This is a genomic window from Enterococcus sp. 9D6_DIV0238, assembly GCF_002174455.2.
GTDB classification, from domain to species: Bacteria; Bacillota; Bacilli; order Lactobacillales; family Enterococcaceae; genus Enterococcus_L; species Enterococcus_L dunnyi.
In genome coordinates this window covers 3,314,042-3,371,712 of record NZ_CP147246.1, presented here as the reverse complement: position 1 = coordinate 3,371,712, position 57,671 = coordinate 3,314,042, and the positions used below count along the sequence as shown (strand labels likewise).

Below are 57,671 nucleotides of genomic sequence, written 5' to 3'. Positions count from 1 at the left end.
AAGTTGTTGCTTCTTCCGGATCTAAATCTGAAATCGGCAGCATCTTTTCTACTCGAAATTGGCTTGTCAATGAATTGATGTGGTGATTATAACAAACATATAATTCATCAAAAACTTCGTTTTCATACATTGATGTTGCTGCTGAAACGATTTTTCTGACCTCATCAAACGTTGGTTGATCAGTCAGTCCGCGCAATTCATATGCAACATTGATGCCGCGAGCCTTGAAAAAATCAGCTCCAGTTCCGCCAATTGCGATCAAAACAAATTCTTCTTGTGAGTCGTGATCATCACTCATCATTTTCATCGTTTGTTTTAAGATCGAACTATTATAACCACCAACTAATCCTTTATCAGAGGTGATAACGATGTAGCCAGTCTTTTTCACTGGACGTGCTTTTAACATCGCATGATAGTTCAGATCTGAAGAATCTTCGGAATCAAAATTGTCTAGATCATCAAGGTCATTCAACTGTGATGCAACAAGATGAGTAACGATCGAACGGATTTTGGACGCATATTCTTGAAAGCTTCTAGAAGCCGCTTCTGATTTCGTCAGCTTTGCTCCTGAAACCATCTGCATCGCATTTGTGATTTGACTGGTTTTTTTAGTAGAAGCTATGCGTTGTTTGATTTCATTTAATGAAGCACCCATTTCCTGTCACCTCTCTTATGCATTTTGAATGGATTCAAGGGTATCTTTTGCTGTTGAACCCTCAGAATTGGCAGCGCTGAAGATTTCTTTGTATTCATTTATTGCAGCATCTAAATCTTTTGACTCTGGAAGGTCTTTGGTTGTTCGAATGGTTTCAAAAATTTCTGGATGTTTACCATCTAAATAATCAAATAGTTCTGATTCAAAATCTAAGATTTTTGCAACACTGATACTATCTAAAAATCCGCGAGTCAGCGCGTATAAAATCACGACTTGTTTTTCCACGGCTAATGGTGCATGTAATTTTTGCTTCAAGATTTCGACTGTTCGACGGCCACGGTTTAATTTTGCTTGTGTCGCCGCATCTAAATCGGAACCAAATTGAGTAAAGGCTTCTAATTCACGATAGCTGGCTAAATCTAAACGAAGTGTTCCGGCAACTTTTTTCATTGCTTTGATTTGTGCTGAACCACCAACACGTGAAACGGAAAGACCCGCATCTACGGCTGGACGAGTCCCAGCATAGAACAAATCGCTTTCTAAGAAGATTTGACCATCTGTGATCGAAATTACGTTTGTTGGAATATAAGCAGAGATATCTCCCGCTTGTGTTTCTACAAACGGTAAAGCGGTCATTGAACCGCCACCTAATTCATCACTTAATTTAGCTGCACGTTCTAATAAACGTGAATGTAGGTAGAAAACATCCCCAGGATAAGCTTCCCGACCTGGCGGACGGCGTAATAGTAAAGAAAGTTCACGGTAAGCAACAGCTTGTTTAGATAAATCATCAAAAGTGATCAACACATGCTTGCCGTTGTACATAAACTCTTCACCCATAGCAGCACCTGCATAAGGCGCAATATATAATAATGGTGCTGGTTGAGAAGCACCGGCAGTGACAACGATCGTATAATCAAGTGCACCAAATTTTCTCAAGGTTTCGACTTGGTTACGAACTGTGGATTCTTTTTGACCGATCGCAACATAGATACAGATAACATCTTGCCCTTTTTGGTTGATGATCGTATCGATCGCAATCGATGTTTTCCCAGTTTTACGGTCACCAATAACTAACTCACGCTGACCGCGACCGATCGGTACAAGCGCATCGATCGCTTTTAGTCCTGTCTGCATTGGTTCGTTAACAGATTTTCTTTGCATAACGCCTGGAGCTGCTGCTTCAACAGGACGTGTTTTATCCGTTTTGATTTCACCCAGCCCATCGATCGGCTGACCTAAAGGATTAACGACACGACCGATCATTGCTTCTCCAACAGGAACTTCCATGATTTTTCCAGTACGTGTTACTTTATCCCCTTCACGAATGGTTTCAAAATCACCTAGAATAATGATACCGACATCATTTGTTTCCAAGTTTTGCGCCATTCCATATGAGCCATTGGAAAATTCAACTAATTCTCCGCTCATCGCATTTTCTAAGCCGTGTGCACGGGCGATCCCGTCACCGACATATGTGACAGTCCCAACTTCTTCAACTGCTAATTCTTGTTGATAATTCTTGATTTGTTCCTTAATCAAGGCACTGATTTCTTCTGCTTTGATAGCCATTCAATTCACCTCTTTATTGTGCTGAACGTTATTTTACTAACAATTCTTGGATTCGTTCTAGTTGTTTTTGGATACTGCCGTCTATTACTTTATGATTCGCTTCGATCACGACACCGCCAATGATTGCCGGCTCGATCAGATTGATCAGATTTGCTTGTTCGTAGCCTAAAAGTGCTGCAGCTTTTTCTTCCATCCGTTGATGTTGCTCCTTTGATAAAGGAACAGCCGTTAATACGGTTCCAAGTAAAAGACTCTTATGCTCATCATATCTACGTTCATACTCATCGATCATCAATAACAGATCATTCATACGTGAGTAATTATAGACCACGTACAAAAAGTTTTTCATCGTCCCATCAAATCCGCGGATCAACTGATTCATGATCTCATCTTTTTCATAAGGTTCAAGACGAGCATCGCTCAAAATCTCACCTAAATCAGGAACTTCATGGAAAATTTCTCTTAACGTTAGTAAATCATGATAAACATCATCGGCTTCTTGCTTTTCAATTGCCAACTCGAACAAAGCTTTGCCGTAACGTTTACCTACTGTATATTTATCTAACTTCATCTGACTTACCTAAGCCTTCAATATAAGAATCGATCAATGCTTCATGAGCATCTGGCGTCAATTCTCTATTTAAAATTTTCTCTGCAATTTGTAAAGATAGGCTCGCTACTTCATCCTTTACAGAAGCTAACGCTTCATCATGTTCTTGAGAAATATCTTGACGTGCTTTTTCTCTTAAACGTGATACTTCATTATTGGTTTCTGTTAAGATTTTTTGGCGGTTCTGATCTCCACTCTCTTTCGCATCTTTGATGATTTCTGCTGCTTCGGATTTAGAAGAAAGTAATTTTGCATGACGTTCTTCTTCCATCTTAGCTGCTGCTAGTCGAGATTGTTCTGCAGAATCTAAATCGTTGGCAATTTTATCTTCACGTTTTTTCAACATTTCGGTGATTGCTTCCCAGGCAAACTTCTTGATCAGAAGCATCAAAATAAGGAAAGCACCACTTACGACGATCATGGTTCCAAGTGTTGTACTTGGGGTCGCTTCGCCGATAACTAAATGATTCAGCATGAAGTATCAACTTCCTTTCTCTGCAATTCTCGGTGGTGATTGTGTTTTACTTTAAACTGACTTGCACTTTACCTAAAACATATTTTATTAATAGCTCATTTGTACTTTTATTATTAATAAATAGTTATTATCGTTTTATTCATCAGCTGCTTAGTCCCATACTTTTTATTTGTTCGTAGTTCTAAGCTTTCTGATTCCTAATTGTGTCTTGGAAAACGGTAGGTGAATTCTAGTGAGGCTACTTTGCTTACCAAGGACAACTCAACAATAGTTTTGATTTAGCAATCGCTGTGAGTCCTAGTTTGGTCACTTCGCTCACCTTCGTTCGCCAAGTACTGCTCAACATCAGCTCTGCTTTTAGCAATCGCTGTGTTTCGCAGCAAAGAAAGCAGCACGCATTCTCTCAAACTTTGTGCGCCCTGCCTTCTAAGAAATTATTTGAACACTAATAACAATGCAATAACTACACCTAGAATTGGAACCGCCTCGATTAAAGCTACCCCGATAAACATTGTTGTTCTTAATTGGCCAGCCATTTCTGGTTGGCGTGTCATTGATTCAAGTGTTTTAGAGATAACCTTTCCGTTACCATATGCTGCCCCGATTGCTGCTCCGAAAACTGCGATTGCAGCTGCGATATAATTTAATCCATCCATGTTGTTTTCCTCCTAAAAATGATTGTTTTTATTATTTATTCTTCGACTTCAACTTTATGAGCCATGTAAACCATTGATAATGTAACAAAGATAAATGCTTGGATCGCTCCGATAAATATTGAAAATGCCAGCCAGATCATCTCTAGCGGTATCGCTAGGGGAATTGCCCACAGACCTGTACTTGAAACAATACTTGCGATCAATCCCAGTAAAACCTCTCCGGCAAAAATATTACCGTATAGACGTAATGCCAATGTTAATAAGTTCGTAAATTCTTCCATGATCTTGATCGGCATCAAAAATGCTACTGGACTCAAAAAGCTATTTTTAAAATAACCTTTCAATCCAAATCGACTCACACTAAAGAAATGAGTCAATACGATCATGATCAATGCTAAGGTCAAGGTAACTAATGGATCGGCCGTTGGGCTCTTCCAATACGTATAATCACCAATCACAACTTTTGTCACCAGGCCAATAATATTGGCAACCAAGACAAACATAAACATTGTAAATGAAAGTAGGTGAAAATTCGATACTTCTTTACTTGGCATATTGTCGGTAATGATCCCCCGAACAAAATCAATGAGATACTCAATCACATTTTGCTTGCCTTTTGGTTTCATTTGAAGATTTCTTGTGCAGAAATAAACGATCCCAAAGACAATAACACATGTCAACAGTACCATTAAACAAATGGTGCCATCAAACCAAATCGGCCCAATTTTGAAGAGTAGTGTCTTCTCTTCCAACTTATTTCACCTCTTTTCCAACAAACTTATAAGAAGCGTTTTTTGCTTCTCTTTTTTAATCACACGTATCATACCACCATCAATGAATAATATCAAAAAAAATCTATGAAAATAAGACACTTCTTTTGATCTGACAAAAGATTAAAAGAATAGGGTCCTAATGGTATCTGACGGCATGAAGACGAGTTACTGAAAAAACGATGAAAACTCATCAGTGCCCTTACACTCTATCAAATTTTCCGCATAAGATAAAGCAAAGAAATGAAATATGCGAAAAAGAATAAAATAACCACTTAAAAGCACTTTTTCTATCAAAAAACAACAAAAAATTTAATCATTTATCGCAAATTATTTTTTAATGTACGATCGATTTCCCGATTGATTTCTTTGCGTTTTAAGTCTTCTCGTTTGTCATATTGCTTTTTCCCTTTAGCAAGTCCGATCAGGACTTTCGCATAGCCGTTTCGAATGTAAACTTTCAATGGAATGATTGTGATTCCTGTGTTTTTCGTTTCCGTCGTCAATTTCGCGATTTGCTTTTTATGCAATAATAGTTTTCTTGTGCGCAAAGGATCGTGATTAAAGATATTTCCTTGCTCATAAGGACTAATATGCACATTGAGTAAATAAGCTTCGCCATTTCTGATACGTACGAAACCATCTTTCAAATTGATGCGGCTATTGCGGATCGACTTGATTTCGGTTCCTTGTAAAACCATTCCTGCTTCCATTGTATCAACAACAGTATAGTCATGCCTAGCTTTTCGATTTTGGGCAATCAATTTGCCTTCTCCTTTTGGCATAGCTGTACCTCCAATTTCTTATTTTTTCTTCGTTTTTTTGCCTTTACCTTTTTTCTTAGCAACTTCTTTATAAAAAGGTTTCTTACCTTTTTTCTTGTTTTTCTTTTGGGTAAATGGTTTCTTATCACGACCACGCTCCCGATCTTTACGATCATCACGTCGTTTACGACCATCTTGCCGTTTCTTTTGTTTAGGTGCTTCCAGTCTCTCAACTTCTTCTGCTTCTAAAAATTCAAAATCGATCTCACGTGTTTCCGGATCGGCCTTTTCTACTCTAACCTTAACTTTTTGACCGATCTTCAAGGTCATACCTGTACGTTCACCAACCAGCGCCATGTGGTTTTCGATATAATGGAAATAATCTTGTTTCAAATTGTTGACGTGAATCAAGCCTTCGATCGTATTTGGTAATTCCACAAAGAAACCAAAGCGAGCGACTGAACTGATGATCCCTTGATATTCTTCACCGATCTTATCTGCCATAAATTCAGCTTTCTTCATTGCATCGACTTCGCGTTCCGCTTCAACTGCGCGTCGCTCCATTTTTGAACTATGGTCTGCGATATCAGGTAAATGTTGTTCCCACTTTTCTTTCAGTTTTTCAGAAACATTTCCTTCATAGCTGCGGATCAAACGATGAACGATCAAATCTGGATATCGTCTGATCGGTGATGTAAAATGCGTATAGTATTCGGCTGCTAGACCATAGTGTCCATAATTATCCTCAGAGTAACGCGCTTGCTGCATACTGCGCAACAGCATTGTATTGATAACTGCTTCTTCGGGTTTATCAGCTACTTGCTCTAATACTCTCTGAAGATCCTTTGGTGTGATATCTGTTTTTGTTCCCTTGACTAAAATTCCTAAAACTGCTGCAAAATCGAAGAATCGCTGCATCTTTTCTTCTTTCGGCTGTTCATGGATCCGATAAATAAACGGTAATTTAAGATCATGGTAGTGCTTCGCGACTGTTTCATTAGCAGCCAGCATGAAGGACTCGATCAAACGCTCACCAACACCACGTGTTCGCAATAAGATATCTTGTGGATGCCCCTTGGCGTCAACCAATACCTTAGCTTCACGATCTTCAAATGAGATCGCTCCTCGTGTCTCCCGCATTTGTTCAAGTATTTGGTGAAGTTCACCCATTTCCTTAAACATAGGAACTAACTCTTTGTATCGCTCCATTGTTTCAGGATTTTGTTCCTCTAGAATCTCATTGACTGCCGTATAGGTCATTCGCTCGGCAGTTTGAATCACACTTCGGAAAATATCATGTTTGACTACATGACCTTCCGGCGTGATCTCCATTTCACAGCTCATCGTTAGACGAGGAACATGTGGATTCAATGAACAAATACCATTTGATAATCGTTGAGGAATCATCGGTACTACACGATCTGTCAAATAAACACTTGTTCCACGTTCATAGGCTTCAATATCAAGTTCGCTGCCTTCTGTTACATAGTAAGAGACATCAGCGATATGCACACCTAAGAAATAGTTCCCATTTTCTAATTTTTGAACAGTGACCGCATCATCTAAATCTTTTGCATCTTCTCCATCGATCGTTACGATCAATTGATCACGCAAATCTCTGCGTCCCTTTATATCATCCTCTGAAATAGCATCTGGTACTTTATCTGCTTCGTCAAGGACAGGATCTGGAAAGCTTGTTGGAATTCCATGGGCAACAACGATCGATAAAATATCCATGCCTGGATCATTTTTATGTCCAACGACTTTTTTGACCAATCCTTCCAAACTTCTTGGGTATTCTTTCTCAGGATAATGTGTCACTTCGACGATCACAATGCTGCCGTCGACTGGTTTGATTCCTTGGGCTGCAATATTGAAGGTTAGTCCTGCCATCTTTTTATCCTTTGGCACTGCATAACCATACAGATCGGTTTCACTGACTTCTTTGTCATCATAAGCGATAAATTCGCCTACGACTTGAGTAATCGCTCTTGTTTTGATCTCGACGATTTTGCCTTCTGCTCCGCGATCAGAAAAAGGATCAGCAGTTTGCACAATATCGATCGCTACAGTGTCCCCATCCATTGCAAAATTGACTGCTTCTTTTGGGATATATACATCCGCTTCTTCCGGATCGATCGTCACAAAACCAAAGCCGCGTTCATTCGCACGAAAAATGCCTTCGACTGTTACATCCTTTTGCCGCAACTTGATTTTGCCTTTTTTAGTAAATTCTACGGATTTTTCCCGTTCCATTGCTGCGACTGTTTGAACCAGCAGCTTAAAATCTGCACTTTTTTGCAGCTTAAGTCCCTCCGCAATTTCTTCCATAGAAAAGCTTTTCTTACTATGATTTTCCATGAAAAACAGGATATTCTCCTTGATTGTTTGTTTTGTCATTCGTTCTCCTCATTCCAAGACAGTGTGTTTAAAAATGCTGCCACGTCTTGTTCTAATTGTTTATGTTCTGGTCCAACTGTTACAGCATGTCCACCGTTTGGATACCAGTTTAATGTAAATCGTGTTTGTGTGAGTGCTTTAGCGCTTTGATAGACACCTGTCGCATCAATCATTTCATCATTACCAGCTTGAGCCATAAAAAATGGCACCTGTACTTGATTCAATTTTTCAGCTGTTTTAGTGGAAAACTGTTCAATATCTGCTAGCTGTTCGTGAGAGTCAGCCTTGATGTTGGTTAAGCGGTCGATGCGCTCATCTTCTGGAACACCAGCAATGCTCAATACTTGCTCCGCATACAAAGCAAAATTTTCAGGTACATTGTTTTTGACTGGAAAAATCGGTGAGCAGAAAAATCCTCCGCCGATCACACCTTCTAATTGATCTGCTAATGCTGCTGTTGCGAAAATCCCGCCCATTGAAAGACCAAAAACAGCGATTTGCGAATAGCCTTTTTCTTTTAAAAATTGAAGAGCATTTATTGTGTCCTGCTGCCAGTCTACTGTTGTTTTTTCCAAAATATTTTCCGGATCAAACGTTGCATGACCGGAAAAATTTGGTGAGTACACCGTGTAGTTTTCTTTTTCTAAATAGCGACTAAGCATACGCATGTCATTGCTGCTTCCTGAATATGCATGCAGTAAAAGAACTGCACGAGGACCATTTTCGGTAAATAATGGTTTAGGTAGATTTGTTATTTTCATTCTATGATTCACCTCATCCTCATTTTAGCACATTATCGGCTGAAAACCTTATGAAAAGAAAGGTTGCTGACTTTTTTCCGTTGCTTTTTGAGGAAATAAAAAAGTCCCTCAGTAAATGAGGGACTTCAAAGGTCTTACTTTGATGATAATAATACTAAGACAAATAATAGTAACATCCAAACAGCGCCAATCACTGCTGTTGCTCTTTGCATCACAGCTTCAAAACCACGAGCTTTTTGTTTGCCGAAAAGTTTATCTGCTCCACCTGTAAAGGCACTTGCTGCGCTATTTTGTTTGCTTGGTTGCATCATTACAGCAATGACCATCACTACTGACAAAATGACTACAAGTGTTAAAATAAAATTATACATAGTTTAATTCTCCCTTATTCACAAAATACATCTACTATACTTTAGCATAATTCTTTTTTAAATACTAGTTAAAATTGAAAAATGCTCTGTCTTTTTGTCGGAAAAAAGTCTAGGATGCCACTCAGTGAGTCGCATCCTAAACTTTTAATTGATGGATTCTAAACATCAGAAGAATCTCTATTTTTATTACGCTCTTAAGACATCTTTATATTCTGGCTTTGTATCAAATTCTTTTTTTGCGAACGGACATAACGGAATAATTTTTTTCCCTTCTCGACGGGCTTTTTCCACCCCTTGATAAACTAATTTTTCAGCTAGTTTTTGACCTCTGTACGCTGGATCAACAAATGTGTGGTCAATGATCATCATTTCAGTGCCTGCATCTGACCAAGTCATTTCACCAATTTCTTGGTTTTCGTCGTTATATAAAGCAAAACGCCCTGTTTCTTCTTTGATTTCCATTCTTATTTTCCATCCTTTCGAATATACTTTAATGCCCCGCTCGGACATGTATTGATTACCCGAATATCGTCTTCTACTCCGCCATTATCTGCGATGATCCAAGGACGACGTCCTACTTCAAATACATCAGGATTGCCCCGCACACAATTACCAATGTGAGCACAAATATCCTTGCTATAGTATATATCTAATTTTTCTCCCGAGTATTTACGATACCCTTGGTCTAAAAGCATCTCCTCTGTTACATTTTTTCCATCGATTTTACTGCCGTCCATCGTTTTTCCTCCTCATCTAACAAGCACTACTAAAATTTGATACATGTTTTTTAGCCTCTTGTTACTGAAATTAGATAACACGCTTTATCTATAGCTACATTTTAACAACTTAAAACCAGCAAGGCAACTAATCGTTCCTACATCAATCATTTCTAGCCCGTAGTGAAGAAAGGATCGACACAGTATCTACCACTTCCTGCAACACTGCCCCAAATAAAGCTGGAATCACTCCTGTACTAGCGATCAGCATCAAAATAGTACAAATAGCAATACCGATCAATACAGATTGCTTAGCAATTTTCATCGTATCTTTTGAGATTTTAACCGCTTTACTGACCTTTTCTAAGTCATCTTTTAAAATAACCGCATCTGCCGTCTCACTTGCAGCACTTGACCCATGAGCACCCATCGCGATTCCGATATCTGCAACAGCCAAAGAAGGTGCATCATTGACACCATCGCCTACCATGATCACTGGACGACTTGATTCTGGCAATTTTTTCAACACGTCGATTTTATCTTGAGGCAAACACTCTGAGTGAATTTCTGTAATGCCGACTTCTGACGCGATCTCTTCGGCAATTTTCTGATGATCTCCAGTCAACATCAATAAATGACTGATTTGAAGCTTTCGAAGTTGGCTCATCGTTTGCTTAGCTTCTGGTCTAACACTATCAGTGAAAGTAATATATCCTAAATAGTGGTCATTCATAGAAACATAGATAGCTGTTTGCTCTGGGATATCTTCTATTGTATCTTTTGAAACAAATGTTGGCTTACCGACAAGAATCGTGTTTCCTTCAATAATCGCTTTCACACCAGCACCAGTTGTTTCCTCAAGACTCGAAACCTTTTTCAAGCTATGACTTTTTGATGCATAATTGACAAGCGACCGTGCTAAAATATGACTTGATTCTTGTTCAGCACTCGCTGCTAAAACAAGTAACTCATCCTCAGCAATAGACCCTAAAGCAACAACTTGTGCGACAGAAAGTTCTCCTTTGGTGATCGTCCCAGTCTTATCAAAAGCGATTGTTCTTGCATCGGCTATTTTTTCTATAGAAGTTCCAGTTTTTATAACGATCCCATTCCTACTTGAACGGTTCATGCCGGCAACTAAAGCAATCGGAGCTGCTAAAATCAACGGACATGGTGAAGCAACAACTAACACTTCCGCAAATCTAGTTGGGTCCTTTGAAAAAAACCAGGCAGCTCCAGCAATCACATAAGCGGCAATCGTAAAAGGCACAGCATAGCGGTCAGCCATGCGAACAAAATGTGCAGGCTGCGTTTGGGACTCTTTAACCAGTTTCACAATCATTTGATATTGACTGTCTGCGGCTGTCTTTTCTGCTTGGATCGTCAAAGAACTTTCTCCATTGATAGAACCCGACATCACAGAATCTCCAAGATTTTTGTTTACTGGACGTGATTCACCGGTCAAAGATGCTTCGTCCACCGCTGACTTGCCTCTCAAAATTTTGCCATCGACTGGTATGATTTCTCCTGGTTTCACGACTAGCTCATCACCAATTTTGATTTGCTCGACACGAACATCAGATAAGGAATCACCTAACAGCCGATGAGCTATTTGAGGAGAATGATCCAAAAGCGACTTCAATTCTTTATTCGCACGCTTTGCTGCATAGTCTTCCAAAGAATCACCACCGGTCAACATGATCAGAATCATCAAGCTTGCCCAATACTCACCGACGGCCAATGTGGCAACAATTGCTGTGATCGCTAGTATATCCACGCCATAGCGCCCTGACTTTAGTGTGTGGATCATCTCTATCAGCATTGAAAATGCCATAATCGAACCCGTTATTAAAATAATACCAAATGCAAATGAAGGTTGATGAAGAATAAATTCAAATAATAAAGCTAGTATTCCTGTGCTGATCGTGATCAGTAATTTTGTCAAATGTTTCATCGTAGCCACGCCTTTCACAAAAGATCTCTTTTAGTCAAGAATACCCTCAAAGAACAATAGAACAAAACCAAAAGGCTTAAATGAAAATGATTGTCATTCTTTATTAAAAACAGCCAAAAAATAACCTGGACATTTTACTCGCCCAGGTCATTTTCAGCTTAAATCACACGTTTTTTCTTTTTGATCTTTCTATTTTCTTTTCTCTTTTCCACTTCGTAAACCACTCTAGTCATCACCAATGAAATGTAATTGAAGATGGAACGGCTACCTAAAACAAGTGGTAAGTAGAAGAACACGTTCCTTGTGAATAAGGAGGTCAGCATGAAAAATTCTCCAAAAATCAAGAAGCAGACTAAGAATGCTGCAATCAGCAATCCGATCATGATTTTCTTTTTCAAGTCTAAAGGTCTTGCTGCTCTAAAAAGCACTTGAAAGCCAACGCATCCAGTTAAAAGAACACACATCGTAGAAACTTCTTGATGCGGCAATCCAAACCAAATTCCAGCCAATTGTAAAATCAAAATATTAAAAACAACTGTCAAAGCACCCGGCACCGAAATTCTAAGGATATTGGTCAAAAAATGACCTTTGATCCGCTGATAATTTGGCTCCAGCGCTAAAATAAATGATGGAATACCAACTGTTAACGTATTGATCGGTGTTAACTGTAACGGAGCAAATGGATACGGCAATAATAAGAAAATGAACGTCACTGCAAGAATGGCAGAATAGATCGTTTTGACCATATACATCGATGCTACACGTTCAATATTATTGATAACACGACGGCCTTCATTCAATACTTGGATCATAGAACTAAAGTCTGAATTCAGTAACACGACATCTGACACAGCTCTAGCTGCATCGCTTCCGCTAGCCATTGCCACACTAACATCTGCTTCTCTTAAAGAAAGAATATCATTTACGCCATCACCTGTCATACACGTCGTATGACCATTTTCTTTTAAAGCCTGGATCAGTTCCCTTTTTTGATACGGTGTTACTCGACCAAAAACCGTTGTTTTTTCAACCAGCTCATTAAAATTTTCAGAATCAGATACTTTACTCATATCAACAAAGTGTTCAGCTCCTGCAATTCCAGCTTGTTTGGCAATCTGAGAAACTGTGATTGGATTGTCACCAGAAATAACTTTTAGAGTAACATCCTGTTTCGCAAAATAAGAGAATGTATCTGCAGCATTTTCTCGTAATGTATCTGCGATAATAAAGATAGCTACCGTTTCTTTTTCATTTGGCAGGATCGGACCCGTTAACTCTTCATCAGAATGAATCAAAATCAACACTCGATCGCCTTGCTCATTATAAGGCGCAAGTCTTTCACGAAGTTCATTCGGCAGCTCAGAATAAATAAATTCAGGAGCGCCCATTACAAAAGTTCCTTTTTCATTAAATGTAATACCACTCCACTTTCGATCAGAAGAAAACGGCATGACTTTTTTTACTGTCCATTCTGCTTGTTGCTGAGGAAATCTTTTTCTCAGTACTTTTGCAGTTGCATTTTGATCGGACAGACCCGCCATCATCTCGCTCATCGCGCGCTCGATCTCACTCGAAGGAAAACCCGCTAACGGAATCAGCTCCTTGAATGTTAATGTTCCATCGGTGATCGTCCCGGTTTTATCCAAACAAATCGTGTCCACACGTGCTAGTGTTTCGATACATGCTAAGCGCTGAATCAGCGTTTGCTTCCGCGCCAAATTTGCTGCACCTACGGCAAATGCCACACTAGTCAAAAGCATCAATCCTTCTGGTATCATGCTGATCAATGCACCGGATACGCCTAAGACTGTTTTAGGAAATGAGTGTGTTGATTGATATTGAGACCAAAATAGCAATACTCCAATAGGCACGATCGCAAAAGTCAGTCCTTTAATCAAAAGATTTAACGAATTCATAAGCTCTGATGTTGATTTTTTCTCTGTTTTTGCTTCTTTAGACAACTTGGAAACAAAATTATCTTCACCTACAGCTGTGATTTTGACAAAACCTAAACCAGAAGTGATAAAGCTCCCGCTCATGATTTTATCTCCATTAACTTTTAGGATCTTATCAGACTCTCCCGTTAACAGCGATTCATCAACCTCCATACCTTCTCCATGAAGAACGATGCCGTCAGATGGCACTTGATTCCCTAATGTCAAAACGAGCACATCACCTAAAACAATGTCATCTTGAAAAATCTTTTTCAATTGCCCTTGTCTTAGCGCTAAAACCTCTGTTTTATTGACGATCGATAGCTTGTCGATCGTTCGTTTCGCATGAATTTCTTGAAAAACACCAATTGCTGTATTGATGATGATGATCCAGAAAAAAAGCGCATTTTTAGGATATCCTACAGCAAAAACAGCGATTGCCAGAAATAAATTAATGAAATTAAATAATGTCAATGAATTATCCAAAATGATCTGTTTCGTTGTTCTGGATAGATCTTCTGTTTCCTTATTGTATTTTCCTTCAGCATAGAGTGCTTCGACTTCTTGGTCGGATAGCCCTTTGATCATCTCTGGAATCCTTATATCTTCAGTAGCTATTCCTTGTTGTTTTTCTTCTGATGAAAAAAACGTTTCATTATCGATATCTCTTTTTTTCTTAAACAATTTTTTCATAGTTCACCCAATTCACTTTCCTCTGATGTTTATACTTAATTAATTGTAGAATACTTTTGTCATAAATACTGATTATAGCTTTAAGTTTACACTTTTTTTAATCAATTGAACAAGAATGGCCCTTTCTTGCTCTATTCAAAGTGTATTTAACATCATTTTCTTGGATTGTCATTGCTAATTCCAGATAGAAAGAATTTTTCCAGCTCCCACTATTTATCTCGTTTCTTGTTATTAATAAATAGAAACTAAAAAAAGCCTCACTCTATTGGCAGTGAAACTTTTTACGGATTACTTAATTCGCATGGTTCTCTATCGTGATAAATATTCTGAACCTAAATACTTTCAGAAATCAAAAATACTAAAGATCATTTGTCTATTGCCATAACAAAATAGAAACTTCGATAAATCGAGCTTTCTATTTTTCTCGTTTCAGCGGGACACTTTTGTAGAAAGTGCCATAATACGTTATAGGATAGCTACTTTTTGGGATTTAGGGTTAATCTACTTCAGATACCTTGATTAAAATATCTGTAAATGTTTTTCTCTCTATAGTTTTTGATAAAAGTAAAATCAGATGTCCTTCAATGGAGAAAAACGTTGGAGTACTAAGATCTCATTTCCCGGAATCTTTAACATAAAAATAAGGAGAATGCATGAGAAGTTTCTACTTAAAAAATTGAGATAATATATAAACATAAAGGAGAAACGTCTAGCTCTAAACGGAGCCAGACTGTGAATAAAGCAGAAATACATTACATATCCGCTATTATTCACCTTAAATTCTTCTCTCATATTAAATTTCCACGAGAATAAGAACACTTACAATCCATTTATCTCGATTTTTTGGTGCGAATCTCTCAGTGATTTCATGTGCACTTATGATTCGCACCAAACACGAAACAAACTACAATGTACTATTATTTCCAAAAATCATCAAAAATCGTAATTGGCATATGGCGTTTGTGTTGCGTTTTTTTATACCAGTTCTCGATCGTCTCTTTTGCTTTTGCAGAAACCTCTTTTCCTTCCACATAATCATCAATGTCATCGTAAGTCACACCTAAAGCGACTTCATCCGCTACTAACGGCTTATCGTCTTCTAGATCTGCAGTTGGGATTTTTAAATAAAGTTCTGCTGGCGCACCTAATTCTTTCAATAGAGCTTTGCCTTGTCGCTTGTTCAAACGGAACAACGGTAAGATATCTGCTCCACCATCACCATATTTCGTGTAAAAACCAGTAATATTTTCTGCAGCATGATCTGTTCCTATTACAGCACCTGATTTTTCACCTGCAATAGCGTATTGTACGATCATCCGTTGACGAGCTTTCATATTACCTTTGTTGAAATCACTTATTGAAACACCCGTCTCACTCAGTGAAACCACGCTCGCATCAATCGCCGGTTTGATATCTACTCGCAAGGAAATATCTGGTTTGATAAAATCCAACGCCTTTTTGGCATCTGCTTCATCTGCCTGTTCGCCATATGGTAAGCGAACGGCAATAAATTGATAAGAATTATCTTTGGTTTCTATGCGCATTTCTTCCATTGTAAGCTGTGCCAATCTTCCGGCCAAGCTTGAGTCTTGACCACCGCTGATTCCTAACACCAACGTTTTTAAAAATGGGTACTTATATAAATAGCTTTTCATAAAATCGATACTCTTACGAATTTCCTCTTTAGGATCGATTTGAGATTTTGCACCTAATTCTTCGATGATCGCTTTTTGCAAAGAATCCATGAAACATTCCTCCAATTTATTTATTTTCTGTTAGTGCCTTTACATCAACACGGACTTTTTCAAGTAGACGCATTTTATGATTCCAGCATTCTGTCGATAGATCTACTGGATATTTTTGCGGATTAAGATCTCGTTTGTACTCTTCCCATAATGAATCGAGATTTTCTTTGGCATAATGCTTGATTTCTTCCAATGTCGGTAATTCATACACTCTTTTTCCTTCAACAAAAATATCCTGCAAGACTGCTCTTGCTTCAAAATTTCTAACTGTCTTGTTGATAAATGTATGCACTGGATGGAACATGTAAATTTCTTCCTGTTCGCGCGGATCTTCGTCCCATAAAGTGACATAGTCGCCTTCAGACTTTTTATCTGACTTACGTGTGATCCTCCACACTTGTTTTTTCCCTGGCGTAGTCACTTTTTCCGCATTGCTTGAAAGCTTGATCGTGTCTTTCATCTTGCCATCTTTATCTTCGATCGACACTAACTTGAACACCGCTCCTAATGCAGGCTGGTCGTACGCCGTGATCAGCTTGGTTCCAACACCCCAAACATCGATCTTAGCTTTTTGCATTTTTAAACTCAAAATCGTATTTTCATCCAGATCATTTGAAGCGTAAATTTTTGCCTCGTGGAAGCCAGCTTCATCCAACTGCTCACGCACACGTTTAGAGATATAGGCCATATCCCCGCTATCCAAACGAACACCAAGAAAATTGATTTTATCACCCATCTCACGTGCTACACGAATCGCACTTGGCACGCCTGACTTCAAGGTATCATACGTATCAACTAAAAAGACACAATCTTTGTGGGTTTGAGCATAAGCCATGAACGCATCGTAATCATTACCATAGGACTGAACAAGTGAATGGGCATGTGTTCCACTCACAGGGATACCGAAAATTTTGCCTGCGCGCACATTGCTCGTAGCATCTGCCCCGCCGATAAATGCCGCACGTGTTCCCCAAATAGCCGCATCCAACTCTTGTGCTCGACGTGTCCCAAATTCCATCAACGGATCATCACCAATCACTGACTTGATTCGAGCAGCTTTTGTTGCGATCAATGTTTGAAAATTGACCATATTTAATAAAGCTGTTTCGATCAACTGACACTGAGCTAATGGTCCTTCAACCTGGATCAAAGGTTCGTTATTGAACACTAGATCGCCTTCCAAAGCGGAACGGACCGTACATTTAAATTCAAATTCTTTTAAGTAGGTCAGAAAATCTTCTGGATAATCCTCTACTTCTCTAAGATACGCAATATCCGTGTCAGAAAATGTTAGATTCTCTAAATAATCGACTAGTCGCTCTAATCCGGCAAAAATTGCATAGCCATGATTAAACGGCATTTCTCGAAAATAACATTCAAAAACAGAATGGATATCTGCACGTCCTAACTTCCAATATGTTTGCATCATATTGATTTGATATAAATCAGTATGTAACGTTAAACTATCATCTTTATAAACTCGCTTCATCTCACCATGCCATCCTTTACTTTTTATAAAACATTATCCTTTATTATAACAAAACTTCATTATTTCAACCAAAAACTCGTTTTACTTCTTAAGAAGCCTTGTTCTTGAAAATCAAAAACTTGCTAAAGAAATAATTTAATACGATCACGACGACCTGTGTGACCATTTTAGCCCAAAAATCAGAAATATGCAGCCACTCGATCATCAATACCATCAGAGCCATATCAATGACAAACGATAAAATACGATACCAGTAAAATAGCAGCATTTCTTTAAAAAATGCTCTCAAATCAACATGCTGACTTGCAAAAACAAAATACTTATTTGTAAAAAATGCAAACAAGACAGATAAGAACCAGCCGATCGTATTACTGATTTTATAATCAATGCCAAAAAGATCTTTACAGATAAAAAACACAACAATGTTAACAACTGTTGTTGCCACACCAAAAACTAAATAAGAAATCACTTCTTTATATTTATGAAATAACTCTTTCAATTTTCACTCTTCCTTTCATTGTGCTTCTATTTTAACAAAAATGGAAACGAAAGCCTACTGATTTTCTACTTTTTAGTTATAAGCGAATCGTTCATTCGTTGATAAAGTAAAAGCACCAAAAAGGGCAATCGCTATTTTCCCTTTTTGGTGCTTTTACTTACTCAGCATAAACATTTTTTTGAATTACAATGATATCCTTTCTAGGTGCACTAAAAGAATAGCCTGCTTCAGTCATTTTATTTTTTATGCCGATATGTACATCGACATCTTCTCTTGTTGCATTCAAGAGTCTTTTGATCACAAAGTCAACTTCCGCTTTTGCAATTTTTTTCTTCGTATTGATCATGATGATGTCGATTTTATCATAGGCATCCGCATAAACGATCTGTGTTCGGTCTAGTGCATATAATTTAAAAAACTTGATTGCTTTAGAACCAAAAACAAATTTTGTGATATTTGGATAAAAATATTCTAAATTCAAATTTTTATTTATTGGTGTTTCGATCAATTTCATATATGTAGCTCCTTTTCAACTATCCCTGTCTGATTAACCTTACATAAATTTTACTCTTTCTTTGCCTATTTGTAAATCAGAGATTTTATATGTTATTGTAAATAAAAGACTTGACCTTCACGTTAGGTAAAGGTTTATGCTTAGTTACACAGGAGGGAAAAAGATGGAATATACAATCAAAAAAGTTGCTGAATTATCCGGAATCAGTACACGAACATTACGCTACTATGACGAAATCGGCTTATTGAACCCTGCGCGCATCAATTCTTCCGGTTATCGTATATATGGTACAAAAGAAATCGATCGTCTTCAGCAAATTCTTTTTTACCGCTCGCTAGAGATGAAGCTTGAGGATATCCAAAAGTTGTTAAATGATCCTCATTATGATCCTCAAAAAGCATTACAGGAACACTATGAGCAGCTTTTAGAAAAACGAACGATGATCGATCATCTGATCCTGACTGTAGAAAAAACGATCCACTATCAAAAAGGAGAGATAAATATGACTGATAAAGAAAAATTTATTGGCTTTAAACAACAAAAGCTACAAGAAAATGAAGAACGATATGGAAAAGAAATCCGTGAAAAATACGGAGAAGAAACTGTAGCCGCTTCAAATAAGCAGTGGCTAAATTTAAGTGAAGCAGAAGTTGAAAAAATGGAGCGCATTGAAAAAGAAATGTTTGATGCTTTGAAAATAGTCATACAAACAAACGAGTATCAATCGGATGAAGCAAAAACTGTATTTTCAAAACACAGAGAATGGCTGATGATCACTTCCCCTAACTATTCTGTTGAAATGCACAGAGGACTAGGTCAAATGTATGTTGGCGATGAACGTTTTGCTGCTTATTACAATGATCGTGTTGGTGACAGAGCTGCCGAAACATTGAATCAGATCATCCAAGAGTTTGCGAAATAGGAACAATATACAGATCAAATGCAAAACAGTACTTCTAAATCAAAAACGGCTAAGTCAAAAGTCGAATAATTAGAGTAAAAAACGAGCACTACGATTTGCGTAGTGCTCGTTTTTGAAAAAATGGTCAAAAGCTCTGACTTTTGACCACTTTTTTTATAGTATATTCTCTTTTCGCTCAAATTTAAGCTCTTTTAGTATGCTCAAGGCTGTATCAGCAGGTAAGTTCAGCTCATCAGCATCCTTGAAACTCAGGCTGATCGAACCATAATTCTCCTCTGATTCAAAATAATACACCATCATTTGACCTTGTTCAGCATCTTGTTTTGCTTCTTCACGATATTCAGTAATAAAAAAATCTTCATGAATTTTTTCCGTTTTTTTATCGACCGGAGATTCAGCTCTCGTTTGAGCTGCCTTTTTCAAATACTCGGAAAAACTACCGTATGTAGCTTTCTCTATCATGCTAACATCGATAAAATAGGTTTCGCTCATAAACGATTGATATGAATATCCATCTTCATCAGCAATATCCATAAAATAGCCAGATTGATCATGAAGTTCCTGAGGCAGCGTTAATGTGACAGTCTCATTTCCTCTTGATATGTCCATTGACTGAATCATCGTTTTTTGTTCATCGTTATCGAAATCAGCCTCATCTCGTAATCGATTTTCAAAAATTGAAGAACCATTATCGTTAAAATAAGTTTTTGCTCCAAAATAGACCACAGCACTCGCTAGAACAATACCGATCAACGTCAAGATAATTGTACGAATCCTTCTTTTTCGGCGTTTTGCCAAGAAATTAGTATTCTTCAACACTTCTTTTTTATAGCTGTCTGAGTGTGTGATCGCTGTAATATCATAGTAATAAAAATGCAGCGGCTGCTCAAATCTAACTTTATCTGTTTCATAGTTGAAACCTACTAGTAATGTATATTGTTTGATAGCCGAAGGAAAATTACGAATATTTTTCTTGTTTAATTTGATCAATTCGCCCTGGCTATCTAAAAAATAATAGGCTTGATTATCTTCTTGCGGCGCACTTTCCTGCATCACCGGAAACGCCTCGATCAATTTTTCTGGAATTTCCTTAAAATAGCTTTCAAAGGAAGCTTCTTTTAAAAAGCGAAGCAAATATAGCAAGCCGACAACTTCACTAATAAAAACAAGTACTAAAATCCCCCTCAAAATAGCAGTTGAAACACCTATCCCTGTGACAGTCAAAAGCATTACAGCAATCAGTCCAAATATATACAGCTGATAGCTCCTTTGATAAAGTTGTCGGATCCCTGATTTGTAATAGTCAAGATCGCGATGAATCTGTTCTTTTATATTTTCCATTCGTTCTCCTTTTACCAACATAACTATTTATTTTATTAATTCTTCAAAAATAAATTTTCCCACGCCTCCATCAGCGCAGTCGCCAATCACTCGATCACATTGTTCTTTGACGATATCCAACGCGTTACCCACCGCAAGCGAAACATCAACAGCTTCCAGCATCGCCAAATCATTTTCTCCGTCTCCAATGCCATAGCTGACCGCATCTGGATAAGCACTCATAAATTCATTGATCGCATAACCTTTGCTGCTTTTTGGATCGACAACTTCTAGACACTGCGTAAATGAAGAAAAGACATACGCGGTATCGCTTCCCAATAATCTACGTAAATTCTCATGTTCGGCATCACTTGCTTCCATCAATTCGATCTTCATTACTTTCACCTCAGGATGCTCTACTAAATAGGCCAATGGATCCTCTACATGATTGCATTCTGTTTTAAAGAAGTTTTCTTTAAAATCCATGATTTGCTTTCCAATGTCTCCCATTGGCGCAAGTTTTTCTCTCAAAGCTAAAATATTATCTTCATAATTCTCTACTGGTTTTAAAATGATTCCTTCGTTCGTATGAAGATGATAAAAAATGTTGCGATCCTCCAAAATCGTGATCGCTTTTTTGCATTCATCCAAAGGCAAACAATGGTTATACTCAACTGGCTGACCGACTAATTTGTGACCACCACCATTACTAAAAATCATATCACATTCACTATCAAGCTGATTCATCAATTCTTCTAATTGCGCAAAACCACGTCCACTGATAAACACAAAATGATCTCCTTGTTTTTGAAGCGCATAAATTGCGTCAAAATTAACTTGCGGAATTTCTTGACCCATCTCTTGAAAAGTACCATCTATATCACAAAAAACAACGTTCACTACTTATTCTCCCCTTACAATTCATTTTCCATTTTATTCGCTTGATTAAGTATAGCATAAAGAAGACGATTATATATTTTGATTTTTTATTTTGGTGAATTGTTTCCTGTAAAAAATAGAACATATCAAAAAAGCCATGTTGATTACCTGTGCGGTAGGCAACATAGCCCTTTCGATCATTCGTTTTTTTCATTTACTATTTTCTGTTTCTTGTTGTTCTGCTTCGATAGCCAGACGACTAGAAACAACAAAGTTCCTGTTGAAATAGCAGCTGACAGTAGTTGAAGCTTTGTCCAGTAATAGGCAAAGTGAACAGTTCCTTTTCCACTCAAACGTAGCTCACTAAGGCCTGGAAAAGTTGGACTATTGTATGCTTCCAGCATTTTTCCATTCACCTTAGCTTGATAGCCTTTGTAATAAATGAAAGGGAAAACGATCGCTTCTTTTGAATCTTTTTCATCTATCTGATAATCCAAGTCGACTGCGCCATAATCAAAGGTGACATTTTCTAGTTTGATCCCTTTACTATTGCGGATCGTTTTAGGTGCTTGAATCAATTCCTGAAGATCAGTATCAGAAGGGATATATTCATTGCCCCATCCTAAAAATGTTGAAGGCAACTGCTCAATCTGATCTTTGGTAACCAACCGCTCAACATCTGCCACAAAAAAACCATGCGTAAACACAAGTACCAGAGCTATCGCCATAACACCGTATGAAAGTAATTTTCTCCAGTACTCTTTTTTTATGATCAAAGAATAATTTTCTGCAAATAACCAGCAAATACAAAAAGTAACGATCGAAAATAAGCGCCAAGGAAATTGAATCGCGTTCATTAATGTATTATCCAATAATCTATGAGGAAAGAAACTCGTTGAGGCAAATAAAAATAAGCCTGCGATCATAAGTAATTGTTTCGCTCGTTTAGAAAAACTACTGTAATTTAATCCTAGGAAAAATAGTAACCCGATCATCAACAGCCCTATGTTATTAAACCCACTATTTCGAATAGCAATGTTCAAATAATCGACGATCGTTCCAACTTCCTGACTAAGCTGTGTTACTTGATTTGTTTGAAATGTGAATGATTGCTGTACGACTTGTTCAGCCAACGGCACGAGAAAACCTAGGCATAATAATATCGTTAGTCCAATTGCTTTAAAAAAGGCAACTAATCTTGTTTTTTCACTGATTATATGACGTATATTAAATAGTAAGTAAACTAAAACAAATAGACTAAAGATAAACGCACTTAATACATGGCTTAAAATCAAGGCTGACATTCCCAGAGATAACAAATAAAATTTATCCCTGTCTCCTTCAAAAATTGACCACATACCGACAAATGCTAGCGGAATAAACGTAAGGGCCAATACTTCTCCTAAAGCAGCTCTTTCCGTCAAGTCACTTAAGCGGTAAGAAGCTGTCCCATATAAAACAGCAAAAAGAAATGCTTGAAAAGGGACTTTTTTATAAAAAAGAAAACTATAATAAGCAATCAAATAAGTCATAAAATTTATCCCTATCAAGAAAATAATATAACTATTGCTTATTGACAGACCCAATATCCTCAGCAAACTAGCCGGATAAAGGAAAATATCTGAATAAAATATTGGTGAGCCATAACCCATCCCATAGAGAAAAAAATAGTTGATTTTAGGACTATAATCTCCATTTCTTATGCCCAAAGCTAAGCCTTCGATTCGATTGAGATGAAAATAAAGATCATCCCCTCGATACATGACTTCTTTTCCTATATGAGTAAATAGCAGCGGTATGATACTTAACAGCAAAAACACAATAAATAGGAGTATTCGCTGTCGATTCCGTTCCATCTTTATCCGAGCTCACCTCTTTTCTCTCAAATCACTTATATAACGAATCATTCTTTTACTCTGTATAGTCGATGATTGCCGCATGAATTTCTCTAAATTCTCGTTTATCATTGAATCCAACTCGCAAGGTTTGAGAAACTAGTTTCTTTTCTTCCGCTTCTTCATCATTTCCATAGACGACCACTGTTTTTGAAGCCGGTCGTTTATCGACTTCTTTGTAATCTTTCTCAAAATTTTGGATAGCTAAATCAGCTGTATCCTTTGAAATATCGATGTTTTGAGCCACTTCCAATAGCAGTTCATTGAAATTGTCCTTTGGATACGCCTCTTCTTTTCCATAATTTGACAGTGCCAAGCTTTGCGAAGCTAAACGAACTTCTTTTTGCTCTTTATCAAACGAATATTTCAGATCGATTAATGCAAAAACAATTAATTCTTCTCCTTTGTAGACAGGGTAATACCCTCGAACTAAAAGGTCATTTCCAGAAGCATAGAGGGAGTACTCAGCTTTCTTTGCTTCAAGGTTAGTGGTGATGATCTTTTCATCAAATAACTTTTTAGTCTGTGGAATGATTTCAGGAACCTTCACCTCAAATTTATTTTTCAGCAAGTCCAATGCCTCATCCTCTGAAATTTCTGGATAATCAAATGTACCAAAAGGCTTCTCTCGCTGTTCTTGCCAAATCAGTTGCTGATGCTCAACCTCAGCTGCATTATTTTTACCTGAGCAACCTGCCGCTAATAAAAGACAGATAAATAGAGCAAGTATAAACAAATAGTTTCTATGTTTCATTATTTATCTCCTTCCTCTGCTGCAGTCGTTATGACGATCGGAATCTCATCGGCTTCTGCAAAGCGTTCTTTTGAAGGAATTAAAGTCACTTCACTTGTATCCTTCAGCTCATATAAAGACACACTTTCTGCACTGGCTCCTATCGCAATTGCTTCATTTTTCTGCTCGATCAATTTAGGAATATCCAATATCGTGTTTTCTTTTGGTAGTTTGCCTTCGGCTAAGGTTTGACCATTTTGAGTTACCTGAATTGCTTCATCCCAAATTTTAGCTGTCACATCTTGTTCACCGATATTTTCAACTGTATAGCGTAACGCAAGTAATTTTTTGCTGCCTTCACCATTTAAATTCATCACACCAGTCAATTCGATCGAAAGGGTTTCGTTTTTAAAAACTACTTCATCTGTTTCATCAGAAGTGTCGCTTCCTGAATCACTGACTTCTTTTACAGAACGTGCCGATTCATCAATGATTTCCGCTCTTTTTTCATGGCCGCCATCATTTGCTGAATAATAATTTAACTGAAGCAGTCCGTGCGCTGTTTCAATGTAGTATAAATGCAGCCAAGTTGAACGCTTTTCAAACATTGTATCTAAGGTATATTTGTATCCTTTATATTTCCCAACCTTAAATTCTTTCATAAAGATTTCAGATTCTTTTTTATAGTTATACTGTTCTTTCAGTTCTTTTCGCATCCGCTTGCCAAAATCTTCATCCAGCGTTACTGCTTCTTTTCTTTGACCCATGACGACTAAAGTTGAGTTACTTTTGGTATCTTGTGCACCAAATACTGCTTCATTACTGTATTTTACTTTGAAATCCGTCACTGTTTCCCATGTACTCGGCAACTGGATCTTATAATCGATCCCTTTTGCCTCAAAAGATTCTTTTTTGTCTGCTAATTTAGCTGAACAACCACTAAAAACAAGAAGTAAGAACAACAGTAATACCTTTATTGGTTTCTTAGTCATAGTACCCTCCATTCTCAATTACTATTAAGCTTTGTTTGTTCTTTTTTATTAGTTGCCAGTTGTAGAAAGTAAAAAGAAGAATACAACTGACAAATAAAATCACTCCCAGTTTAAGCCCTTGTGGAACAAAGACGAATTTGATCGTATGACTGCCTTTTGCGACTGGCAACGCAAGAAAAGCATCTTTGAAGGTCGGAATAGCCACTTTTTCTCCATCAATGTAGGCTTGCCATCCCTTATCATAAGGAATCGTCGTCAAGACCACTTGTTCTTTATCTAAATTCACCTTAGCCTCTGCAGTACGCCCATCTGTTTTAAAGTCAACTTCTTTTTCCTTCACCTTTTGAATCGCCTCTTTAAATGTATCGACGTTGATAAACATAGCATTCGGCCTCACTAAATGGACCACCCGGTCACCTGTGAAGCTGACTTCGACCTCTACTGTTTCAGCTTTATCATAGTAGCCTAAATTATAATATTGCCCCGTTCCTTCCAAACCAGCCCAACTTTCAACACCATTGACTTTCATTTTGACGTCAACCTCGGTTCCCTGACCGTACAAGCTAAGGTAGGCTTGTGAACGTGCCGGAACATCGACTGAATAAGTCAGTGTTCTCAGTTTATTAGGCATTGTTTTGGAGTAAAATAAGACAGAATCATGATCTTCAACTTGAACATTTTCTTCTTTGACCGTTTTGATCTCAGAAAAATAGAAGAACGAATCTGTTTCGCCGGATAAATACTGCAACAACTCTGTTTGATTTTTTACCACATCTTTTTTGTATATGCCTTTATCCGTCAGCATGCCTAAAGGTAAGGCAAATTCATTTTCATACACACCATATTTACCGACTTTTTTCTTAAGAGTAAAGCCAAATTTATCTGGATCATTCTGCGCTAAATTGTATTTGATTCCTAACAAAGAATCCATCACTAGCGTGTTATTGATATATTGGATCGTTAAATTGGTTCCTGTTGAACGAAATCCTAATTCATTCATATACATTGAAGAATGACGGTTTCGGATCGATGAAAACATTGAAACTCCGCTGTAGCCGTGAATAAAACTTTCATTTCTTGAACTACTGTTGAGATTTCCTACGCGGTATAAAGTATCATTTTGCTCTTTTGTCCATTCAACTAATCGATGCACATCTTCATAGTTTTGAGTGTAGGCAATTCGTTCTGGGTAACGCCATTCAGTTGCAATTCCCTCCACTAATTTTTGAGCATTCAATGTCATTTCTCCGATGAAAACAGCTACTAAAAGAAATAACCAAATAGTTTGTTTTGATTTGAAGCGATCTTTCAGTAACAAAATCAGCAAGTAAACAATCAGAAAAACGACACTAGCCAGGACAGCATTTTTATCTAAAAAATCATAACGTTTGCGATTCGCTAAGAAAACGATCAAAACATAAAGAAAAATGATGCCTAAAACGATATTTAATATGCGATTACCGTCTTCTTTCGTCGCTTTTTCCAGTCCGAACCCTGCTAAAAGTAATCCTAAAAAAGAAAATAGAAAGCTAAAACGGAATAAAAACATATTTGGCGCATGGAATCCATGCCAAAATAGATTCATTGGTTCAATATAAACACTGGCGATCAAAAGGAAAAAAAGACTGCCGTATACGAGTTTATTTTTTAATTTTATTTTTGGACTAACAAAATAGAAAAGGCAAAAAATCGTTCCTAATAAACCAAAATACAGAAACGGTGCACTTCCGTATTTACTAGTATCATAGACACCTACCATGGTTTTGACTGGAATATCCCAGATCCCTGTATCATTTGTAAACAAACGACTTAATTTAGTTAAGCTTTCCCCATTGTTTTTCAAATCAAGTAAGGTAGGTAAAATAGTGACCATTGAAGCTCCGCCTGCTAAAAGCGAAGTAATCAAATAGGTGATCAACGTCTTTTTGTACGTTTGCGGCGCTAATATAAATCGACATAATACATATAGAAAAGAAAAGACACCGATCATGAAAGCCATGTAAAAGTTTGATAAAAACAAGAGTAAATAACTGATAAACAATAATGCCGGTTTTCTTTCATCCATCAAGCGGTGAATCCCTAAAATAACTAACGGTAGATAAATCAACCCGTCCAGCCACATTTGCTGCGGAGAATACGCAACGCAAAATCCGCTTAAGGCAAAACTGACACTCAAAATCAATTTGCTCCATTGGGGAATTTTGAAAATACGATCGCTCATTACCCAAAATGTTCCGCCGATCGCACCGAATTTCAGTAAAAGGATCATATACAATGCGTCTGGTATTTGACTGTTATCAAAAAAATAAACAAGTGGGCTAAAAATACCATTGATATAGTACGCCATAAAGGACCAGTAATTCAGCCCTAAAGAGCCGTACCAAGTATATAAAAAGCTCTGTTTTCCATGTAAAGCATTGTTGAAACTGGCAAAAAAATTAGACGTTTGCGATAAAGCATCACTAGCTAAAATCGTTTTCTCGCTGCCTGGATAAATTCCTAGAAGAAAATAAACAAAGCCCATGATGCTGATCGGTAAAAGAATGCTCAATAAAAATGCCCAGCCCTTATGTTTGATCCATTCTTTATACTTCATACTGCGTTTCCTCCTAGATATTTAATCTCTTTTTCAATTTATGCGCCCTGCTCGATCAAAGGGATAAAAACGGCAAACCACCGTTCCTTCAATTTGTTCTGCTTCGACCAACCCAAAGTGACGGCTGTCTTTTGAGGCATTCCGATTATCGCCTAAAACAAAATAACTTCCTTCCGGAATCGCTGAAATATTGCGTAATTTTCGAGCTACTTCTTCACTAACAGTCAACTTTAATGTACTGTCAGGCAACTGGAAGGCAGTTAATTGATCATTTACATCATTCCATACATCTGCCTGTTTTGGTCTTAAGTACACACCTGTTTGATCTGTCCAAAGCTGATCTCCCGGCATACCGATCACACGCTTCACGTAACTGGATTCCTCCGGTATTTCCGGATCGAAAGTGATCAAATCGTAGCGGTTCGGTGATTGACCTTTTCTCACAATGATTCGATCATTATTTTGCAGCGTAGGCAGCATCGAGCGTCCGTCAACTCGATGTGTTTTGATTTGTAATAAACCGAGAATGCACAGGGCTACCAAAAAAAGCAGGAGCCCTTCACGAATGTTCAGCCTTTTTTTAGTTTCCCGCTCCGATACTTTTTTATTTTTTGGGAGCCTCCTATTTGAAAAATGTTGCCGCTTTTTGATCGTAGATTGTCCTTTTCTAGGTTTCTGTGTCTGCATTTGATTGATTGCCACAGTTGTTCCTCCCATTGCCCGATTAAAATTGTGTCATGTTGTGCAACGGCAACAGCCTTGTTTTCACAACACCAATAATGTTTTCTTCATCGATCCAGCCAAACTGACGACTATCCGCTGCGTAATGACGATTATCGCCCAATACAAAATAGCTGCCCTTCGGTAAAGCCCTAGACCCTGTCAAGGAAGCTAAAGAAAAATTTTCAGTTAATAAGCGCTCCTCTGCTTTTGCTTCGTTTTGTTCGTTCACTAAAAATCGTTCGACAACGAACTTTTGATCGATCATCAATTGATCCTCTTCATAAGTAATCTCTTCTCCTGGTAGACCAATGACCCGCCTGATCATCAACTGATCGTTCACGGGATTTTTAAAATAGATCAAATCAAACCGCTTGATCTGTGCGTGCTTCCTTACAAAAAGTCGATCACCATCGTTCAATGTAGCCGTCATCCCATAACCATTGACTGTCGGCAAGCTAAAGAAAAGCCACTGTAATAGAAAAAAAAGACTCATCAACAGGAAAAAGCTGATACCAATTTCTTTGTATATTTGGTGTCTTTGCTCACTTCTTTTTCTTTTTTGACTCGTTTTTTTTCGTTTCCCTTTTTTTCTATTTATTGTTCTGGATGAAGAATGCTTCTTTTTTGCTGCAGAGGTCACCGTTGTCTTAGCCGTTGTTTGTTGCGACTTTCGGCTTTTTACGTTCTTTTTTTTGGCAGTCTGCTCTCTTATCTTTTTACGTCTTTTATGGTTCTTAACTTTAGCCTTTTGTTCCATGTTGAGTCTCCTAGTTTTTCTGTTTCAGTGCCGACTCATTGACTTTAAAGTAAGTAAAAACAGCTTTTTGTCGTTCTTTGATCTTACTTATATCTTTCAGGTAACTTTCGAGTATTTCTTTGTTTGCTAATTGTTCTTGTGTCAAAGTCGATAAATTCATTCCAACATCTTTCATCGAAACATAATAACGAGTCAATAGCTTGGAGCCTTCCTCTGATAGTCCCACCGAAACCGGTCGATTGCCGTAGGTAACCAATAATGAACTTACTTCTTGAAACTGAGGATAGACTTTATCGATGCTGCCGCCTTCTTTGATGGTTGTAAGCTTTTTTTCTAAATCTTCTGTCAATAAATACCCTTGAACAACTACTTTGGCATCATCTGACGTTAAGTTCGTCAATTGATAGTATCTAGCATATGCAGCAGATCCAGCTGAAAGAAGCATGACAACTAAGAAAATCAATGAATTTCTAAAGTAACGTTTTTGACGACTAACAAGCAGCCGTCTTTCACGTACCCACCTTTTTCGTTTCACCTTATTTTTTGGTCGCCTTCTCCACTGGCCTTTTTTTAGTTCCTTTTTCGTTGCAAAGAAGTAAAATAAGCAAAATAACACAAACATAAAGCAAAGCATAGCTAAAGAAAGCAACCCCATAAAAAACCAATCTAACAGAACCATATTACTGATCCCCCTTCTTATTTAGCTGCTCTTCTTTCTTTTCTTTTTTGCTCCGCTTTTACTACCCTTCTTCTTTGTTTTTTTCTTATTATTCATCGCTCTAACAGTGAAGAAAATTGCCAAGAAGGCTATAAATACACCGCTTGCGATCATTGCAATCAGCTTCCAGTTGATCCCTCGTTCTTGGATCAGTGTCACATCTTGCGCATTGTATTTGTCTGCATCTTCTTTTGTGATTTTAAACTCTTTATCCCACGTCCATTTTTTGTCTCCGCTTGTTACTAGAATATGAGCTTTATAATCGCCTGGTTCCATCTGATCACCATTCATTTCCAATGGAAAATCGATCAGTGAGTTTGGAGCCATACGCATATCTGCGCGTTTTGTATCATAAAGAACCGCTTCTGAACCTTTCTTCGTCACTTCCATTTCAACAGTCATTCCGCTGACAAAATCTGCAGAGATATTCGAAAAATTGGCAAAAATACTATTGCGGTAATTTGATAGACCAGCGGAAACACTATTCAGCTTTAATTCTGGTGTAATCGCTGTATCCGTTTCTTGCAAGACCATACCTACTACAAAGGCATACTCGTTGATAACGCCCGTCGCTTTTTTCTTCTCTTCTTCCTCTTTTTTGCTTGGTTTTGACTTCATATAAATTCCGCCAACGATTTTACCATCATAACTGACTTCCGGCATTGTTATGTCTAAATTCAAAGGTGCAGTTTCTTTAGGTCCCAGTGTTACTTCTGTCGGGCCTTTTACAATGTCTTTGAAATCATATTTTAGTGAAGCATCATTTTTTATTGAAGATGGACCATATTCTAAAACTCCATTTGAGTTTGTTTTAGCACCATTCAATCCAATCGTGATCGTCTGTTCTTCCTCTGCCCGGTTTGTGAGCATGATTTGAACGGTTTGTTTTTGACCTGGATTCATCCGTAAATTGAAGTATTGCACATCTCCTTGTTGATTTTCCGGCATGATCGATTCATAGGCAAACTGCTTTTCAGCATGTGCAGGCAGGGCAAAGCCAAACAACGATACTATGTATAATCCTATTATTAGGTATAAGCTGATTCTTTTTTTCATTTGATTTGATTGTCCTTTCTCGTCCTATCACTACAATAAGCCAAGACTAAAAATGCTCAACTTCTATAGTTAAAATTAGATACAAATACTTCCTAATTATTGTTACTTCTCTAAACGAATAGGCTTATTAAATAAATGGCGGGAGCAGAAGCAGCTCCCATATATTCCAATGACTAACTGACCGTGATCAGCTGAATCATCGAAAGTGATTCTTAGAGTGTGCTGCTTCTGTCCCAGCCTAAATAATTATTCGAATGGTTGATCTCGAATTATAATGGTGTTTCTGAAAGTGTCCAAGTGATTTCAGCTACATATTTACCATTCATGATTTCTTGTGCTTGGTTCGCAGGGATTTCTAATTTAACAGATTCTTCTGCTTTTTTAGCTGGATCTTCGATATCACCAAAGTAAACAGCATAACGTCCGCGACCTTTAGAACCGTTAGCTTCTTTACCATCTGTATTTGTAAATACAGCAGCAGGTGTTGATTCGTTTACTACAGCTGTTTTAATTCCTGTAGAACTTGGTTTTAAAGCTTCGTTTTCTGCATCAGCAACTAAAATTGGGTTGCCGTAAGTGATTTCAGCACCATTGATGTTTCTTACTTTACCTTTTGCAGTATCGTTGAATTGGAAGTTTCTAGTAATTTTTGCAGTCAATTCATATGTGTGATCGTCTGTTTGACGGTCATCTTTGAATTGAACCCAGTTAGCACGTGATGGCACGTGGTCAGCTGCTGTAGATGGGTTAGCTGTTGTTGGTTTCGCCCAAGAAGTTACTGCACCAGTTGTTGCAGCTTGTGAATTGAAGACTAACTTAGACATACCTTGTACTAAAAATTCTCCATCCAACAATGCAGTACTATCTGTATCTCTTGTTGATTGGCTAGATGTGTTAGGTGGTACAACACCAGAAGTATCATATGTTTCATACGATTTACTTGTAAATTCGATTTCTCCTTCGCCAACACCTGGTTTGTTTGGATCTGCCGCTTTAGTTGCCGGTCCTGCTGCTGCTACTGCCAATGCTGCTAGTAAAGCTGTACCAGCTAATTTGTGTGTTAATTTCATTTGTATTTCCTCCTAGTTTTTGTGTATATTTATGGTAACTCGGCTAATATCCAAGTTAACACCGTTGAGTAAGCGCCCGCTTCTTTTTCTGTTTCCTTAGGTACAGTTAGTGTAATCGCTTGATTACTATACACAGGCTTTTTAAAGATTGGATCTTCAATCGTATTGCCTGAAGAATCCTTTCTCAGTTCCAATGAATTTTGACGCCCATTTTTATTTTCTGCTGATGCGCCAAATATAATGCTCCAAGTTCCAGAACCTTTTTCGTCCTGTGCTTGTGCAAGGTTATACGTGTCTCCAATATTACTCATACGAATGACTTCTTTGGAAACTGATGGTGATAAAGATGCATCTGTAGTCGAGTTCGTCCAAGCTTGGTCAAAAGAAATAACTGCTCCCTTTAGCTCAGCTCCGACCTTCGTTGCATGCTTAAATTGTTCCTCTTGTCTTACCTGTAATGTCCAACCTGAGTGATTGTCACGATAATCTGAAACTTGAATAAAATTTCCTCTCGCTCCAGTCTCACCGTGAAACAGTTGTGCATTGATCGGATAGACAGCTGCTTCTTTACTTATTTTTACTGTGCTGAAATTTAGCTTTGGAACAAAATCGATTCGTAAATCACCATCCGTTTGCGGTGTTTCGCCTGGATCGACCTCTATATCAGGATTTTCAGGATCACGAATAATAGAATCTTCTTCCTTAAATTGACTCAAATCGATTTCTGCTCCACTTTTGCGTGAAGCTTCTGCGTGAGCTTGTTCCATTTGAGCTGAAAAAAAGAGAACAGTACCAAGAAAAGCAGTCATCAGTAAGCTTATTCTTTTCATTGATCAGACCCTTCCTTTCTGGTAGATTCTCGTTTTCTTTTCACTAGATAAAAACCTAGTGCAAAAATAAGAACAGCAATTCCGCTAACCGATAGGCTTTTTTGAATCAATTCTCCTGTAGAAGGATATTTTCCTGCCGGTTTTTTTGTTGGTTCTTCACTAGACGATGTTGTCTCACTTGTTTCTGATGTTGGAGGAGTACTTTCTTCTGTGAAAACAATTTCTCCGTTCGTTTTGACAGAAGCCTCTGCTCCATATACCAGTGCTGGTTTCAGCATGAAGAAACTACCTATAAAAACAAGGGAAAGTAGAACAATAGTTGCTCGTATTTTTTTTACTGTCATGTGCATGTCTCTCCTTTAATTTTTACGGGGTCTCTCCAACTGTAAATTCGATCGTTGCTTGATATTTACCTAATTTCTTCACTGTATCCGCAGGCACATCTAATTTGAAGCCTTTGCCTTTCGGATTCCAGGTTCCACTTACATCAAACTCATTACTCGTCGTATGAGTATCTGTCAATAGATCCTGTGCAGTATCCAACAAGAAACTCTTTTCATTCTCCGTCCCATCGTTGTATCTCAAAATGTTAGGAATGACTTTTTTTGATCCATCCGTATCCGTTAAAGTAAATTCTTGTGTTACTTTAGCTTGAAGTGTCCACTTTTGCTTGCTGGCTCTTGTATCCGTGATGATCAATGCTTTGTCAAGTGTAGCTTCGTTTACACGAATTGGCTTATAGCTGACTTCTTCGATCCCAAAGTTGAGCTTCGTTGGTGTTGAAGATAAAAATAGTCGGCCTTCAAATTCATACTCTACTGTATTGCCACTTGCTGAAAGTACAAATTCCTCGACTGGTGCGTTGGTTTGTTCGTAACCTGCATCTTTAATAGCCTGAATAGTATCCGTAACTGATTTGATGTTTTTCAAATTGATTGGATCTCCAATCATTTGGGTCGTATCAACATAATCAGGATATTTATCAGTCATATAACTTCCGTTGATTTTGTACTTAACCCGTAATTCAGCAATTGTAGGAGCAATGGTTACTTTTACTGGTATATCTTTCGTTACACCTTTAGCAGTTGTTAATGTCAATGTCAATGTAACTTCTCCAAGGGTCGAAGTATCCGGCAATGGCTGCTTATATGCAACTTCTACAGGTTTATCAATAGGATTATCCGTATCTACTCGAATGTTATCTAAAAATGATGTTCCAGGGTCTGGATAATCAGTTGTAAAGTTTGTTCCTAATGGAACTTTGATATTTTGTTTCGCATCTGCATCAGGTTTACCTTCGTAGAGAACTTTCGACATGGTTTGTCCTTGTATTATTTTAGATTCTAAGGTATCACTTAATATATTCCCATTGACGGTATTATACGTATAATATGCATTTGTCTTAGGTCCACCAAGTTCAAATGTCATATAACCGTTATCGTCACCACTATCTTGATAACCATATAAATCACTAGCCTTATCAAAACTAAACGATGCATTAGGTTCTGCCGCAATCTTTATATCAAAAACTTTTCCATTAAAATTTTCAGCAGATGTGGCATCCGAAAGGTTTGCCGTTAAAATAAGCTTACTAGAGTTTCCTGGAGCTTTTTCAACAGTAAATAAGCCTGTCCAGTCCTTATCTGTCCCATATTCAAGTACTTTCACTTTAGAGAGATCAATATCATAGATACTTGGTACCTCTGTTTCTAATCTAAATGAGTCATCTCTGTTTTCAACTTTATTATCAGGGATTGTTTGTAAAATAGAGTATTTAAGATCTAAATAATTTTCTGTATCTGTATGCTTTGCTTCATTTTTTATACCGTAAACAATCGGTGTAGCAGGAGCGATCCTTGCAAGTGATTGAGTACCGTACATAACTGCCATCGCAGCTGGATTCGTATTTGCAGTAGCTGCTCTACGTTCCATACTTGTATTAAATGTGCGACCAGAGAATAACTGAGTTAGTAAACTCCTCGAGCTGTTTGTCGTCGAACTAGTTCCATAAAGTTCAATCTTACCAACTGCAGGAGTGTCTTTTAAATAGCCAATCCAAGTATCTTCTAACACATACATCTTTTTAAAGTCATCATCAAAATCTGTAGTAACAGCCTTCAATCCATTAATATTGTTAAAGTTCCATGTTCCTTGAAAATCAATTGGTAAGCCAGATTGATGATCATAAAATTCATAGTGATACTGAACCTTGTCTCCAATAGCATAAGTGTCATAATAATCCGAAGCACTTCTGTTAGAGCTTCCAAGCATTAGAAACATTGCTCCCCATGTCTTGATCGCTACATTAGCTGTATCATCAGTTTTATCTCGGTCATTATAGTTCACAGCAATAAAGTTCATATATGGATATTTCCCAGTATTAGCATTTTTTGTTAGTGACATTTGGTCAATAACCAGTTTTAAATCAATGCTTCTCCCGTTGTAAAGTCCTGCATTTTTTACTAAAACACTTTTTTCTTCTGCAACGTTATCCGGACTAAACCTAAATATTTTGGAGGCATTCGGATCATCGACACCATTACCAGTTTTAACTAATACATCATTAACTGGATCTTTTAAACCCTTCACTTCATAGCTAGTATCTTTAGTCAATTTGAACATCGTTCCATAATCACCTGGAATTTCAGATATCGTTCCCGAACTGCCGACGATATTTACATCAGGTGCTAGTAAAATATCATTATAATCTGCTGGTGCAGCTGAGATTTTATCATTAGACCCTGAGACAATATAATTGATGCCAACCAAAACTAAACAAGCAGCAATAACAAATGAAGTTCTTTGCTTAATTTTTTTCAATTTTCCACCTCCTCACTACAATATGCTATGTCAATATAATTCTAGTTTCACACATATTAATTAGACAAAAAGTAATGTTGGGGATACTCTCGCAAAAAGACAAATTTAGACTAGTTAGACATCTTAATTTTGTCGTTCGGAAAGTATTCCCAACAAAAAACGACTAATTATTTGACAAAAATTTTGTCAGTAAATTGAACGACTAATTAGATTCCGCCGCCAACTAAAGAAATTTTTCCATAATTTTCAAGTCGGAAATTTGGTGAAATATCTCCAGTTGTAGATAGTGTGTTACTATTACAGATTTTGCCGAAGTTAACTGAGAAGCTGCCACCATCTAAATAAACAGGAGTATATTCATATTCTCCGCCAGTTTGAGCCCAAGTCGCAATTTCACTTACGTCTGTAGCATTGATCGTTGTATTTGTAGAATAGAATAATTTTGAATTTGGTTGTTTGTTTGTAACTTCAAAATTAGCTGGAGCATTAAGGTTAATCACAGCTCCCTTATATTCACTTTCAACGACTGCTTTTTTACTTTTACCAGTTACAACTAACTCAGCACCTTCAGAAACATTTACTTCTGATCCATAATATTGAAGTTTCATCGTTGCGTAGTTTCCTCCGCCACGACCGTTCAAGTGAACTGAACTTCCTTCTGCTAAATTGAATGTTGGTACTTTATTCACATAATCTGCACGTGGGATGAATTGGAATGCAACACCAGCTGCATCAACATCAAGTGAAGCATTCGTACCTACATCAACTTTTTGAACTTTATCGTAAAATACTGGATAGTAGTAGTTCACGTCACTTTGTGGTCCAATTTTTACATTGATTTTTGCATTGTCACCGATGATTGCTTCACCAGTTGCTTTTCCTTTGATCAACGCACCATTAAAGTAGAATGCTGAGAATTGTCCGTGATCTTTGTTCGCTGCAATTCCGTTATACGTAGAACCTGCTTTAAATTCTAAATCGTGAACCCAAGCATTTTCTGCACGAGTCGTGATATTGTTTGTTCCGTCAAATGTTAATTTACCTTCACTAAGGTGAACAAAACGAGCACCAGTATAAGTGACATCTTTCGCTAGAACATCCCATCCATAACTTGAAGGTCCGTTACCAGATCCTCCTGTGAAGAAACGTCCGTCACTGTCAGCACCAACAATGTTTGAATTAGTGATCGTTACAAGGTTCTTGCCTTTAGTATTTTGTTTACCATAGATAGAGTTGTGTGCTGAGTTGATCACAACACCTTTATCCGCATTACCATTGATCGTTAGATCACGGTTTGGAATATCTGTGATGTTTTTCTTGAATTGGATACTTGCATTCACGTTGATCACCGTGATTGAAGGATTCTTTAATGCCGCTTCAAATTGTTCGATCGTAGATACTTCTGCTGTTTCTTCTGCCGCGTATGCTACTACTGGGCTACCTGAAATCGGTGTTGGTACAGTTAGTACCACTGCTCCTAGGGTCGCTGTTGCTGCTAAAGCAAACAAACTTCTTTTCAATACTTGTGTTTTTTTCAAATCTTTCTCCTCCTAAAATATGCTTTTGACGAAACCTTTTTTTGCTCCCTCCTTTCCAGAAGTAACGAGCATCCACTTCTTTTCCCGCTTGCTTCTAACCAGTTTCGCAAATTATCCTATTGACTGAAATCATAATATGCATGTCTCTACCTCCTATTTCTAACTAAAATCAAATGATTGGTTTTATCACACTAGGATGTATCATTGCCGATTCCCAGTCCCATTACTAATTAGATAAACTGCTATTCAATTCTTTAGACGTATAACATATATCCTTTAGAACGAATTGTTTTGATATACTGCGGTTTTTCAATATCGTGCTCGATTTTTTTTCTTAAATGAAAAACTAAATTCGAAACCCGATATTTTCTATTTCCATAGGTATCATTCCAAACGTTTTTGTAGATTTCCTCATATGTCATTGTTTTACGTGCATGTTTATGTAAATATTCAATCGTAAGAAATTCTAATTTCGTTAGATTTACTTCTTTGCCATCTTCTAAACAAACACTCAGATTTTGTGGATTTAATTGAAAATCCTTTACATCTCGAACCAAAGAATTTTTTGACATGCTCAATTGTGCCTGAGGTTCTTTAAAACGTTTTATTAAGTTCTTTACAGTTAATATCGATTCATCTAAATCATTGTTGTAATCAATGATCCCATCAGCTCCTAATTGAAGATAGACGATACGATTAGTTTTATTAGACTCATCCACAGATGTAAGAATCCACAATGGTAAATCTGATTGTCTTCGTATGTCCATAATCAATCCGCAAATCCAATTGATACTGGAAAAATCAATATCCTCGATAATTAATGTATCTACTTGCTTAATTGACTCAGCTTTCCCCAGAAGTAACTGATCAATCGTTTCTTTTTGTATTAATTGAATATCGCATTGAAACATATTAAGGATTTTTTTATACTTTTCACTTAACTTACCATTTAATGAAATGTATCCGATTGTGTACATTTCTCGAAGCCTCCTCACCATCATTTGTTGTTTTACTTTTTTTCCTTTAAACAATATTTCTTTTAAATTTGAAGCCTTAAAGTTTAGAAAAAATTGATTTGCGATTATAATAACGATAAGTAAATTCATCAGTGGTCGAATGAATTTATATCGACGGCAAATTTTGATTTTATAATAGATATTTGGCTTAAATTAATTTCTTGAATGTATCAGGTATAAGAAAAAGGACGGTCAGCTCTTGTTGCTACACACTTCAAAAAATCAGTTGACCACTTTATGACGGCTAAAAAATGTCTGGCAAACAAAAAAAGAAGCTAACAAAACAAGCGATGTTTTGTTAGCTTCTTTTTAAAGTAGTTCCTGTAATTGCTTATCCAATATAGAAACAGCTGCTCTTCTGTTTTCCCAAAGTGAATCTGTGTAGGTATCTAAGGTCAATTTTATCGAAGCATGACCTAAAAGCTTACTTAAAGTGGCAATATCGATACCGCGTTCTACACACCTTGTTGCAAATGTGTGCCTTAAAACATGGAAATGAATCGTTTTGATTCCAGCTTCTTCAATGGTTTTTCGAAAACGATAACTAATCACTCGAGGTTCAGCGTAGCTATCTTTGCAAGAAATAACATATTCGGAGGTTCGTTCCTTTTTCTTATTTAATAGGTAGCTTTTCAAATTATCTGCCAAAGGAATCAGACGCTTAGAACTTTTTGTTTTGGGTTCTGCCAAGATAACCTCAGTCTTTTTCTTGTTTGTCACACTTGGGATCCTATACAGTGTTCTTCTAATGTGTATGATGTTCTTCTCAAAATCAATATCGTCCCATTTAAGTCCGCTTATTTCACCAATTCTCAATCCTGTATATAGCGCTAATATGACAGCGGAACATCCTTTCTCTCTTAAAGCGATAGCTTCTATTTTCTCTTGATCGGCCAAACTTAGTGCAGATATTTCATTCGTCGATGTAGAAGATAATGAAAGATTTTTACAAGGATTTACTAAAATGCAATTCTCAATATACGCTCTCCCCAATGCACTTTTTAAAACAGTTACTATTGAATGGATCGTTGAAGATGATAATTCCAATTGAATCAGATAATTAACGAATTCCTCTATTTCACGACTTTTTAGTTGTGCTAATGCGCGATTTCCCAAAGCAGGAATAATATATTTATCGATCCTTAGCCGATAACTTATATAGGTAGACTGCTTTATTCTCTTCTTCATCACAACATTCAGCCAATGATTTAGCCAATCTTCAACACTTCCTTTATATAAACTGAGATTATTATGCGTGAAAGAATATTGAACTTTCAACTCAGCGAGCCTTTTTTTAACACAAGAATATTTCTTTCCGTAGATATAGCCATATATGATCTTGCCATGTTCGTTCCTTGCTTTGATATATCTACCTTCCCATCTACCATCCTTCCTTTTATATATATTTTCACCTTTTCTACTCACTTGCGACACCCTCTCCGAAAAAAAATTGACGGCTTATTTGACGGCTTAAAAATATATACCTATTTCTTTTTTGATAAGATCATAAGTATGAGTAAATTAATTTCAATAAAAATAAAACAATAACCATCTAAACCTTTGTTTTTTTAATTTTTAACACCGATTTGTTTAAATCTTTTCTCATTTTTTTCTCAATTCTTATAAAAATATGATAGAAAAATGATCTTTTTCATATAGACTGCTCATCTTTTTTGAGATAGAATGAATTAGTAGTTGAAGTTGACTTGTGATTTATTGATTAACCTGTTTTATATTTTCTTATACCTGATACATACAAGAAAAAAATTATCTAATACATATATATCATTATTATATCAATATAACTAGAAATTTCATCCTTTTTATAAAAAATATTATTTCTTTTTTTGTATAAAAAAACATAGAATTTGAAATATTCTCTCCGATTCCTACACTTATTCTTCTCTCTAACTAAAACAGTCTATCTTCCCTTCAAAAAAGTAATCGAACATGAAAAACTATGCTCTCTTCTATATAATTTGTGGTAAAATAGTGTATCTTTACTTACTATGACAGGGAGGCAGATTGTTGGCATCTAAATTTTTTACAGGCAGTCAATTAAAGTGGCTGGCGATCATTTCAATGTTGCTGGATCATACAGCAAAAATCATTTCATTTCAGCAGTACGCAGTATTGTCTGTCCCTTATGCAACAGACAGTTCTGTTATAGCAGAAGTCACCAAAACAGTATTTCCTATTTTTATTACGATCGGCAGATTAGCTTTTCCTTTGTTTTGCTTTTTGCTGGTTCAAGGATTTATCCATACATCAAACCTTTCACGTTACAGTTTACGCTTATTTCTGTTCGCCCTTCTTTCTGAAATTCCATATGATCTTGCTTTTTCTAAACAATGGTTTGATTGGCAAAGTCAGAATGTCTTTTTTACCTTATTGATAGGTCTACTCGTTATTACTGGTCTAAAGAGGTATCAAGGTCGCTCGATCAAAAATTATCTTATCTCAAGTATGTTTATCCTATGTGGAATTTTTTCAGCCGAATGGCTGCATACGGATTATGGGGGTTGGATCGGTGTTTTATTGATCGTGGTATTGTATATTTTTAGGAATCATAACTTACTGAAATGTGTATTTGGCGGGGCTGTGATTTTACAAAACAGTTTATTTGGCCTGTTGGCTTTTCCTTTGATTTATTTTTATAATGATCAGCGCGGAAAACAAATGAAGTATTTTTTTTATTGGTTCTATCCTGTTCATTTATTGCTTTTGACAGCAATTCAGCAGTTCATCATTGTTCCATATTTGCTAAATATGTTCTAGATAAAATAAGTAGACCAGATGGCTATTTTAAAGTAGCTACCTTAATTTCTACTATTTATATAAATTCAAAGAGCCCGAAACAAAACTAAACATCAGTTTTGTTTCGGGCTCTAATTTCGAATAAACATCGAGACAAAAGCAGCTAACACGCTTCGATCACATTAGCCAAACGCTTTTGTCCTAACATTTCTTCTTTGATTTTTTATTACATCATGCCGCCCATACCCATTGAAGGATCCATTGGTGGCATTGCTGGTGCGGCTGGTTCTGGTTTATCAGCAACAACAGCTTCTGTTGTCAATAATAATGCAGCAACAGAGGCAGCGTTTTGTAATGCTGAACGAGTTACTTTTGTAGGATCAACAATCCCTGCTTCTACCATATTGACCCATTCGCCATTTGCAGCATTGAAACCAATACCTAGTTCAATATTTTTCAATTTATCGACAACAACTGAGCCTTCATAGCCAGCATTTTCAGCGATTTGACGAATTGGTTCTTCCAAGGCACGGACAACGATTTTCACGCCAGTGGCTACGTCTCCTTCAGCTTCTACTTCTGTTACTTTATTGATCACATTAACTAAAGCCGTACCACCACCAGAAACCATTCCTTCTTCAACAGCTGCTCGAGTAGCATTTAACGCATCTTCGATACGCAATTTCAATTCTTTTAGTTCTGTTTCAGTTGCAGCACCAACTTTGACAACGGCAACCCCGCCAGCTAATTTCGCTAAACGTTCCTGTAGTTTTTCGCGGTCAAAATCAGAAGTTGTTTCTGCAATTTGATTTTTGATCAATTGAACACGTGCATCGATTCCTGCTTTTTCGCCTGCACCTTCAACGATCGTTGTATTGTCTTTATCCACTACGACCTTGCTTGCATTTCCAAGATTTTCGATCGTTGTATCTTTCAATTCAAGTCCTAAATCATCGGTGATCACAGTTCCGCCAGTTAAGACAGCAATATCTTCAAGCATCGCTTTACGACGATCACCAAATCCTGGAGCTTTCACTGCAACAACATTGAATGTTCCGCGGATTTTGTTTAATACTAAGGTTGGTAATGCTTCTCCATCAACATCATCAGCAATGATCAATAATGGACGGCTTTGTTGTAGAATTTGTTCTAGTAACGGTAAGATATCTTGGATGTTTGAGATTTTTTTATCTGTGATCAAGATATATGGATTTTCTAAAACAGCTTCCATTTTATCATTGTCAGTGACCATATATTGAGATAGATAACCGCGATCAAACTGCATTCCTTCAACGACATCTAATTCTGTTTCGATCCCTTTTGATTCTTCGATCGTAATAACGCCGTCATTCCCAACTTTTTCCATTGCGTCTGCAATCAGTTGACCTACACGGTCTGAGCCTGAAGAAACTGCTGCAACTTGAGCGATCGCTTCTTTAGAATCAACGACTGTTGAGATATTGTGTAATTCTTCAACGGCTGTTTTTGTTGCTAGTTCGATACCACGGCGAATCCCTAATGGATTAGCTCCCGCCGTAACATTTTTCAATCCTTCACGTACGATCGCTTGCGTTAAAACAGTAGCAGTTGTTGTACCATCTCCAGCGATATCATTTGTTTTTGATGCTACCTCTGAAACAAGCTTAGCACCCATATTTTCAAAATGATCTTCTAATTCGATTTCTTTCGCAATTGTCACACCATCATTTGTGATCAAAGGAGAACCAAATGATTTTTCTAAGACAACGTTACGACCTTTAGGGCCTAATGTTACTTTTACTGTATCTGCTAAAATATCTACACCTCTAAGCATTGCTGCTCGTGCATCTTCTGCGAATTTAATTTCTTTTGCCATGATTTCTTCACCTCAAAATTATTTTTCTATTTACTTGATTGTATCGATTACTCAACGATCGCAATAATATCTTTTCCAGAAACGATCAGGTAATCATTGCCTTCATATTTTACTTCTGTACCGGCGTATTTTTCAAACATTACTACATCGCCTTCTTTAACATCAGCAGGAACTTTTGTCCCGTTATCTAAAACACGGCCTTCTCCTACTGCGATGACTTTTCCAGTTTGTGGTTTTTCTTTAGCAGCAGACGCTAAAACAATGCCTCCTACTGTCTTTTCTTCTTCTTGTGCGACTTCAATAATGACGCGATCGCTTAATGGTTTTAACACAATAAATCCCTCCATACTAAAATTGATCATCTTTTTTAGCACTCTTATAAGTCGAGTGCTAACTTACACTTTTTATAATACTCATTTTGCTATTACTTTGCAAGTCTTTTGGTCAATTTTATAAAATATTTCTTCCCTCTTTTTTTAACATCTATTAAAAGGTCCTTAGTCAAATAAAGCATTTTTTTTGTTTACAACGATTTCATGGTAAAATAAAAAAAGAAAGTGAGGCGATTTAGATGAAACAACGAATTATCGGAGCTCTACTGGCGACTGGCCTTTATTTGATCATTGCAAATGTGGGTAATTTCTTTTTTGGCATCAGCCGACGTTTTGATTGGACAACAACATTATGGGAAGCAGCTTTCTTCTTTGTATTCATATTTCTCTTATTAGGGTATCGCAATAATCGAAAATGATCTACTTTCATTCAGTCAGTCCATATATTCTCATAAAGGATATGATATACTTTTTACATTGTTATATGGAAAGGAGTTCAATTTATTTATGCTCAGAAACTTATCGATCAAAAAATTAAGCATCATTACGATTTTACTTTATTTACTAGTCTTTTTTTCACCCTATGTCTTTATACCATTTTCTTCAGATTTAGTGATCATCGGGACAACTGTCAGCTATATTCTTGGGGCAGCCGTGATGATTTGGCTATATTTCAAGAATAGGAAAACAGCTGTTACAATTACTGAAAATGAAGCAAAATTGACTTCTCCTGTTTTTACTTTGCTTTTAGGCATCAGCGGGATTTTTCTGGCTATGATCATCCAAACAATCGTCTTCAGTATCGAAATGGCCATCACAGGGGAACAACCAAGTTCACAAAATACTCAAAATATTATTGCTATTATTTTAGCTAACCCGCTATTTATATTGGCAACCACTATCGGCGGCCCTATCATGGAAGAATTTGTTTTCCGTCGTTCGATGATTGGTTTAACAGAAAGTTATACAGGTTTTTGGATCGCTGCTGGGATCAGTTCAGCTTTGTTCTCCGTCGTGCATCAAGATGGCCATTTCTTTGTTTACTTTTTCATGGGCTTCTTTTTTGCTATTTTATATAAAATGACTGGAAAAATTTGGACATCGATCCTTGCACATTGCGGAATGAATACGCTCGTTGTCATCGCTCAATTGATTCTACATTATGCAAATATTGAATTACCTAAATAAAAAATACCTAAGGTTCCGTATCACATCGTGAGTACAGCCTTAGGTATTTTACTTTTTTATTCTTCTATCTCAGTGTCGATCAATTCATTGTCATGATGCAAGAAGTAGATCAACGTTTGTAATTCATTCGTCAAATCAACATTTTGAATCAATACATCAGAAGGTGCAACCAAACGTGCTGCGGTAAAGTTCAAGATCCCTTTGACCCCTGCATCTGCTAATTGGCTGACAACTTCTTGTGCTCTTCTCGCAGGTAATGTCAAAATAGCTACTTCGATTTGCTGAACACGAATCTGCTCCATCATATCGCTCATTGGATATACGGGAATCCCGTCGACGATCCGACCAACGATATCTTCATTTACATCAAACGCGCAACTCACACGAATACTGTTACTTTGGTGGAATTTATATTTAAGTAATGCACTCCCTAAATTCCCCACACCGATCAAAGCCACATTAGTAAGCTCATCATCATTCAATGTTTTAGCGAAGAAATTCATTAAGTTCTCCACATCATAACCGTAACCACGCTTACCTAATTCACCAAAATAAGAAAAATCGCGGCGAATCGTTGCGCTATCTACTTGAACTGCTTCACTTAACTCTGTTGAAGAAACTTTGTTTTTCCCTGCGTCATGCAGGATTCTCAAATAACGATAATATAGGGGAAGGCGTCGTGCCGTTGCTTTTGGAATAATTTGGTCTTTCACAATTGTACCTCCAATATTCTAAATATAGACAAATATCCATCTCTCATGATATCAGTTATTCTCATCAAAAAGCAATCTTACAGCTCAAGAAAAAGGAATTTTTTCAATCTTTTCTAATTCCCTAAAGTGATTTTTGCAGGACAACCGGCAGTATAGGTGCTATTTTGCCTTAAACTATGCTACACTAAAGACATTCAAATAGAAATGAGGATGCCCCATGATTTTACTCCAAGCAAATCAAATCGCCCGTTATTTTGGAGCGGAAACTTTGTTTGAAAACATACAAATGGAAATCAGCACGAATAGTCGAATTGCTTTAGTCGGCCGCAATGGTGCTGGTAAATCAACATTATTAAAAATAATAGCTGGAATCGATGCTCCTGATGCAGGAACAATCGCTAAAAATAAAACAGCCAGTCTTGGCTACCTCGCTCAAGATACTGGTTTAACCTCTAATAAAACTGTTTGGGACGAAATGCTTGAAGCCTTTGCAGAAATCATCACAATGGAAAAACGTATGAGAGAATTAGAAGTGATCATCAGTGAACTTTTACCTGATGCAGCGAATTACGAATCAATAATGAAGGAATATGATCGCCTTCAGCATGACTTTGCTGAGCAAAACGGCTACGGGTATGAAAATGAGATCCGCTCAGTTTTACACGGATTCGGCTTCCAAGAAGATTTTTATGAAAAAGCCATCAGTACATTGTCTGGAGGTCAAAAAACTCGTTTGGCTTTAGCTAGAATGCTGCTGCAAAAACCAGATATTTTAATTTTGGATGAACCAACAAACCATTTAGATATCGATACTCTTTCTTGGCTAGAAAATTATCTGCCAAGTTATTCAGGTGCTCTCTTGATCGTTTCCCATGACCGCTATTTTCTTGATAAGGTCGTCAATGAAGTCTATGAAATCAGCCGTCACAAAATGCGTTATTACAAAGGTAATTATTCCAAATATTTAGATTTAAAAGCTGAGCAGCTGACCAGCGAATGGAAAGCCTATGAGAAACAACAGGCTGAGATCAGTAAACTGGAGGATTTTGTCGCACGAAATTTAGTGAGAGCTTCCACAACCAAACGCGCACAGAGCCGAAGAAAAACCTTAGAAAAAATGGAACGATTGGATCGACCTCAAGGTGATGAAAAATCAGCTAATTTTCTTTTTGATATAGAAAAAGTATCTGGAAATGTCGTACTTCAGGTTGAAGAAGCAGCAATCGGGTATGATACTCGCATTTTATCTGAACCAGTTTCTCTAGATATCCGAAGACAAGAAGCTATCGCTTTAGTGGGTCCAAACGGAATCGGAAAATCGACGCTACTTAAATCGATCATTGGAAAAATCCCTTTTATCAAAGGTCATGCAACGCTTGGCACCAATGTCCAAATTGGATACTATGATCAAGAGCAAGCGGAGTTACATGGTACAAAAACAGTTTTAGCCGAATTATGGGATGAGCATCCTACAACTCCGGAAAAGGAGATCCGAAGTGTGTTAGGCAGCTTTTTATTTAGTGGGAACGATGTTGAAAAAACGATTCCGCTTCTAAGTGGCGGCGAAAAAGCTCGTGTTGCTTTAGCCAAATTATCGATGGATAAAGAAAATTTTCTGATCCTTGACGAACCAACCAACCACCTGGATATCGATAATAAAGAGGTACTTGAAAATGCCTTGATCGATTACGAAGGCACATTATTATTTGTTTCTCATGACCGTTATTTTATCAACCGAATTGCTACAAAAGTGATCGAACTTTCTGAATCTGGTAGTAAATTATATTTGGGCGATTACGATTACTATATCGAAAAGAAAAAAGAAGAAGAAGAATTAGCTGAATTATTAGCAGATGAAACAGCTAAATCTTCGGAGACACCAAAACCTAAAAATGACTTTCATAAAAACAAAGAGCAGCAAAAAATGCTACGGAACCTAAAGAGAAAAATCACTCAAATCGAAGAAACGCTAACGTCATTGGATACATCTATCGACGAGCTAGAGCAAAGCATGAATGATCCAGCGCTAGTTGACGACCATGTAAAACTAATGGCTTTAAATGACGAACTGGAGTCTCAACGTACTCAGCAGGAAACATTGCTTACAGATTGGGAAAATCTCAGCCTTGAGCTGGAAGAATTTGAAGATATGAACGAATGAAAGGCAGATGAATATGGCATCTAAACGCATGAATGTTACAAAACCTAAATATCAGCAAATCGCTGTCGATGTCGCCTCTCAAATCGCTGAACAACGATTCTCAGTGGGCGATAAGCTTCACGCACGTTCCACACTGGCAAATAAATACAGTGTTTCACCTGAAACCGCTCGAAAGGCTATCAGTGTTTTAGTCGATTTAGAAATCGTCAAAGCAAAGCATGGCAGTGGATTTTATGTCCACTCGATCGAAAAAGCCAAAGTTTTCGTTGATCAATACCAAGATGTTCAATCGATTCATGATCTAAAAGAGGACTTGATCAATAGTGTACAGAAGCAAAAAGAAGAATTAAGCTACTTCTCTGAAATATTAGATAAGTTAGTTGATCAAACAAAACGTTTTGATTCTTTCAATCCTTTGAATCCCGTAACATTTACCTTAACGGAAGAAGCTGCAAACCTTGATAGGACAATCAGTGAGTTAAACCTATGGCAAAGTACTTCTGCCACCGTTATTGCAATCAAACATGGGGAAGAATTACTTGTCTCTCCTGGTCCTTATGCAAAATTAGAAGCCGGTGATACGATTTATTTTGTTGGACATGAATCTACTTTGCAGCGCGTTCAAAACTACTTCTATCCTAGCGTGTAATCAAAATGGCTATACAGCAGGTCCTTTGGAAATTTCGTAAAAATTGGCCTTTGGCCGCCGTTCATTAAGTAAGAGAGTTCGAAACAAAACTGTTATTCAGCTTTGTTTCGAACTCTCTTATTATTTTCTCATGAGATATAACAGCAATTTGACAAAGTGACTACACGATGTTAACCTAAAATGGTCACTTTTTTCAGAAAAGAAATGATTTTCTTTTCATGAATAAAAAATTGAGTATGAATGATCGCTACAATGGTCAACGTATTTGTTATCTAGCTACACAGGCTAGTTCTTCGGAAAAAAGATAAAAATGATCAGTGGTAAAAAACACCTCATTTCATTTTTCCTATTTTTCTTTCAGAACTAAATGAGCCTGTCCCGCTTTTATTGTTATCCAGCTGTACAAGCCAGCTTTTAATTTTAAGGAGGAATTTTGTTTTGCCCAAGGTAAAAGTGTCACATTTAACAAAAATATTTGGTAAAAAATCCAAGCAAGCATTGGATATGATCCGAGAAAACAAGTCAAAAACGGAGATTTTGAAAAAAACGGGCGCTACTGTCGGTGTGTATGATGTTAATTTTGAAGTCGAAGAAGGAGAAATTTTCGTGATCATGGGACTTTCAGGAAGTGGGAAGTCTACGTTGATTCGTTTATTGAATCGCTTGATTGAACCAACATCAGGAAATATCTTTATTGACGATCAAGAAATCGCCAAACTAGATAAAGAAGGATTACGCGAAGTCCGTAGAAATAAAATGAGTATGGTGTTCCAAAATTTTGGTCTCTTCCCTCATCGAACAATTTTAGAAAATACAGAATACGGCTTAGAAGTCCGAGGCGTTCCTAAAGAAGAACGAACAGCTAAAGCTGAACAAGCGTTGGAAAATTCTAGTTTATTAGCATTTAAAGATCAATATCCCAATCAATTATCCGGTGGGATGCAACAACGGGTCGGTTTAGCTCGAGCATTGGCAAATGATCCTGAAATCCTATTGATGGATGAAGCATTTTCAGCCCTAGACCCTTTGATTCGCCGTGAAATGCAGGATGAATTAGTTGATTTACAAGAAAATGTGAAGAAAACGATTATTTTTATTACTCATGATTTAAATGAGGCGTTACGTATCGGTGATCGGATTGCCTTGATGAAAGATGGACAGATCATGCAAATCGGTACTGGAGAAGAAATCTTGACCAATCCCGCTAATGATTATGTTCGTACGTTCGTTGAAGATGTCGATCGTTCAAAAGTCTTGACCGCACAAAATATCATGGTGCCGGCACTTACGACCAATATCGAGATCGACGGCCCTACGGTTGCTCTGACTCGTATGCGCCAAGAAGAAGTTAGTATGCTGATGGCAGTCGACAAAAAGCGTCAGTTAAAAGGAGTGGTCCGGGCTGAACGTGCGTTAGAAGCAAGAAAAGCTGGACTTCCATTAACAGATTTTGTTGACACTGAGATCACAACGATCGATAAAGATATGCTAGTCAACGATATCCTACCGATCATCTATGACTCCCCTACTCCTGTTGCAGTAACAGATAATAATAAACTATTGGGTGTAGTTATTCGCGGAAGTGTTCTTGAAGCATTAGCAGAAACTGAGGTGAGCATCAATGAATAATTATCAATTACCAGTAGCTGACTGGGTAGAGACGATCACAGAATGGATGACAAATACATTTTCTGGACTATTCAGTTTCTTCCAATCTACAGGTCAAAGTCTGATGGATACGGTCACTTCTCTGCTTGTTGCAATCCCACCGCTGTTGTTCATTGTATTATTAACAGTAGTTGCCTTTCTTATTTCAAATAAGAAAATCGGTTTAAGTCTTTTCACTTTGGTTGGTCTATTATTTATCTATAACCAAAACCTTTGGAACGATTTGATGAGCACAGTGACGTTAGTTTTACTTTCTAGTGTAGTATCGATCATTATTGGGGTTCCATTAGGGATCTTAATGGCTAAAAGTAATAAAGCTCAAAGTGTGATCACTCCTATCCTCGATTTCATGCAAACGATGCCTGGATTTGTCTATTTGATACCAGCAGTTGCTTTCTTTGGTATTGGAATGGTCCCTGGTGTATTTGCTTCTGTCATTTTTGCTTTACCGCCAACTGTTCGTTTTACGAACCTTGGTATTCGCCAAGTACCGAAAGAATTAGTTGAAGCTTCCGATTCATTTGGTAGTACAGGCTGGCAGAAACTATTTAAGCTAGAATTACCATTAGCTAAAAGCACCATTATGGCTGGTGTCAACCAAACAACCATGCTGGCACTTTCAATGGTCGTTATCGCTTCGATGATCGGCGCGCCTGGCTTAGGTCGTGGTGTTCTATCTGCCTTGCAAAGAGCGCAAGTCGGAAATGGTTTTGTCAATGGTGTCGCTTTAGTTATCTTAGCAATCATTATCGATCGCTTTACTCAAAATCTAAACAGGAAAAAAACAGCACCAGCTAAATCGACTGTTTCTAAGAAGCAGAAAATCGGCGGTATCATCGCTATCGTTGTTTTGATCATTGGCGCTATTGCAGTTCCTTCTCTATTTACTTCAGCAAAGAATGAAGATAAAAAAATCTCATTGTCTTACGTAGAATGGGATACAGAAGTTGCCTCCACTCACGTGATAGGTGAAGTATTGAAGGATGCTGGATATAATGTTTCATTGACTCCATTAGATAATGCCATCATGTGGGAATCTGTATCAAAAGGTGAAACAGATGCTATGGTCGCAGCTTGGCTTCCCGGCACACATGGGGAACAATACAAACAATACCAATCTAAAGTCGATGATCTAGGTGAAAATCTAAAAGGTGCTAAATTGGGGCTTGTCGTTCCAGCCTATATGGATGTTGATTCGATTGAAGATTTAACAGATCAAGCTGGCAAAAAAATCACAGGGATCGAACCTGGGGCAGGAGTTGTTTCTGCAGCTGAAAAAACACAGAAAGCCTACAGCAATTTAGCAGACTGGTCTGTTGAAACCTCTTCTTCCGGCGCAATGACTGTTGCCTTAGGTCAAGCGATCAAAAATAAAGAAGAGATCGTCATCACCGGCTGGTCTCCTCACTGGATGTTTGCTAAATATGATTTAAAATATTTAGAAGATCCTAAAGGAACGATGGGAACTGAAGAAACGATCCATACAATGGCTAGAAAAGGATTAGAAAAAGACAATCCTGAAGCTTATAATATCTTGAAAAATTTCCACTGGACAAAGGAAGACATGGAATCTGTCATGTTAGCGATCAACAATGGAACTGATCCAGAACAAGCAGCACGAGATTGGATCGATGGTCATTCAGATGAAGTGGCAAAATGGAAAAAATAAACCAAAGAAAAAAGCAACTCATCGTATGAGTTGCTTTTTTCTTATGATCAGATAGTCTCAATGCTTTTGTCTACTCATCACTTTGTAAATTAAAATTTTTTATTATTTCAGCTTGATAAAAAATCTGCTAAACGCTCTTTATAATTATTCTTTTCAATCAAATCTCCTAATACTACCGCATCATGTGTATACGTTTTACCTGAATAGAGCATCTCTTCATAAAGATTATAGAATGGCAGATTTACCTCTTGCGCTCTTTTAAGTTCTTTCTCAACATCATAAGATATTCTTCTAAAATCCACATTCACAAGACAACCATCCTCTACTTCTAAAATAGCATAGTGCGCTCTTCTATCATGTTTAAAATGTTTCCAGCCATTAAAAGGTTGTCCAATCGATCCTGGATTTATGATGATTTGATCATTCGAACTATATCGTAATGTTTGATGGTGTATGTGCGCATAGACTGCAATATCATTTTCAATGGAAAATAATTTGTCAAACTCTGATTGGTTTGAACTAGGATGCAGCTGCCCGCCATAATTTATTTCTGGTAGGTTGTGCGTTAAACTAATATTTAAACCAGCTATTTTCTTTATTCGTTGAATTGGCATTTTCTTAAAGAAATCAATGTCTGCTTGATCGAACTGTGGAATAATGACGCTGGCCAGCATCCCTACATATACATCAGTTGGATCATCGAAATCGATTTTTTTATCGACCACATCTGAAAAGCAATCATCCCAATTCCCTCTGATCCAGGCACTTGGAGTAACCGCTCTTAAATTCTTTAGAATGTCTTTTCCACCAGGTCCTGGTAAAAATAAATCTCCTAAAATCCAGTAATCAGATACTTCTCTATGCTCACAATCCTTCAAAACAGATTCTAAAGCAGTTGAATTTCCATGAACATCTGCCAACAACGCAATCTTATCTTTCATAACGAACCTCCTTCAAATTTTATTCAAGATAACCAACAATTACATAAAAAGTATACCTCTATTATATCTATATAACTACAGGTTGAAAATATCAAATAATCCTAGCTACTGTTTATTCGCAAAATCAATTATACATGAATCATTCTATCCACTTGCTCGGAAAGCCCATTCTCCCCAAATAAAAAAAGACCGCTCGGCTGGGTGACCGAGCGGAAAGGAGTTCTTTTTTACTTGAGGAGTAAAAATGAAAAAGTGTTTTGTTTGGGTTTGTTATTGGGTATGTATTAATAATACCGAGAAGATTTGAAGAAAGTGTGCCCAATTTGTTTTGATTTTCTATAGAAACATTAAGAAAGAGTAAATATAAAAAAACAGTAACATCAACTCCGCATTTCACAGAGTGCTGTTACTGTTTTTAGTTATTTCGGTGTTACGTATGCAAGCGTATTAGCTGTGTTTTGGTCGATCACTCGGAAAGAGACTACTCCCAAACCAGCAGCGTTCATTTCTGAAATCAAGATTGAACCATCTTCATACACATGTTCAACAAACGCTACATGTCCATAAGTTCCGTCTGCTCCAGCTACGCCAGGTTGGAAGCTGACAGCTGTACCGGCTTTAGGCTTGTTTGTGACTTCGTAGCCATTGGCTTTACCAGTAGCGCCCCAATCCATTCCGTTGCCCATCATCGTTTCTACAGAGCCGCCTAATTGAACAACACGATTGTATACATATTGAGTGCAATTTCCTTCTGCATAGGCTTCAGAACCTGAGAAAGTTTCCCCAGTATAATCTTCAAAATCACTATCTGGATGTGTATCAGCGATAATCATTCCTGATGCTGTTTGAGAAGGCTGAGCTTTATCATACTCAGTCAAATTATACTCTTCAATGAACGCATTCAATTTTTGATCATAGCTAGTATCTGTCGCATAAACACCTGTCAAAGATTTTGTTGCTTCTTGATATGTTACAGCATTCTTTTTCCAAGTACCAGAATAAATCTCTGGATTAGAATCAATGCCTTCTTTCATCAATTTTGCATAATCTTCAAAGGATTCTTTGTAGCCAGGGTATTGTTTAAATGCGGCATCGATCGTATATAGATTTCCAGAACCGTCATCTTCTTGAGTAGAGAAAACGACGCTCTCACCTTTATACTCTCCTTTGATACCAAACAAATTATGGTAAGGCTGTTGACTTAATTGGCTGCCGCCTGCCCCTGTTTCTAAGATTGCTTGAGCAATCATCACAGAAGCATATAAATCATTTTTTTGTCCAACTGCTCGTGCTTTTTCACCGATTCGGCGAATAAAGTTTTCGGTTGGCTCATTTTTTACTACAGAAATCTCTTGGTTAGGCTGAACTGTCAACCCGTTGTCTGTTACTACGGGCACTTGATCAACTGTCACCTCTTCTTCAGGAGCTGCTGGCGCAACAGGAGCAGTCTCTACTGGCTGCTCAGGTTCTGGACTGACTGTTGGCGGCTGTGGAGCCACTGAAGAATCTGTCGTTCCAGTGTCACTAGATTCTGTCGTACTTGTTTCGCTTCCAGATGTTGAAGAATCTGTCGTTGATGTGGATGTTTCCTCTGTAGAAGAACTTTCAGTAGACTCAGTTGTTGAACCGTCCTCAATTGCACTCGGTCCCGACTGGCTCAATTCATCCGCATAACTTGCGACGGGAATCAAATTCACACTAAGCAGTGCAAAAATCATCTGGAATGATAGAATTTTTCTTTTCATTCACTTTAGTTCCTCTCGTAAACTGCTAAGATTCAGACCATCTGTTTTTAGTAGGATCTGTTCTTATTTTATTCATTACTGCCTTCTTATATCTTGATGCTTAAATCAGTACCATTTTTTGCAGTTTCAATAAGTCAGCCTTTCAGCTGGCTTCTTGCCACATACTTTGATATAGCCACCTACCTTTGTTCTAAAGATCGATTTAAAGCTTCCATAAGTTGAATTTATTTTACCATAAGTAAGTGTTAAAATCTCGTACTTGACTCAAAGTTTCATAAAATTTCTCAAAAAATTCATGATTGATACTAAATATATCCTTTTTTTATGTTTCTTAATAAAAAAACTCCCACATCCAGTATAAGGGATGAAGGAGTTTCTCTTACAAACTATTCAAGATATTTTTGACGATGTTATTTTTTGTCAACCCATTTTCACTAAGCAGCTCAGATGCAGAGTAACGGTCATGAAATGTTTTTTCTAAGCCATAAGTTTGAATTTTTACATTTTTATTGCCTAGATATCCAGCTACAGTTTGACCATATCCTCCATCAAGCACACCATCCTCAAGTGTAACGACGAGCTTATGATTCTTTACTAAATCATCAAGCAATACTGTATCAAGACCTGAGATAAATTTAGGATTGATGATCGTTGCATTGATGTTATGCTCTGTTTCAAGATCAAGGGCAATGTCCTCTGCTAAAGAATAAAAGTTGCCTAGTCCTAAAAGCGCAACTTGAGAGCCTTCTTTTGTGACATGATTTTTGAAATATTGAGCGTAATTTGTTTGATCTTTGATTCCTGTTTCTTTGACTGATCCGACCGGCACACGAATGGCTACAGGATGTTCATTTTGTTCAATCGACCAATCCAGCATCGCCAAATATTCTTCTTTTGTTGTTGGTGCCAGATAAACGATATTTGGAATATGACTTAAAAACGGAATATCAAAAATCCCTAAATGACTTTCATCATTCATTCCATGAACTGAAGCACCATAAACTAAAATCGTACCTGGTAAATCATTCAATGCTAAATCATGGGAAATCTGATCATAACTTCTCTGCATAAATGTAGAAAAAACAGCCCAAATCGGTTTTGCTCCATTTTTAGCAAGTCCTGCTGTCATCGTTGCTGCATGCTCTTCAGCAATGCCAACATCAACAAATTGTTTTCCTACTTTTTCACGTTGCTCTTTATTGAAAAGAAGCATTGGCGTTCCTGCATTGACTGCAATAACTTTTGGATCAGCCTGCATTTTTCTCATCAAAAAATCCGTTGTGATGGAATTATATGTCTCCTTTTGGCTACTAGAGTTAAGGTAATCGCCAGTCGTTAGACTAAAAGGGCCGCCGGCATGAAATTTTTCTCTGTTTTCTTCTGCAAATTTGAATCCTTTGCCTTTGGTCGTGTGGATATGAAGTAAAACAGGTATTTTTTTGTCTTTCACACTTTCAAATAAATCGATCAGTGCAGTTAATTCGTTACCTTCTTCAAGATAATGGTACTCGAATCCTAACGCTTCAAAGAAATTATTTTTTGCCTGCCCATTTGTCTCACGTAACTCTTTAAGATTTTTGTAAATACCACCAAAATTTTCTGCAATAGATTGGTCATTGTCGTTGACGATCACAATCGTATTTGTTCCTTGCTCGACGATATTATTCAATCCTTCATAGGCAAGTCCTCCAGAAAGTGACCCATCACCGATAACAGCTATTACGTTATTTTTTTCATTTTTTAAATCACGCGCTTTCGCAACACCATTTGCTAAAGATAACGAGGTCGATGTGTGTCCAATCGTAAAAAGATCATGTGTACTTTCTTTTGGATTCGTGTAGCCTGAGACATCATCATAGTGTTCTGGAGATAAAAATGCTTCTGCACGTCCTGTCAACATTTTATGAATATACGTTTGATGAGATACATCGAAAATGAGTTGATCGATCGGTGAATTAAAAACGTAATGCAAAGCGACTGTCATCTCAACCATACCTAGATTCGGTCCATTGTGGCCACCATGATGACTGATTTTACGTAGTAAGGTTTCCCGCGTTTCATTCACCAAGTTCTGTAGTTCTTCCATGGACAACCCTTTTAGATCATCTGGATGTTGAATTTTCTCTAATAACATAAAACTCCCCCTTTTTCTGAATTCATTTTACTACTTGAAGTTAACTTTAGGTCAAGAAAAATTTATAGTGTTTCATCGATAATTGATTTATCAGCCTGAGATTGTTTTTCTCATTGATTTTTTCATTATATGATTGTTGAACTATTCGATGTATAATGAGGATGAAAAGGAGGATAACTCGATGAAAAATAATATTACTTTTTTAGTTTCTTTGATTCTTCTTGCCTATCCTGTATTGACACTGCCCTCGCTCATTGCATCTAAACGATCTATGGGAAAATTTTTTACTGATCAGCGTTTTTTTATTTCTAAATCAGAAGGCTATGGTAGTAGCATCAATAGGAAGAATTTGATTGGTTTCTTTTCGCTTCTTCTGGCTGGGTTACTTTTTCTATTTTTAAGTTTTAACTAGAATCTTTAGCTAAACACTTTCAGAAAGTTTCCTATTAGTTTGCTGTTTGCATATATTTTGACCTAATTACTTAATGAAGGAGAACGATGTTGATTTTTAAATACATGCTCTTTTTTCTGTTACCTTTGCTTGGCATTTATTGTTCCTATGAAGCTAAATCGCGTGGGCAGAGAAAGTTTCAACTTTTTTGGCTTGCGTTTGCCTTACTGCCAGTTTTACTAATTTATATTTACTTTTTTTCGGTGCGCCTGTTTAGTGATCGAGAAATAAGTTATTATCTAACAAAAAAAATGATTCCCAAAAACTTTGGGAATCGTTTTCCAAGATTTATCTACATATCATAAAGGGGTACTCACCATTACATTAACTCCAATAAAAGCAACATCATTAATTTCCTAACTCTATCAATGATTTTTCATACTCTTTAACATAAAAACGAATATTCGTTCGTCCTCTTTGAATAATTTCATGCCCCTCAGCTTCTAATCGCTTTTTCTGTACTTCTATTCCGCCAGGGTACTTGATATTCAATTCTCCATTCGCTTTTAATGTTCTCCAAGAGGGGGGGGATCTTGTTCTCTTTGAACGCTCACCCAAGCAACAATGGACACAAATGTTCCATATGTGATTGGATCAGTAAAATCTGCTTGATTTTCTTTTGCAAAGTATTGTCGATTTTCTCCCACGGTAGTCAATTTACCGCTTGGGATTGTTTTCATTACTTTATCATAAGCAATAGGTGGCACAAAAAACATTCTTTTCCCACTATACTTATCGATACTTTTCTGATCATTGATCGCCTTTATTTGGGCATATCTTTGCTGTCTTGCAGCATTGCATTAAAGTCCTTCATCTCTTCATTAGCCATCCGTATTCGCTCCCTTTAAGTTCAATTTACCTTACTTATAAAAGGGATGCAATGAGACAGTTAAAAAAATGAAAAAAAGCGCAAATATCCACTTTTTTTATACCATATAAACAAACTATTGACACTTTATTTTCAC

The 57,671-nt window shown here is 37.3% G+C and carries 50 protein-coding genes and 1 pseudogene (1 of these 51 cut by a window edge); 9 read left to right on the top strand and 42 right to left on the bottom strand.

Features of this window, described 5'->3' with window-relative positions:
* From A5889_RS15880 to A5889_RS15795, 18 genes are all read right to left on the bottom strand, one after another.
* Positions 1-655: the 5' portion of a F0F1 ATP synthase subunit gamma gene (locus A5889_RS15880; protein WP_087639746.1), read on the bottom strand. The gene continues 263 nt to the left of window position 1, outside the view; only the first 655 of its 918 coding nucleotides appear in the window; its start codon is at positions 653-655; its stop codon lies beyond the left edge, outside the window.
* A gap of 15 nt (positions 656-670) precedes the next feature.
* A complete protein-coding gene (atpA, locus tag A5889_RS15875; RefSeq protein ID WP_087639745.1) occupies positions 671-2,227 on the bottom strand; it encodes a F0F1 ATP synthase subunit alpha in 1,557 nt (518 codons plus the stop codon).
* 28 nt (positions 2,228-2,255) lie between these two features.
* Positions 2,256-2,798 (bottom strand): ATP synthase F1 subunit delta, encoded by a 543-nt coding sequence (gene atpH, locus A5889_RS15870; RefSeq protein WP_087639744.1) that lies wholly within the window; start codon positions 2,796-2,798, stop codon positions 2,256-2,258.
* Entirely contained in the window at positions 2,785-3,312 is a 528-nt protein-coding gene (atpF, locus tag A5889_RS15865; RefSeq protein ID WP_087639743.1) for a F0F1 ATP synthase subunit B, read from the bottom strand. The genes atpH and atpF overlap by 14 nt, the downstream gene beginning before the upstream one ends.
* A gap of 434 nt (positions 3,313-3,746) precedes the next feature.
* The gene (gene atpE, locus A5889_RS15860) at positions 3,747-3,968 is read right to left on the bottom strand and encodes a F0F1 ATP synthase subunit C (protein WP_086331600.1); all 222 of its coding nucleotides are present in this window, start codon (positions 3,966-3,968) and stop codon (positions 3,747-3,749) included.
* 35 nt (positions 3,969-4,003) lie between these two features.
* Positions 4,004-4,720 carry a F0F1 ATP synthase subunit A gene (gene atpB / locus A5889_RS15855; protein WP_069664116.1) on the bottom strand — a complete coding sequence of 239 codons (717 nt, stop codon included), beginning with the start codon at positions 4,718-4,720 and terminating at the stop codon, positions 4,004-4,006.
* A gap of 338 nt (positions 4,721-5,058) precedes the next feature.
* Positions 5,059-5,523: an SsrA-binding protein SmpB gene (gene smpB / locus A5889_RS15850; protein WP_087639742.1), complete on the bottom strand. Its 465-nt coding sequence runs from the start codon at positions 5,521-5,523 to the stop codon at positions 5,059-5,061.
* 18 nt (positions 5,524-5,541) lie between these two features.
* The gene (gene rnr, locus A5889_RS15845) at positions 5,542-7,902 is read right to left on the bottom strand and encodes a ribonuclease R (RefSeq protein WP_087639741.1); all 2,361 of its coding nucleotides are present in this window, start codon (positions 7,900-7,902) and stop codon (positions 5,542-5,544) included.
* Complete coding sequence (locus A5889_RS15840; RefSeq protein WP_087639740.1) at positions 7,899-8,663, bottom strand: alpha/beta hydrolase; 765 nt, start codon at positions 8,661-8,663, stop codon at positions 7,899-7,901. The genes rnr and A5889_RS15840 overlap by 4 nt, the downstream gene beginning before the upstream one ends.
* A 134-nt stretch (positions 8,664-8,797) precedes the next feature.
* Complete coding sequence (gene secG / locus A5889_RS15835; RefSeq protein WP_087639739.1) at positions 8,798-9,034, bottom strand: preprotein translocase subunit SecG; 237 nt, start codon at positions 9,032-9,034, stop codon at positions 8,798-8,800.
* A gap of 186 nt (positions 9,035-9,220) precedes the next feature.
* The gene (locus tag A5889_RS15830; RefSeq protein WP_087639738.1) at positions 9,221-9,496 is read right to left on the bottom strand and encodes a GNAT family N-acetyltransferase; all 276 of its coding nucleotides are present in this window, start codon (positions 9,494-9,496) and stop codon (positions 9,221-9,223) included.
* 2 nt (positions 9,497-9,498) lie between these two features.
* Positions 9,499-9,771 (bottom strand): (4Fe-4S)-binding protein, encoded by a 273-nt coding sequence (locus A5889_RS15825; RefSeq protein ID WP_087639737.1) that lies wholly within the window; start codon positions 9,769-9,771, stop codon positions 9,499-9,501.
* A gap of 142 nt (positions 9,772-9,913) precedes the next feature.
* Entirely contained in the window at positions 9,914-11,704 is a 1,791-nt protein-coding gene (locus A5889_RS15820) for a heavy metal translocating P-type ATPase (protein WP_087640408.1), read from the bottom strand.
* 158 nt (positions 11,705-11,862) lie between these two features.
* Entirely contained in the window at positions 11,863-14,331 is a 2,469-nt protein-coding gene (locus tag A5889_RS15815) for a cation-translocating P-type ATPase (protein WP_087639736.1), read from the bottom strand.
* Positions 14,332-15,248: 917 nt separating this feature from the next.
* The gene (nadE, locus tag A5889_RS15810; protein ID WP_087639735.1) at positions 15,249-16,076 is read right to left on the bottom strand and encodes an ammonia-dependent NAD(+) synthetase; all 828 of its coding nucleotides are present in this window, start codon (positions 16,074-16,076) and stop codon (positions 15,249-15,251) included.
* Between the two features lie 16 nt (positions 16,077-16,092).
* Positions 16,093-17,565, bottom strand: coding sequence for a nicotinate phosphoribosyltransferase (locus A5889_RS15805; RefSeq protein ID WP_087639734.1), 1,473 nt, complete (start codon positions 17,563-17,565; stop codon positions 16,093-16,095).
* An 88-nt stretch (positions 17,566-17,653) separates the two neighbouring features.
* Positions 17,654-18,064: a GtrA family protein gene (locus tag A5889_RS15800; RefSeq protein WP_087639733.1), complete on the bottom strand. Its 411-nt coding sequence runs from the start codon at positions 18,062-18,064 to the stop codon at positions 17,654-17,656.
* Positions 18,065-18,221: 157 nt separating this feature from the next.
* Entirely contained in the window at positions 18,222-18,578 is a 357-nt protein-coding gene (locus A5889_RS15795; protein ID WP_087639732.1) for a DUF1827 family protein, read from the bottom strand.
* A 163-nt stretch (positions 18,579-18,741) separates the two neighbouring features.
* On the opposite strand from A5889_RS15795, the gene A5889_RS15790 reads away from it, so the two are divergent.
* Positions 18,742-19,500 carry a MerR family transcriptional regulator gene (locus tag A5889_RS15790; RefSeq protein ID WP_087639731.1) on the top strand — a complete coding sequence of 253 codons (759 nt, stop codon included), beginning with the start codon at positions 18,742-18,744 and terminating at the stop codon, positions 19,498-19,500.
* Between the two features lie 153 nt (positions 19,501-19,653).
* Here the strand turns inward: A5889_RS15790 and A5889_RS15785 are convergent, their stop codons facing one another.
* The 17 genes from A5889_RS15785 to A5889_RS15705 all read right to left on the bottom strand — a co-directional run bounded on the left by A5889_RS15785 (position 19,654) and on the right by A5889_RS15705 (position 39,868).
* Positions 19,654-20,841 (bottom strand): hypothetical protein, encoded by a 1,188-nt coding sequence (locus A5889_RS15785; protein WP_087639730.1) that lies wholly within the window; start codon positions 20,839-20,841, stop codon positions 19,654-19,656.
* 27 nt (positions 20,842-20,868) lie between these two features.
* Positions 20,869-21,720: an HAD hydrolase family protein gene (locus tag A5889_RS15780; RefSeq protein ID WP_087639729.1), complete on the bottom strand. Its 852-nt coding sequence runs from the start codon at positions 21,718-21,720 to the stop codon at positions 20,869-20,871.
* A gap of 176 nt (positions 21,721-21,896) precedes the next feature.
* Complete coding sequence (locus A5889_RS15775) at positions 21,897-23,462, bottom strand: hypothetical protein (RefSeq protein ID WP_207114571.1); 1,566 nt, start codon at positions 23,460-23,462, stop codon at positions 21,897-21,899.
* A gap of 148 nt (positions 23,463-23,610) precedes the next feature.
* Positions 23,611-24,348, bottom strand: coding sequence for a hypothetical protein (locus A5889_RS15770; protein ID WP_087639726.1), 738 nt, complete (start codon positions 24,346-24,348; stop codon positions 23,611-23,613).
* Positions 24,348-25,319: a DUF5067 domain-containing protein gene (locus A5889_RS15765; protein ID WP_087639725.1), complete on the bottom strand. Its 972-nt coding sequence runs from the start codon at positions 25,317-25,319 to the stop codon at positions 24,348-24,350. The genes A5889_RS15770 and A5889_RS15765 overlap by 1 nt, the downstream gene beginning before the upstream one ends.
* Positions 25,312-27,915, bottom strand: a complete 2,604-nt coding sequence (locus A5889_RS15760; protein ID WP_087639724.1) for a YfhO family protein — start codon at positions 27,913-27,915, stop codon at positions 25,312-25,314. Before A5889_RS15760 ends, A5889_RS15765 begins: the two co-directional genes overlap by 8 nt.
* A gap of 33 nt (positions 27,916-27,948) precedes the next feature.
* On the bottom strand, positions 27,949-28,617 hold the full coding sequence (lepB, locus tag A5889_RS15755) for a signal peptidase I (RefSeq protein WP_254909542.1): 669 nt from the start codon (positions 28,615-28,617) through the stop codon (positions 27,949-27,951).
* Positions 28,618-28,639: 22 nt separating this feature from the next.
* A complete protein-coding gene (gene lepB, locus A5889_RS15750; RefSeq protein ID WP_087639723.1) occupies positions 28,640-29,395 on the bottom strand; it encodes a signal peptidase I in 756 nt (251 codons plus the stop codon).
* Between the two features lie 10 nt (positions 29,396-29,405).
* Positions 29,406-30,074: a hypothetical protein gene (locus A5889_RS15745; protein WP_087639722.1), complete on the bottom strand. Its 669-nt coding sequence runs from the start codon at positions 30,072-30,074 to the stop codon at positions 29,406-29,408.
* Between the two features lie 21 nt (positions 30,075-30,095).
* Positions 30,096-31,169: a DUF916 and DUF3324 domain-containing protein gene (locus A5889_RS15740; RefSeq protein WP_087639721.1), complete on the bottom strand. Its 1,074-nt coding sequence runs from the start codon at positions 31,167-31,169 to the stop codon at positions 30,096-30,098.
* Positions 31,170-31,438: 269 nt separating this feature from the next.
* Complete coding sequence (locus A5889_RS15735) at positions 31,439-32,239, bottom strand: WxL domain-containing protein (RefSeq protein WP_087639720.1); 801 nt, start codon at positions 32,237-32,239, stop codon at positions 31,439-31,441.
* A 29-nt stretch (positions 32,240-32,268) separates the two neighbouring features.
* A complete protein-coding gene (locus A5889_RS15730; protein WP_087639719.1) occupies positions 32,269-33,069 on the bottom strand; it encodes a WxL domain-containing protein in 801 nt (266 codons plus the stop codon).
* Positions 33,066-33,413: an LPXTG cell wall anchor domain-containing protein gene (locus tag A5889_RS15725; protein ID WP_087639718.1), complete on the bottom strand. Its 348-nt coding sequence runs from the start codon at positions 33,411-33,413 to the stop codon at positions 33,066-33,068. The genes A5889_RS15730 and A5889_RS15725 overlap by 4 nt, the downstream gene beginning before the upstream one ends.
* Before the next feature lie 22 nt (positions 33,414-33,435).
* Positions 33,436-35,889: a hypothetical protein gene (locus A5889_RS15720; RefSeq protein WP_087639717.1), complete on the bottom strand. Its 2,454-nt coding sequence runs from the start codon at positions 35,887-35,889 to the stop codon at positions 33,436-33,438.
* A 206-nt stretch (positions 35,890-36,095) separates the two neighbouring features.
* Entirely contained in the window at positions 36,096-37,427 is a 1,332-nt protein-coding gene (locus A5889_RS15715) for a pectate lyase-like adhesive domain-containing protein (RefSeq protein ID WP_087639716.1), read from the bottom strand.
* 254 nt (positions 37,428-37,681) lie between these two features.
* A complete protein-coding gene (locus tag A5889_RS15710; RefSeq protein WP_087639715.1) occupies positions 37,682-38,404 on the bottom strand; it encodes a response regulator transcription factor in 723 nt (240 codons plus the stop codon).
* A 348-nt stretch (positions 38,405-38,752) separates the two neighbouring features.
* Complete coding sequence (locus A5889_RS15705) at positions 38,753-39,868, bottom strand: tyrosine-type recombinase/integrase (RefSeq protein ID WP_207114572.1); 1,116 nt, start codon at positions 39,866-39,868, stop codon at positions 38,753-38,755.
* Between the two features lie 603 nt (positions 39,869-40,471).
* Here A5889_RS15705 and A5889_RS15700 point away from each other — a divergent pair.
* Positions 40,472-41,221 carry a TraX family protein gene (locus tag A5889_RS15700; RefSeq protein ID WP_242585308.1) on the top strand — a complete coding sequence of 250 codons (750 nt, stop codon included), beginning with the start codon at positions 40,472-40,474 and terminating at the stop codon, positions 41,219-41,221.
* A 205-nt stretch (positions 41,222-41,426) separates the two neighbouring features.
* Here A5889_RS15700 and groL read toward each other — a convergent pair whose 3' ends face one another.
* Together groL and groES are read right to left on the bottom strand one after the other, a co-directional pair.
* Entirely contained in the window at positions 41,427-43,055 is a 1,629-nt protein-coding gene (gene groL / locus A5889_RS15695; RefSeq protein WP_087639712.1) for a chaperonin GroEL, read from the bottom strand.
* Between the two features lie 47 nt (positions 43,056-43,102).
* Positions 43,103-43,387 (bottom strand): co-chaperone GroES, encoded by a 285-nt coding sequence (groES, locus tag A5889_RS15690; protein ID WP_087639711.1) that lies wholly within the window; start codon positions 43,385-43,387, stop codon positions 43,103-43,105.
* Between the two features lie 239 nt (positions 43,388-43,626).
* On the opposite strand from groES, the gene A5889_RS15685 reads away from it, so the two are divergent.
* Together A5889_RS15685 and A5889_RS15680 are read left to right on the top strand one after the other, a co-directional pair.
* Positions 43,627-43,806, top strand: a complete 180-nt coding sequence (locus tag A5889_RS15685; RefSeq protein ID WP_087639710.1) for a hypothetical protein — start codon at positions 43,627-43,629, stop codon at positions 43,804-43,806.
* 88 nt (positions 43,807-43,894) lie between these two features.
* Complete coding sequence (locus A5889_RS15680; protein WP_087639709.1) at positions 43,895-44,575, top strand: CPBP family intramembrane glutamic endopeptidase; 681 nt, start codon at positions 43,895-43,897, stop codon at positions 44,573-44,575.
* A 56-nt stretch (positions 44,576-44,631) separates the two neighbouring features.
* On the opposite strand, the gene A5889_RS15675 is transcribed toward A5889_RS15680, so the two are convergent.
* Positions 44,632-45,288 carry a redox-sensing transcriptional repressor Rex gene (locus A5889_RS15675; protein ID WP_087639708.1) on the bottom strand — a complete coding sequence of 219 codons (657 nt, stop codon included), beginning with the start codon at positions 45,286-45,288 and terminating at the stop codon, positions 44,632-44,634.
* 217 nt (positions 45,289-45,505) lie between these two features.
* On the opposite strand from A5889_RS15675, the gene A5889_RS15670 reads away from it, so the two are divergent.
* The 4 genes from A5889_RS15670 (at position 45,506) to A5889_RS15655 (ending at position 51,435) form a co-directional block, all read left to right on the top strand.
* Positions 45,506-47,449, top strand: a complete 1,944-nt coding sequence (locus A5889_RS15670) for an ABC-F family ATP-binding cassette domain-containing protein (RefSeq protein ID WP_087639707.1) — start codon at positions 45,506-45,508, stop codon at positions 47,447-47,449.
* 13 nt (positions 47,450-47,462) lie between these two features.
* A complete protein-coding gene (locus A5889_RS15665) occupies positions 47,463-48,098 on the top strand; it encodes a TrkA C-terminal domain-containing protein (RefSeq protein ID WP_087639706.1) in 636 nt (211 codons plus the stop codon).
* A gap of 438 nt (positions 48,099-48,536) precedes the next feature.
* The gene (locus tag A5889_RS15660) at positions 48,537-49,727 is read left to right on the top strand and encodes a quaternary amine ABC transporter ATP-binding protein (RefSeq protein ID WP_087639705.1); all 1,191 of its coding nucleotides are present in this window, start codon (positions 48,537-48,539) and stop codon (positions 49,725-49,727) included.
* A complete protein-coding gene (locus A5889_RS15655) occupies positions 49,720-51,435 on the top strand; it encodes an ABC transporter permease/substrate binding protein (RefSeq protein ID WP_087639704.1) in 1,716 nt (571 codons plus the stop codon). The genes A5889_RS15660 and A5889_RS15655 overlap by 8 nt, the downstream gene beginning before the upstream one ends.
* A gap of 107 nt (positions 51,436-51,542) precedes the next feature.
* On the opposite strand, the gene A5889_RS15650 is transcribed toward A5889_RS15655, so the two are convergent.
* The 3 genes from A5889_RS15650 to A5889_RS15640 all read right to left on the bottom strand — a co-directional run bounded on the left by A5889_RS15650 (position 51,543) and on the right by A5889_RS15640 (position 56,255).
* Positions 51,543-52,376: a metallophosphoesterase family protein gene (locus A5889_RS15650; protein ID WP_087639703.1), complete on the bottom strand. Its 834-nt coding sequence runs from the start codon at positions 52,374-52,376 to the stop codon at positions 51,543-51,545.
* A gap of 419 nt (positions 52,377-52,795) precedes the next feature.
* Complete coding sequence (locus A5889_RS15645) at positions 52,796-54,121, bottom strand: glucosaminidase domain-containing protein (protein WP_087639702.1); 1,326 nt, start codon at positions 54,119-54,121, stop codon at positions 52,796-52,798.
* A gap of 379 nt (positions 54,122-54,500) precedes the next feature.
* Positions 54,501-56,255 carry a 1-deoxy-D-xylulose-5-phosphate synthase gene (locus tag A5889_RS15640; RefSeq protein WP_087639701.1) on the bottom strand — a complete coding sequence of 585 codons (1,755 nt, stop codon included), beginning with the start codon at positions 56,253-56,255 and terminating at the stop codon, positions 54,501-54,503.
* Between the two features lie 181 nt (positions 56,256-56,436).
* On the opposite strand from A5889_RS15640, the gene A5889_RS15635 reads away from it, so the two are divergent.
* On the top strand, positions 56,437-56,667 hold the full coding sequence (locus A5889_RS15635; protein ID WP_087639700.1) for a hypothetical protein: 231 nt from the start codon (positions 56,437-56,439) through the stop codon (positions 56,665-56,667).
* 387 nt (positions 56,668-57,054) lie between these two features.
* Here A5889_RS15635 and A5889_RS15630 read toward each other — a convergent pair.
* A pseudogene (locus A5889_RS15630) lies at positions 57,055-57,535 on the bottom strand (methylated DNA-protein cysteine methyltransferase).
* Positions 57,536-57,671 lie beyond the last annotated feature (136 nt).

What these genes read in the sequence shown, in the direction of transcription:
- atpA (WP_087639745.1), bottom strand. Translation starts at nt 2,227, where the DNA reads ATGGCTATCAAAGCAGAAGAAATCAGTGCCTTGATTAAGGAACAAATC.
- atpH (WP_087639744.1), bottom strand. Translation starts at nt 2,798, where the DNA reads ATGAAGTTAGATAAATATACAGTAGGTAAACGTTACGGCAAAGCTTTG.
- atpF (WP_087639743.1), bottom strand. Translation starts at nt 3,312, where the DNA reads ATGCTGAATCATTTAGTTATCGGCGAAGCGACCCCAAGTACAACACTT.
- atpE (WP_086331600.1), bottom strand. Translation starts at nt 3,968, where the DNA reads ATGGATGGATTAAATTATATCGCAGCTGCAATCGCAGTTTTCGGAGCA.
- smpB (WP_087639742.1), bottom strand. Translation starts at nt 5,523, where the DNA reads ATGCCAAAAGGAGAAGGCAAATTGATTGCCCAAAATCGAAAAGCTAGG.
- rnr (WP_087639741.1), bottom strand. Translation starts at nt 7,902, where the DNA reads ATGACAAAACAAACAATCAAGGAGAATATCCTGTTTTTCATGGAAAAT.
- A5889_RS15840 (WP_087639740.1), bottom strand. Translation starts at nt 8,663, where the DNA reads ATGAAAATAACAAATCTACCTAAACCATTATTTACCGAAAATGGTCCT.
- secG (WP_087639739.1), bottom strand. Translation starts at nt 9,034, where the DNA reads ATGTATAATTTTATTTTAACACTTGTAGTCATTTTGTCAGTAGTGATG.
- A5889_RS15830 (WP_087639738.1), bottom strand. Translation starts at nt 9,496, where the DNA reads ATGGAAATCAAAGAAGAAACAGGGCGTTTTGCTTTATATAACGACGAA.
- A5889_RS15825 (WP_087639737.1), bottom strand. Translation starts at nt 9,771, where the DNA reads ATGGACGGCAGTAAAATCGATGGAAAAAATGTAACAGAGGAGATGCTT.
- A5889_RS15820 (WP_087640408.1), bottom strand. Translation starts at nt 11,704, where the DNA reads ATGAAACATTTGACAAAATTACTGATCACGATCAGCACAGGAATACTA.
- A5889_RS15815 (WP_087639736.1), bottom strand. Translation starts at nt 14,331, where the DNA reads ATGAAAAAATTGTTTAAGAAAAAAAGAGATATCGATAATGAAACGTTT.
- nadE (WP_087639735.1), bottom strand. Translation starts at nt 16,076, where the DNA reads ATGGATTCTTTGCAAAAAGCGATCATCGAAGAATTAGGTGCAAAATCT.
- A5889_RS15805 (WP_087639734.1), bottom strand. Translation starts at nt 17,565, where the DNA reads ATGAAGCGAGTTTATAAAGATGATAGTTTAACGTTACATACTGATTTA.
- A5889_RS15795 (WP_087639732.1), bottom strand. Translation starts at nt 18,578, where the DNA reads ATGAAATTGATCGAAACACCAATAAATAAAAATTTGAATTTAGAATAT.
- A5889_RS15790 (WP_087639731.1), top strand. Translation starts at nt 18,742, where the DNA reads ATGGAATATACAATCAAAAAAGTTGCTGAATTATCCGGAATCAGTACA.
- A5889_RS15785 (WP_087639730.1), bottom strand. Translation starts at nt 20,841, where the DNA reads ATGGAAAATATAAAAGAACAGATTCATCGCGATCTTGACTATTACAAA.
- A5889_RS15775 (WP_207114571.1), bottom strand. Translation starts at nt 23,462, where the DNA reads ATGTATCGAGGGGATGATCTTTATTTTCATCTCAATCGAATCGAAGGC.
- A5889_RS15770 (WP_087639726.1), bottom strand. Translation starts at nt 24,348, where the DNA reads ATGAAACATAGAAACTATTTGTTTATACTTGCTCTATTTATCTGTCTT.
- A5889_RS15765 (WP_087639725.1), bottom strand. Translation starts at nt 25,319, where the DNA reads ATGACTAAGAAACCAATAAAGGTATTACTGTTGTTCTTACTTCTTGTT.
- A5889_RS15760 (WP_087639724.1), bottom strand. Translation starts at nt 27,915, where the DNA reads ATGAAGTATAAAGAATGGATCAAACATAAGGGCTGGGCATTTTTATTG.
- lepB (WP_087639723.1), bottom strand. Translation starts at nt 29,395, where the DNA reads ATGGAACAAAAGGCTAAAGTTAAGAACCATAAAAGACGTAAAAAGATA.
- A5889_RS15745 (WP_087639722.1), bottom strand. Translation starts at nt 30,074, where the DNA reads ATGGTTCTGTTAGATTGGTTTTTTATGGGGTTGCTTTCTTTAGCTATG.
- A5889_RS15740 (WP_087639721.1), bottom strand. Translation starts at nt 31,169, where the DNA reads ATGAAAAAAAGAATCAGCTTATACCTAATAATAGGATTATACATAGTA.
- A5889_RS15735 (WP_087639720.1), bottom strand. Translation starts at nt 32,239, where the DNA reads ATGAAATTAACACACAAATTAGCTGGTACAGCTTTACTAGCAGCATTG.
- A5889_RS15730 (WP_087639719.1), bottom strand. Translation starts at nt 33,069, where the DNA reads ATGAAAAGAATAAGCTTACTGATGACTGCTTTTCTTGGTACTGTTCTC.
- A5889_RS15725 (WP_087639718.1), bottom strand. Translation starts at nt 33,413, where the DNA reads ATGACAGTAAAAAAAATACGAGCAACTATTGTTCTACTTTCCCTTGTT.
- A5889_RS15710 (WP_087639715.1), bottom strand. Translation starts at nt 38,404, where the DNA reads ATGTACACAATCGGATACATTTCATTAAATGGTAAGTTAAGTGAAAAG.
- groL (WP_087639712.1), bottom strand. Translation starts at nt 43,055, where the DNA reads ATGGCAAAAGAAATTAAATTCGCAGAAGATGCACGAGCAGCAATGCTT.
- A5889_RS15685 (WP_087639710.1), top strand. Translation starts at nt 43,627, where the DNA reads ATGAAACAACGAATTATCGGAGCTCTACTGGCGACTGGCCTTTATTTG.
- A5889_RS15680 (WP_087639709.1), top strand. Translation starts at nt 43,895, where the DNA reads ATGCTCAGAAACTTATCGATCAAAAAATTAAGCATCATTACGATTTTA.
- A5889_RS15670 (WP_087639707.1), top strand. Translation starts at nt 45,506, where the DNA reads ATGATTTTACTCCAAGCAAATCAAATCGCCCGTTATTTTGGAGCGGAA.
- A5889_RS15665 (WP_087639706.1), top strand. Translation starts at nt 47,463, where the DNA reads ATGGCATCTAAACGCATGAATGTTACAAAACCTAAATATCAGCAAATC.
- A5889_RS15655 (WP_087639704.1), top strand. Translation starts at nt 49,720, where the DNA reads ATGAATAATTATCAATTACCAGTAGCTGACTGGGTAGAGACGATCACA.
- A5889_RS15650 (WP_087639703.1), bottom strand. Translation starts at nt 52,376, where the DNA reads ATGAAAGATAAGATTGCGTTGTTGGCAGATGTTCATGGAAATTCAACT.
- A5889_RS15645 (WP_087639702.1), bottom strand. Translation starts at nt 54,121, where the DNA reads ATGAAAAGAAAAATTCTATCATTCCAGATGATTTTTGCACTGCTTAGT.
- A5889_RS15640 (WP_087639701.1), bottom strand. Translation starts at nt 56,255, where the DNA reads ATGTTATTAGAGAAAATTCAACATCCAGATGATCTAAAAGGGTTGTCC.
- A5889_RS15635 (WP_087639700.1), top strand. Translation starts at nt 56,437, where the DNA reads ATGAAAAATAATATTACTTTTTTAGTTTCTTTGATTCTTCTTGCCTAT.